Raw genomic sequence first — 57,671 nt, 5'->3', positions numbered from 1 at the left:
AGTACAAAGCCCAGAGCCGCGGCGACGAAATGGCCAATCAACCGCCATCTGGCAGCCACGTGCCCGTGGTCATCAACGAATCCGAGAATGGCGATCAGCAAGCCTGAACCCGATAACCCCCAGAGTGCGTCTGGACTGAGCAAATTCAAGTGGGCAAGGATTGGTACAGCAAGTAGAAAGGCGGCAACAATGGCAACGCCCCCGCCTCTTGGTGTTGGCGCAGAGTGGGAGCTGCGTTCATTGGGTATATCCATCAAGCTTTTCGCCAAAGCATATCGGCGCAGCACCAATGTCAAAATCCAAGACAATACGAATACGGCAATTAACAGCCACCAAACATTCATCTCTTTACGTTTTCCCGATAATGGTCAGCAGTCTGACGCATAGCGTCGTCAACACTGACGGGCGGCGTCCAACCCAGCAATTCTCGATTTTTACCAATGTCAATTTGCAGCGATCCGCAAAGTCGTTGGGCGAAAGCTTGCTTACCTAATGTCATCGCCGCCAGCTTCAACAGCCACGCCGGCACGGGCACAAGTCGTGCGGATCTACCCATTGCGCGGGAAAGGCGTCGGAGCAATTGCGTTGTCGACAAGTCTTCGCCATCACTGACTAAAAATGTCTGATTGGCCGCGAGGGGGTGATCAATGCATACGATGATCAAATTCACGAGATTGCCAATTGCTACAAAACTTCGCCGATTTCGGATCAATCCAAGTGGCAGAGGAATGCCCTTATCAAGCCACATCATCATGTTCTGAAAGTTGGCCTTCACGCCAGGGCCATAAACCAGGGGAGGCCGAATAATGACAACTTCCATCCCGGTTTCGGAGTGCAGTTTCTGCAACGCTTTTTCAGCTTCGTACTTGGAGATACCGTAAGGATCCACGGGATGCGGCTGGTTGTCTGCTTCATAGACGCTGGGAGCAAATGAGCCTTCACCGTTGACTTTGATTGAACTGACAAAAATAAAGCGTTTGACTCCCGATTCCGCAGCCCGCCGCGCGAGCCTCAAGGTTCCTTCAACGTTAACCTTACGGAATTCCGTCAAAGCATCTTCTGCGGTTTCATTCATGACATGCACTCGAGCTGCAGCATGAATGACCACGTGAACATCATCCAGTGCAGGCAAAAAATCCGCATTCATATCGAAGGGCTGGACGGAGCACAATCCATTTAACCGTGTGGCTCCACGCGATGCTGCGATCGGACAAAATTTCTTGTCCACCAGCAGCCTGAAAACCACAGCTTCTCCGACAAAACCGCTGGCCCCTGTCACCAATACCTTCAGGGCACTCATCGCACCTTATTCCCAATCAACGCAGTAACCCAACAAATACAAAAGAAAAAAAACTTGTCCCTAACCCGACGCCGACACCGCCAGGCACTGAATGAAAGTTTAATTAACTGCCTGCGCCGCAGTTTGAGCCACGTCATTACAAACGGGTTTTTATCCTGCTCAATCAGTTGCACAATTAATTGCACCTGATTGAACCACCAGCCGTCATGAATAGTTTTGTAACGGGCAATCAATGGTGCCAGCCCCTTATTCGCGCCTACCTGATTACGTTCATGCTGGCGATAGTCCATCGTAGGCTCAGGGTCTATGTACCAGAGAAAACCATGGCTACGGGCGAAGGAATAGCAATACCAATCGTGCAGACTGACATCTTGTAATAGACGCCAATTACGTATCATTGACACCTTCAATGAATCCGCGAGCTTTTTGCTCATTACGTAAGTACAACCAGGCCCCGCCGCCTCAAACAGAAAGTCCCACTCAACCTGAAGCTGCGCTTTATTCAGCAAATGGGTTCTTCCATCTGGCCAAAAAGCCGTGACATTACTGGAATAGGCGTCGACTTGACGACTATGGATGGCATGAGTCGCACGCTGAAGCTTGTCTACGTGCCAAATATCATCCTGATCGGCAAAGGCTACGAAATCGAATGTTTCAAACTCGACATCGCGGATGAGTCGGAAAAAATTACGAGATGCTCCACCAAAACTACCCGCTGGCGGCAAGATCCGAACCTGAGGGTGCCTGGAAGCGTAAACCGCACACCACGCTTCTGTACCGTCGGTGGAGGGGTCGATACTTATATAAACGGTTACATCAACAGCTGACTGGCGAAGAATCGAGGCCAACTGCTCCTCGATCCACTGCATGCCATTATAAGCAGCCAGCAAAACTGCAACCTTGGGATGTTTTACTGGCATGCCATTCCTGCTCGCACTGAAAAACGCTGATGTTCGACGGGATCTGGCGTTCGAATCAGTGAGAAGGTGAGTCCAGCAGTTTCTGAAGATACTGACCGTAGCCAGTCTTCTTCAGCGCATCGGCTTGCTCACCCAACTGCTCGGCAGAAATCCAACCGTTGTGGAAAGCGATCTCTTCCAGGCAAGCTACTTTCAGACCTTGACGCTGTTCGATGGTGTGCACAAAGTGACTGGCCTCGAGCAAAGAATCGTGAGTGCCCGTGTCGAGCCAAGCGAAACCACGGCCAAGCATCTCGACACTGAGAGACTTGCGCTCAAGATAAACACGATTCACGTCAGTAATTTCCAGCTCACCACGCTCGGAAGGCTTGATGTTCTTGGCTATTTCCACAACGTCGTTGTCATAGAAATAAAGACCCGTTACTGCGTAGTTGGATTTGGGTTTCAGCGGCTTCTCTTCAATGCTGAGCGCTCGGCCTGAAGCGTCGAACTCGACTACACCAAAACGCTCGGGATCAGAAACGTGATAACCAAACACGGTCGCGCCGCTCTTCTGTTCTGTAGCCGAACGCAAATTGTCCGAGAAATGTTGGCCATAGAAAATATTGTCGCCGAGGATCAGGCAGCAAGGATCCTGACCAATGAACTCTTCTCCAATAATAAAAGCCTGAGCCAGTCCATCCGGAGTAGGTTGTTCTGCATAGGTCAACTGGATGCCATACAGACTGCCATCGCCCAATAACTTGCGAAACAGCGGCAAGTCCTCAGGTGTGGAAATGATCAGAATTTCGCGCATCCCCGCCAGCATCAATACCGACAGTGGATAAAAGATCATCGGTTTGTCATAGATCGGCAGCATTTGCTTGGAAACACCAAGCGTAAGCGGGTGAAGACGAGTGCCCGAACCGCCAGCGAGAATGATGCCTTTACGATTTGTCGTGGTCATTTGTTCAGAACTTCCCTAAGCATTCGGGTTACACCACTTTGCCAATCCGGCAAGTGTAGAGAAAAATTGTCACGCAGCTTCTGAGTATTCAATCGAGAATTCAGAGGGCGGCGCGCAGGTGTCGGATAAGCGGTTGTTTCGATGGCGTTAACCGTCGCCACAGCCAACTCCTCGCCTTGGAGTTTTGCGAAGTCAATTACGTGAGTGGCATATCCATGCCAAGACACTTCACCAGCTGAGGCCAAATGATAGAGGCCAGCCAGTTCTGGACGCTTGATGATTTGCTGAATAGCCAACGCCGTAACGTCAGCGATCAGATCCGCACCTGTAGGAGCACCGATCTGATCCGCAATCACGCTCAACGTTTCGCGGTCCTTCGCCAGCCGTAGCATTGTCTTTGCGAAGTTGTTGCCGCGCGTACCGTAAACCCAGCTAGTGCGGAAGATCAGATACTTGCAACCCGACGCGATAATTGCCTGTTCGCCGGCTAACTTGCTGGAGCCATAATGATTCACCGGCGCAACAGCATCCGTCTCCTGCCATGGCGTCACGCCCTGGCCACTGAAGACGTAATCCGTTGAGTAGTGAACCAGCCAGGCACCCAATGCTGCGGCTTCTTTGGCCATAACACTACTCGCGAGGCCGTTTACGCGATCTGCCAATTCAGTATCCGACTCAGCTTTGTCAACCGCCGTATAGGCGGCAGCATTAACGATCACGTCGGGCTTTACCTGACGAATCGTTGCGCCCAAGGATTCAAGATTAGATAGATCACCGCTCAGACCATCAACGGAATGCCGATCAAGAGCGACCAGTTCTCCAAGCGGCGCCAGTGAGCGTTGCAGCTCCCAGCCCACCTGACCGTTCTTTCCTAAAAGGAGGATCTTCATGCTTTGCTCGAACGATCCGCGTAGTTCTGATCAATCCACTGCTGGTAGCTACCGCTCTTCACGTGCTCAACCCATTCAGTGTTATTCAGATACCACTCAACAGTCTTGCGAATACCAGTCTCGAAAGTCTCTTCCGGAGTCCAGCCCAGTTCTCGCTGAATCTTGCTAGCGTCGATTGCATAGCGAACGTCGTGACCAGGACGATCCTGTACATAAGTAATCAGGCTGGCATGCGGGCGGTGAGCTGAATCAGGACGCAACTCATCGAGCAACGCACAGAGGGTGTGCACCACTTCGATGTTTTGTTTTTCGTTATGACCGCCGATGTTGTAAGTCTCACCGATCACGCCTTCGGTGACGACTTTGTACAACGCGCGCGCGTGATCTTCGACATACAGCCAGTCACGTACCTGGTTGCCTTTGCCATAAACCGGCAGAGGCTTGCCTTCCAGCGCATTGAGAATGATCAGCGGGATCAGTTTCTCAGGGAAATGGCATGGGCCGTAGTTGTTCGAGCAGTTAGTCACCAAGGTAGGCAGGCCGTAAGTGCGGGCCCAGGCACGAACCAGGTGATCGGAGCTGGCCTTGCTGGCCGAGTAAGGCGAACTTGGCTGGTAAGGCGTGGTTTCGGTGAAGAGGTCTTCCGGACCTTCGAGGTCTCCGTAAACTTCGTCAGTCGAAATATGGTGAAAGCGGAAACTGGCTTTACGCGCATCATCCAGAGCGGCCCAGTAGTGGCGGGCAGCTTCAAGCAGCGTGTACGTACCGATGATATTGGTCTGGATGAACTCGGAAGGACCGGAGATCGAGCGATCAACGTGGGATTCTGCGGCCAGATGCATGATTGCATCAGGCTGGTGCTCACGCAGGACACGGTCGATCTGATCACGATCACAGATATCGACTCGTTCAAATACGTAGCGCGAATTCTGGCTGACTTCTGCCAGGGACTCCAGATTGCCGGCGTAAGTCAGCTTATCGACGTTAACGACAGCATCGGACGTGTTGGAGATGATGTGACGGATGACTGCCGAACCAATAAAGCCGGCGCCGCCGGTAACTAGAATTTTCACGCGAAACGATACCCTTGAGCTGCGGACAGCGCTGCCATGAGCGCTGTCTAATCCATGAATGCAGAAGCCACTCGCAGTTGGCATCCGTCAGAGTCAGTCTGAATTGACATGCAATAAGGCACGATCAAACAAGGGACGCATTTTACAGCTTAATGATGGTTTTACTAATGGATAAAGACAGGCAGAGGCGCAATTTCGACAGACGCCCTGCCCCTGCTGCTTCAGACCAGTCGCTTGCGAGCGGCTCTGGACGAGCGTCCCAGGAACCAGCCCAACACTGGACCAATTAACATGCCAATGAGCAACGCCAATACAACGACCAGCGAAACCGGCAACTGCGGCCCAGACAAACCTAAAAACAATAACGACACCGATTGCTGGTTCTCTAGCACAAACGCCAGAATCGCCAACACCAGTAGAAAAATAAATACACCAAGAAATATGCGTTTAAGGTTACGCATGAGTAACCCCTTGAGAAATAGCAGCTGTCAAACCCCTTCCTCCTCTTCCTCATTCACCCGATCACGCAGCTCTTTGCCCGGCTTGAAATGCGGAACGAATTTACCGTCAAGACTGACGGATTGACCGGTCTTCGGGTTACGACCAACGCGCGGCGCGCGGTAATGCAGGGAGAAGCTGCCAAACCCACGGATCTCAATGCGATCACCGGTGGCAAGGCATTGGGACATTTGCTCAAGCATGGTCTTGATGGCCAGCTCCACATCCTTGGATGAGAGCAGCCCTTGATGGGTGACAATTCGTTCGATCAACTCCGACTTCGTCATATTTTTCCCTTCTTTTTCAAGCAGCTAGATCAGCGCTTGAAAGGTTTTAGCACGCCCGGAAGATTTTGAACAGCCCAGGGATTGACATATCTTCCGCCGCATCGAAACGCCCATTTTCAGGGCATAAAACCAACAGACAGATCATCGCGTGCTCAACGACATATCACCAACATGGTTCGCGTCACATAGCCTGCCGGGTTGAAGCCAAAAGGAAACTCATCTTCATCCTTGGCATCATCTGATCGCGTGATCACTTTGTACCCTGCCCCCTTGCACTCTTTAGCTGCGCGCTTTTGACACTTCTCCCAACCAGAGCCCAACCCAGAGCAGTCGACCTCTATACCACTGACGCCGCGCACGGCATGAGTCTTGGCACTGGTGGTACAACCCGCCAAAAGCAATACAGCGATGAGGACAATAAACTTGTTCATCCACTTCCTTATGCCAGGCAGCTGCCCGACGACTACACGCTTAAGACCAAGCTTAGTCGTGAATAGGCGATTGATCCGATTAAAGAAACAGACCACCCCGGAAATGGTTTGGTTTCACGCAGCAACCGATTCACAGAAGCGAACCCGCATTTCTATAAATCACAGGCACAAAAAAGGGCGACCGAAGTCGCCCTTTTTAATGATCAAGCAGAACTTAGTTCTGTTTGGCCATTGCCTGGCGCAGCAGTGCCGCCATGGTGGTGTCGCCAGCAGGAGCTTCTTCAGCCTTCAGGCTTTGGATAGCTTCTTTCTCTTCAGCATCGTCTTTCGACTTGATGGAGAGCTGGATTACGCGGCTCTTGCGATCAACGCTGATGATCTTGGCTTCTACTTCCTGGCCTTCTTTCAGAACGTTGCGCGCGTCTTCAACGCGGTCACGGCTGATTTCGGAGGCTTTCAAAGTCGCTTCGATATCGTCGGCCAGAACGATGATGGCGCCTTTGGCGTCAACTTCTTTCACAGTACCTTTAACGATTGCGCCCTTGTCGTTCTCTTGAACGTACTCGGAGAACGGATCGCTTTCCAGTTGCTTGATACCCAGGGAGATACGCTCACGCTCTGGGTCAACCGACAGGATAACGGTGTCCAGCTCGTCGCCCTTCTTGAAACGACGTACGGCTTCTTCGCCCACTTCGTTCCAGGAGATGTCGGACAGGTGAACCAGACCGTCGATGCCGCCGTCCAGACCAATGAAGATACCGAAATCGGTGATCGACTTGATGGTGCCGGAGATTTTATCGCCCTTGTTGAACTGGCCAGAGAAATCTTCCCATGGGTTAGATTTGCACTGTTTGATGCCCAGGGAGATACGACGACGCTCTTCGTCGATGTCCAGAACCATAACTTCCACTTCGTCGCCGACTTGTACGACTTTCGAAGGGTGGATGTTCTTGTTGGTCCAGTCCATTTCCGAAACGTGTACCAGACCTTCAACGCCTTCTTCCAGCTCAGCGAAGCAGCCGTAGTCGGTCAGGTTGGTTACACGAGCGGTAACGCGAGTGCTTTCTGGGTAACGAGCTTTGATAGCAACCCATGGATCTTCGCCCAGTTGCTTCAGGCCCAGGGAAACACGGTTGCGTTCGCGATCGTATTTCAGAACCTTAACGTCGATTTCGTCACCAACGTTGACGATCTCGGAAGGATGCTTGATGCGCTTCCAAGCCATGTCGGTGATGTGCAGCAGGCCGTCCACGCCACCCAGATCGACGAATGCGCCGTAATCGGTGAGGTTTTTGACGATACCTTTGACTTGCTGGCCTTCCTGCAGGGATTCCAGCAGAGCTTCACGCTCGGCGGAGTTCTCGGCTTCCAGGACGCTGCGACGGGAAACGACAACGTTGTTGCGCTTCTGGTCCAGCTTGATGACCTTGAATTCCAGCTCTTTGCCTTCCAGGTGCGTGGTGTCGCGCACTGGACGGACGTCAACCAGGGAACCTGGCAGGAACGCACGGATGCCGTTAACGTCGACAGTGAAGCCGCCTTTAACCTTACCGTTGATAACGCCCTTGACCACTTCCTCAGCTGCGAAGGCTGCTTCCAGAACGATCCAGCACTCAGCGCGCTTGGCTTTTTCACGGGACAGCTTGGTTTCACCGAAGCCGTCTTCAACCGAATCCAGAGCAACGTGAACTTCGTCACCGACATTGATAGTCAGATCGCCAGCGTCGTTGTAGAACTGCTCAAGCGGGATGAGTGCTTCAGACTTCAGGCCAGCGTGAACGGTTACCCAGCGAGCTTGGTAATCGATATCAACGATAACACCGGTGATGATGGAGCCTGCCTGAAGGTTCAGGGTTTTTAGGCTTTCTTCAAAGAGTTCCGCAAAGCTTTCGCTCATTTTAATTCCTGTAAATGAGGGCGAAGGATACGCCCATCTCCACACCCCAGACGGTGTGGGTTAGTTTCATATAGAAGAAGCGTCGCAGGACTATGACTGGTCCCCTGCGGCCTTCTTGGTCACCCGGCGATATCGCGAATGGCGATCTCGCTCATGATGCGTTCAAGCACCTGATCGATGGACAACTCCGTGGAATCCAGTTGTATGGCGTCAGCCGCCGGCTTAAGCGGGGCTACCGCTCGCTGGGTATCACGCTCGTCGCGTGCACGGATCTCATCTAGCAGACTCGACAGACTAACACCCTCGACTTTGCCCTTCAACTGCAAATATCGACGGCGCGCTCTCTCCTCGGCACTGGCGGTCAGGAAAATTTTCAGCGGTGCATCAGGAAAAACCACCGTACCCATGTCGCGACCGTCGGCAACCAGGCCCGGCGCTTCCTGAAAAGCGCGCTGGCGCTGCAGCAGCGCCTCGCGTACGGCCGGCAGTGCGGCCACTTGCGAAGCGCCGGAACCGACGCTTTCAGTGCGGATGACGTCGCTGACTTCGTCGCCTTCCAGAATGATCCGCTGCAACTGACCGTCGGTCGCCGCAATGAATTGCACATCCAGATGAGCGGCGAGTTTTTTCAGCAGCTCTTCATTGGTCAGGTCGACACCATGATTGCGCGCCGCAAACGCCAGCAGACGATAAAGCGCACCGGAGTCCAGCAGATTCCAGCCCAGACGCTTGGCCAGAATCCCGGCTACGGTGCCTTTGCCCGAGCCGCTTGGCCCATCAATGGTGATGACCGGTGCAATGTTTTTCACGACTGAGCCTCTTGTGCCACACGAATACCGACCTGCCCGCACAGTGCGAGGAAGTTGGGGAACGACGTCGCGACGTTGGCGCAATCATGGATGCGGATCGGTGCAGTAGCGCGCAGCGACGCCACACTGAATGCCATCGCGATACGGTGATCGCCATGACCATGCACTTCGCCGCCGCCAATCTGGCCGCCGTCGATGATGATGCCGTCCGGGGTCGGCTGGCATTTGACGCCCAGCGCCAATAAACCGTCTGCCATGACCTGAATGCGATCCGATTCCTTGACCCGCAGCTCTTCGGCGCCAGTCAGCACGGTGCGCCCTTCGGCACAGGCAGCGGCGACGAACAGCACCGGGAATTCGTCGATTGCCAACGGGACCAGCTCTTCCGGAATCTCGATACCTTTGAGTTTAGCTGCCCGCACGCGCAGATCAGCCACAGGCTCGCCGCCGACTTCACGCTGATTTTCCAGAGTGATGTCTGCGCCCATCAGGCGCAGGATGTCGATCACGCCAGTGCGGGTCGGGTTGATGCCGACGTGCTCAAGCACCAGCTCGGAACCTTCAGCGATCGAGGCAGCTACAAGGAAGAACGCCGACGACGAGATGTCACCCGGGACTTCGATGTGAGTGGCAGTCAGTTTGCCGCCGGATTCAACCGAAGCCGTAGCGCCGTCAACGCTCACCGGGTAGCCGAAGCCGCGCAGCATGCGCTCGGTGTGATCGCGAGTCGGGGCCGGCTCGGTCACAGTGGTCTTGCCTTCAGCGTACAGACCGGCGAGCAGCAGGCAGGATTTCACCTGAGCACTGGCCATTGGCATGGTGTAGGTCAGGCCTTTGAGTTTGTGCCCGCCACGAATGGTCATCGGTGGACGACCTTCAGCAGCGGTTTCAATCACGGCGCCCATTTCACGCAGTGGATTGGCCACGCGATTCATCGGACGCTTGGACAGCGAGGCATCGCCGGTCAAAGTGCTGTCGAAGTTCTGCGCAGCCAACAGGCCGGACAGCAGACGCATCGAGGTACCGGAGTTACCCAGATAGATCGGGCCCGGCGCCGGTTTCAGACCGTGCAGGCCGACACCGTGAATGGTTACGCGGCCGTGGTGCGGCCCTTCGATGACGACGCCCATGTCGCGGAACGCTTGCAAGGTCGCCAGAGCGTCTTCGCCCTCAAGGAAGCCTTCGACTTCGGTGACGCCTTCGGCCAGCGAACCGAGCATGATCGAACGGTGGGAAATGGATTTGTCGCCTGGTACGCGAATCCGACCGGACAGGCGGCCACCAGGTTGAGCCAGGAAGATCAGATTGTTGGAATTCATAGCGTCCACATAGGCCCTGCGGGCCAGGATTTTACTGAAATGCTCGCGGGCAACCCGGGCGCGCGTAAAGACGCCCAACAATTGGTGCCCATCCCCTGCATCGACCGCGTCGCGCAAGGCGTCGAGGTCGCTGCGAAATGTATCGAGTGTGCGCAGAACAGCCTCGCGGTTAGCGAGGAAGATGTCGTGCCACATCACCGGGTCGCTTCCGGCGATTCTTGTGAAATCGCGGAAACCGCCCGCAGCGTAACGGAAGATCTCAAGATTTTCATTGCGCTTGGCCAACGAATCAACCAGGCCGAAGGCCAGCAAATGCGGCAAATGGCTGGTCGCAGCCAGCACTTCATCGTGTCGCTCGACCTGCATGTGCTCGACGTCGGCACCCAATTCGCGCCACAGACGATCAACCACCGCCAACGCAGCCGGATCGGTTTGCTCAAGTGGCGTGAGGATAACCTTGTGGCGACGGAACAGTTCGGCATTGGAGGCTTCCACCCCACTCTGTTCGGAACCGGCAATCGGATGACCCGGCACGAAACGCGGCGGCATCGCGCCAAACGCTTCGGTGGCTGCGCGCACCACATTGCCTTTGGCGCTGCCGACATCAGTCAGAATCGCCTGCCCCAGATCCATGCCCGCCAACCGTGCGAGCACTTTTTCCATGGCCAGGATCGGCACCGCCAGTTGAATCACGTCAGAGCCCTGGCATGCAGCCGCCAAGTCATCTTCACAACGATCGACCACACCCAACTCGACCGCGAGCTTGCGCGATTGCGGATCGAGATCGACCCCGACCACTTCGCGGCAGATGCCGCTTTCACGCAAGCCTTTGGCAAACGAACCACCGATCAACCCCAGACCGACCACCACAAGGCGCCCGATCATAGGTGCAGCAGATTGCAGTGCAGTGACATCACCCACGAGCCAGAACCTTGCGCAGCGCTTCGAGGAAGCGGCTGTTTTCCGCCGGCAGACCGATGGTCACCCGCAGGTGGTTCGGCATGCCGTAGTTAGCCACCGGACGCACAATCACGCCTTCGCGCAGCAAGCCCTGGAAAATCGGGGCCGCGACCTGAGCGAGATCGACGCAGATAAAGTTGCCTTTGGATTCGATCCAGCTCAGGCCCAACTCACGGAAACCGGCCTGCAACTGCTGCATGCCCGCTTCATTGAGTTGGCGGCTTTGCGCCAGATACTCCTCGTCTTTCAACGCTGCGCAGGCTGCCGCCAGGGCGAGGCTGTTGACGTTGAATGGCTGGCGAACACGGTTCAGTACATCAGCCACAACCGGGGTCGACAGACCGTAGCCAACACGCAATGCCGCCAGACCATAGGCCTTGGAGAACGTGCGCGATACCAGCAGATTCGGGTAAGCGGCAAGGAAATCCAGACCGTCCGGCAGATCGCTGCCTTCGGCGTATTCGATGTAAGCCTCGTCCAGCACTACCAGAACGTGCTCCGGAACATCCTGAAGGAATTCGTCCAGCGCTTCAGCGCCGAACCAGGTGCCGGTCGGGTTGTTCGGGTTGGCGATGAATACCACGCGGGTGTTGGCATCGATGGCCGCGAGCATCGCCGGCAGGTCATGCCCCCAATCCTTCGCCGGGACCACTTTGGCCTGGGCGCCGACCGCTTGAGTGGCGATCGGATACACCGCGAACGCGTGCTCACTGAACACCGCATTCAGGCCCGGCGCCAGATAGGCACGCGCGACCAACTCAAGAATGTCGTTGGAGCCGTTGCCCAAGGTAACCTGGTTCAGTTCGACACGGCATTGCTCGGCCAGCAGCGATTTCAATGCGAAACCGTTGCCGTCCGGATAACGAGTCAGCTCGGCCAGCTCTTCGCGGATCGCCGCCAAGGCTTTCGGGCTGGCACCCAACGGGTTTTCGTTGCTCGCCAGCTTGACGATTTTTGCCGGATCCAGATCCAGCTCGCGCGCCAGTTCGTCCACAGGCTTGCCCGGAACGTACGGCGAAAGTTGTTGCACGCCCGGCTGTGCCAGAGCGAGGAAGTTGCCACTCATTTGCTACCACCCCTTAGAGAACTGCTTTCGGGTAGGAACCCAGCACTTTGAGTGCTACTGCTTCCTGACTGATCTTTTCCAGCACACCCTTGATCAACGGATCACGGTGGTGGCCGACGAAGTCGATGAAGAACACGTAGGTCCATTTGCCGCTGCGCGAAGGACGCGTTTCGATACGGGTCAGGTCGATCCCGTTGTCGTGGAACGGCACCAGCAGCTCGTGGAGCGCGCCGGGCTTGTTGCTCATCGACACGATGATCGAAGTCTTGTCGTCGCCGGTCGGCGGCACTTCCTGGTTACCGATCATCAGGAAGCGCGTCGAGTTGTCGGGACGGTCTTCGATCTTCTCGGCCAGACGGGTCAGGCCATACAGCCCTGCGGCCATATCGCCGGCAATCGCCGCCGAGTTCCATTCGCCTTTGACCCGCTTGGCCGCTTCGGCGTTGCTGGAAACCGCCACGCGCTCGACATTCGGGTAATGCGCGTCCAGCCACTTGCGGCACTGAGCCAGCGACTGTGCGTGGGAATAGATGCGGCTGATGCTGTCGGTCTTGGTATTTTCACCGACCAACAAGTGATGGTGAATACGCAGCTCGACTTCGCCACAGATGACCATGTCGTGTTCGAGGAAGCTGTCCAGCGTGTGGTTGACCGCGCCCTCGGTGGAGTTTTCCACCGGCACCACGCCAAAATTCACCGCACCGGCCGCCACTTCACGGAACACTTCGTCGATCGCCGCCATTGGCTTGCTGATCACCGCGTGGCCGAAGTGCTTCATGGCCGCCGCTTGAGTGAAGGTGCCTTCAGGGCCGAGGTAAGCCACTTTCAGCGGCTGCTCCAGCGCCAGGCACGACGACATGATTTCGCGGAACAAACGCGCCATCTCTTCGTTGCCCAGCGGCCCCTGATTGCGCTCCATCACGCGTTTGAGCACCTGAGCTTCGCGCTCAGGACGATAGAACACCGGCACTTCGCCTTCGGCCAGCGAGGCCATCTTTACTCGCGCGACTTCCTGGGCGCAACGCGCACGCTCACTGATCAGCTCCATGACTTTAGTGTCCAGAGCGTCAATGCGAACGCGCAGTGCCTTGAGTTCTTGCTCGGACATCAGCCGTGTTCCTTCTCGAATTCAGCCATGTACGCCACCAGCGCGTTAACCGCAGTGATGTCGACGGCGTTATAGATGGAGGCGCGCATACCGCCCACGGAGCGGTGGCCCTTCAGATTGAGCAGGCCGCGCTCTTCGGCACCGACGAGGAACGGCTTGTCCAGACGATCGTCAGCCAGACGGAACGGCACGTTCATCCACGAGCGGTCCGACTTGTTGATCGGGTTGCTGTAGAGGCCGCTGGCGTCGATGAAGTCGTACAGCGTGCGCTGCTTGACGTCATTCAGCTTGGCGATCGCTTCAACGCCGCCCTGCTCTTTCAGCCACTGGAACACCAGGCCGGACAGGTACCAGGCCAGGGTCGGCGGGGTGTTGTACATCGAGCCGTTATCCGCTGCGACTTTGTAGTCGAGCATGGTCGGGCACAGCGCGCGCGCCTTGCCGAGCAGGTCTTCGCGGATGATGTTGACGACGATGCCGCTCGGGCCGATGTTTTTCTGTGCGCCGGCGTAGATCATGCCGAAACGCGAGATGTCGACTGGACGCGAGAGGATGTCCGAAGACATGTCGGCCACCAGCGGCACGTCACCGACTTCCGGGATCCACTGGAATTCCAGACCGCCGATGGTTTCGTTCGGCGCGTAGTGAACGTAAGCGGCGTCTTTCGACAGGTTCCACTCGTTCTGGCCCGGGATGGCGAAATAGTCGTAAGGCTTGGCGGTAGCGGCAACATTGACGTGACCGTAGCGCGAGGCTTCTTCGATGGCTTTCTGCGACCAGATACCGGTGTCGATATAGTCGGCCGAGCCGTTTTCCGGCAGCAGGTTCAGTGGGATCTGCGCAAATTGCTGGCTGGCGCCACCTTGCAGAAACAGCACTTTGTAGTTCGACGGGATATTCAGCAGGTCACGCAGATCCTGCTCGGCCTGGGTGGCGATGGACACGAACTCATCGCTGCGATGGCTCATTTCCATGACCGACAGACCCTTGCCGTGCCAATCAAGGAGTTCACCCTGGGCACGTTGCAGGACAGCTTCAGGAAGCGCCGCAGGACCGGCGCAGAAGTTATAGGCTCGCTTGCTCACATCCAATCTCGCTCTGATTTGGTGGTATCACGCAATAAATCACACTACCGATCAACACGGCCCTGTGGGAGCGAGCCTGCTCGCGAATGCATCACCGCGGTGCGTCAGAGGTACCGCAGCGCCTGCATTCGCGAGCAGGCTCGCTCCCACAGGGGATATCCATGATGTCGAAATTTCATACCGGACAAATAACAAGGGGGCGAATTCTCATCCGCCCCCTCGTTTGCCCGCTTATTCTTGCGGTTCTTCGTCTGCTGCGGCGTCGAGTTGCTGGTCTTCACCGGCATCGTCGTTTACGACAGTACCTTCGAATTCCTCGCCCTCTTCCCCTTCAAGCTCTTCACCTTCAACTTCCGAAGGCTCCTGAACCCGCTCCAGCCCGACCAGGGTTTCATCCTTGGCCAGCTTGATCAGCGTCACACCTTGAGTGTTACGACCCAGGCTCGACACTTCGTCGACACGGGTACGCACCAGAGTGCCCTGATCGGAGATCAGCATGATCTCTTCACCGTCCTGCACCTGAACTGCGCCGACCAGACGGCCGTTACGCTCGTTGCTGACCATGGCAATAACGCCCTGACCGCCACGCTTGTATTCAGGGAACTCGGTGATCGCCGTGCGCTTGCCGTAGCCGCGCTCGGAGGCGGTGAGGATTTCGCTGCCTTCTTCCGGAATCAGCATGGAGATCAGCTTCTGCCCTTCCGGCAGACGCATACCACGCACACCGCGGGCGGTACGGCCCATGGCGCGAACTTCGGATTCCTTGAAGCGCGTCACTTTGCCGCCGTCGGAGAACAGCATGATTTCCTGCTCGCCATCGGTGATGGCAGCGGAGATCAGGATGTCACCTTCGTCCAGCTCCAGTGCGATCAGACCAACGCTGCGCTGACGACTGAAGGCCACCAGCGGAGTCTTCTTCACGGTACCGTTGGCGGTCGACATGAAGATGAACGGGGCTTTCTTGCGGTCAGCAGCCTTGATGCGAGCACGACGCTCTTCATCAGTCTCGTTGCTGTTTTCGATCTCTTCTACATCAGCCTCGGCGCCTTCGGCTTCTTCTTCATCAGCCTGACGCTTCATGGCTTCGAGATCGACCGGCAGCATGGTGGTGATGTACTCGCCTTCGCTCAATGGCAGAAGGTTGACCAGCGGACGACCACGGGCGGCGCGGGACGCTTCCGGAATCTCGTAGGTCTTGAGCCAGTACACCTTGCCCTTGCTGGAGAACAGCAGCAGCGTGGTGTGGCTGTTGGCAACCAGCAGGTGAGCGATGTAGTCCTCATCCTTGACGCCGGTCGCCGACTTGCCTTTACCGCCACGACGCTGAGCCTGGTACGCAGCCAATGGCTGGGTCTTGGCGTAGCCACCGTGGGAGATGGTCACAACACGCTCTTCTTCCGGGATCATGTCGCCCAGGGTCAGGTCGAGACGGGCATCGAGAATCTCGGTGCGGCGCACGTCGCCGTATTCGGCACGAATAACTTCCAGCTCTTCGCGGATCACTTCCATCAGGCGCACAGCGCTGTTGAGGATGCGGATCAGCTCGCCGATCTGGTTGAGGATCTCTTGATACTCGGCCAGCAGTTTTTCGTGCTCCAGACCGGTCAGACGGTGCAGACGCAGTTCCAGAATGGCTTGCGCCTGTTCTGGCGACAGGAAGTATTTGCCTTCACGCAGACCGTATTGCGGGTCGAGGTTTTCCGGACGGCACGAGTCGGCACCGGCACGTTCAACCATCGCCACCACCGCCGAGGATTCCCACGGCGTGCTGATCAGCGCTTCTTTAGCTTCCGACGGGGTCGGCGACGCTTTGATCAGGGCGATAACCGGGTCAATGTTCGACAGGGCAACGGCCTGACCTTCGAGGATGTGACCACGCTCGCGCGCTTTGCGCAGTTCGAACACGGTACGGCGGGTAACCACTTCGCGACGGTGACGGACGAAGGCTTCCAGCAGATCCTTGAGGTTCAGGATGCGTGGGCGGCCGTCGATCAGCGCAACGATGTTGATGCCGAATACCGATTGCAGCTGGGTCTGCGCGTAGAGGTTGTTGAGGATCACCTCAGGCACTTCGCCGCGACGCAGTTCGATCACGACGCGCATACCGTCCTTGTCGGACTCGTCGCGCAGTTCGGTGATGCCTTCGAGCTTCTTCTCTTTGACCAGCTCGGCGATCTTCTCGATCAGACGCGCCTTGTTCAACTGGTAAGGGAGTTCGGTGATGACGATCTGCTGACGGCCACCGACCTTGTCGATGTCTTCAATGATCGAGCGGGCGCGCATGTAAATGCGCCCGCGACCGGTGCGGTAGGCTTCGATGATGCCGGCGCGACCGTTGATGATCGCCGCGGTCGGGAAGTCCGGACCCGGGATGTACTGCATCAGTTCATCGACGGTCAGCTCAGGGTTGTCGATGAGCGCCAGGCAACCGTCGATGACTTCACCGAGGTTGTGCGGCGGAATGTTGGTCGCCATGCCCACGGCGATACCGCTGGAGCCGTTGACCAGCAGGTTGGGGATACGGGTCGGCATGACCGCCGGGATCATTTCGGTGCCGTCGTAGTTCGGCACCCAGTCCACGGTTTCTTTGTGCAGGTCGGCCAGCAGCTCGTGCGCCAGCTTGGTCATGCGTACTTCGGTGTATCGCATGGCCGCAGCGTTGTCGCCGTCGACCGAACCGAAGTTGCCCTGACCGTCTACCAGCAGGTAGCGCAGGGAGAAAGGCTGAGCCATACGAACGATGGTGTCGTACACGGCAGTGTCACCGTGCGGGTGATACTTACCGATCACGTCGCCGACAACACGGGCAGATTTCTTGTACGGCTTGTTGAAGTCGTTGCCCAGCTCGCTCATCGCGAACAGTACGCGACGGTGCACGGGCTTGAGGCCATCGCGCGCATCCGGCAGTGCACGGCCGACGATCACGCTCATCGCGTAGTCGAGGTAGGACTGTTTCAGCTCGTCTTCGATATTGACCGGGAGGATTTCTTTGGCCAGTTCGCCCATGAGAAGCCTGATTCCTTTTTCTGGTGAAACTTCGTCATATCCATGTGGGAGCAACGAAGCTCGTCGGGGCAGGCCGAGTGCCATGCGCCGACTTACGACAAATCAACAATCTGAAGAGTGGATTTGCGCAGTAAAGACAGCTCCGTGGAGCTGCCTCGGAAAACGCCGGATGTTATCACAAAGGCCGCCACGCACCTATCCCCCTGATGCGCATGGAGCATAGTTAGTTGACCGGTGACAGGCTTAAAGGGGACGAGAGAGGCTCAGAGCTTCTTTGAATGCAGAAATGGGGCTCGGTTTAGCGATGTTTATTGACATTTATGGGCACAAACACCTGTAGGAGCTGCCGAAGGCTGCGATCTTTTGATCCTGACCTGTAAAAAGCAAGATCAAAAGATCGCAGCCTTCGGCAGCTCCTACATTGAGCAGGCCAGCATCAATGCAGGCGTTTGCGGCACATCAACTGGGCCATTTTCGCGGTGTCCGGGCGCTCGACAATGCCTTTTTCGGTAACGATCGCGTCAATGAGATCCGCCGGCGTCACGTCAAACACCGGGTTGAACGCTTCAACGTCCGCACCGACCCGCTTGCCGCCGACTTCCAGCAACTCGGCACCATCACGTTCTTCGATCGGGATGTCGTCACCGCTGGCCAGATTCATGTCGATGGTCGAACTCGGCGCCACCACCATGAAACGCACGCCGTGGTGCATGGCGTTGACTGCCAGTTGATAGGTGCCGATCTTGTTTGCCACGTCACCGTTGGCGGTGATGCGATCCGCACCGACGATCACCCAGGTCACACCCTTGGTTTTCATGATGTGCGCAGCGGCGGAGTCGGCATTCAGCGTCACCGGGATACCTTCGTTGGCGAGCTCCCACGCAGTCAGGCGCGAGCCCTGCAGCCATGGACGGGTTTCGTCGGCATAAACACGTTCGACCATGCCTTCCAGATAAGCCGCACGAATCACCCCCAGCGCCGTGCCGAAACCGCCAGTGGCCAGCGCGCCTGTATTGCAGTGGGTCAGAATCGCCTGAGCATTGCCCTGGTGCTTGCGAATCAGGTCCACACCCAGTTGCGCCATGGTCAGGTTGGCTTCGCGGTCGCTTTCGTGAATGGCGATGGCTTCGGCCTCCAGCGCCGCCAGCGGATCGGCGTTTTCCTTCAGGCGGTCGAGGCGATCGTGCATGCGACCCAAGGCCCAGAACAGATTGACCGCTGTCGGACGAGAATCCGCCAGCAAGGCGAAATCCTCTTCCAGCGCCGCGTACCAGTCACCACCCTCAGCAATCCGCGTGCGCGCCGCGAGCACGATGCCATAGGCCGCACTGATGCCGATGGCCGGTGCGCCACGCACCACCATCGAGCGAATCGCCTCGGCCACGCCAGCGGCGCTGGTGTAGGCAATCCAGGTTTCCTCGAACGGCAAAATACGCTGATCCAGCAGGTGCAGCGCGCCGTCTCGCCAATCGATGGCCTTCACTTTCTCCGCAGCCAACAGTCGATCGCGCATCCCACACCCCGCACTCATGAACAAAAGCCGCCGATTATAGCGATCCCCCCGCGAAGACGCTCGGGTATACTTCGCCATCCTTTACAAAAGCACTGGAACCGACCCTCGATGCCGAAACCTGCCATTGCGCTCGACTTATTATTGCTGCCGACCTGGCTGGTACCCGTCGAACCTGCAGGCGTTGTGCTCAAAGAGCACGGCCTGGGCATCCGCGACGGTCGCATCGTGTTTATCGGCCCGCGCGCCGAAGCATTGAAGTGTAACGCCACGGAAATCCGCGAACTGCCGGATGTGCTGCTTGCCCCCGGCCTGATCAACGCTCATGGTCACGCGGCGATGACACTGTTCCGTGGCCTGGCCGATGATCTGCCGCTGATGACCTGGCTGGAAAACCACATCTGGCCGGCCGAGGCCAAATGGGTCGATGAAGCTTTCGTCCGTGACGGCACCGATCTGGCCATTGCCGAGCAGATCAAGGGCGGCATCACTTGCTTCTCGGACATGTATTTCTTTCCGAAAGTCGCCAGCGAACGCGTGCATAACAGCGGCATTCGCGCGCAAATCGCGATTCCGATCCTTGATTTCCCGATTCCGGGCGCCAGCAGTGCAGATGAAGCCATTCGTCAGGGCGTCGAGTTGTTCGGCGACTTGAAGCATCACGAACGGATCAAGATCACCTTTGGCCCTCATGCACCGTACACCGTCGGCGACGAGAACCTGGAGAAAATCCGCGTGATTGCCGAGGAACTGGACGCCTCGATCCACATGCACGTTCACGAAACCGCGTTCGAAGTTCAGCAGTCACTGGAGCAGCGCGGCGAACGTCCGCTGGCGCGCCTCGGCCGCCTCGGTCTGCTCGGCCCGCGCTTCCAGGCCGTGCACATGACTCAGATCAGCGAGGATGACCTGGCGTTGCTGGTAGAAAGCAACACCAGCGTGATTCATTGCCCGGAATCCAACCTGAAACTCGCCAGCGGCTTCTGCCCGGTCGAGCGTTTGTGGCAGGCTGGGGTGAATGTCGCGGTCGGCACCGATGGCGCCGCCAGCAATAACGATCTGGATCTACTCGGCGAAACCCGCACCGCCGCCCTGCTGGCCAAAGCCGTCGCCGGCTCCGCCACCGCGCTGGACGCTCATCGGGCACTGCGCATGGCCACCCTGAATGGCGCGTGCGCACTGGGGATCGAGACGCAAGTCGGTTCACTGGAAATAGGCAAAGCCGCCGACATCGTCGCTTTCGACCTGTCCGGCCTGGCGCAGCAACCGGTGTACGACCCGGTTTCGCAGCTTATCTATGCCACCGGTCGCGATTGCGTGAAACACCTGTGGGTCGCCGGCAAACAACTGCTCGACGACCGCCGCCTGACACGACTGGACGAAGAGCAACTGGGCGCCACTGCCCGGGCCTGGGGCCAGCGCATCAGCGGCCACACCGAATCGTAAACGCCCGGGCGCAAACGCCTGGGCTACAGCCTTTTTTCAAGTTTCAGAGGATTTAACATGAGCAACGTCGACCACGCCGAAATCGCCAAATTCGAAGCCCTGGCCCATCGCTGGTGGGACCGCGAAAGCGAATTCAAACCACTGCACGACATCAACCCGCTGCGGGTCAACTGGATTGACGAGCGGGTCAATCTGGCCGGCAAGAAAGTCCTCGACGTCGGTTGCGGCGGCGGCATCCTCAGCGAAGCCATGGCCCAGCGTGGCGCCACCGTAATGGGCATCGACATGGGCGAAGCGCCACTGGCAGTCGCGCAACTGCATCAGCTGGAATCCGGCGTCAGCGTCGAATACCGCCAGATCACCGCCGAAGCCCTGGCCGAAGAAATGCCCGAGCAGTTCGACGTGGTGACCTGTCTGGAAATGCTTGAGCACGTACCTGATCCATCGTCGGTGATCCGCGCCTGCTTCCGCATGGTCAAGCCCGGCGGCCAGGTGTTCTTCTCGACCATCAACCGCAACCCGAAGGCGTACCTGTTCGCCATCATCGGCGCCGAATACATCATGAAGCTGCTGCCGCGCGGCACCCATGACTTCAAGAAATTCATTCGCCCGTCCGAGCTGGGCGCCTGGAGCCGCATGGCCGGCCTGACCGTCAAGGACATCATCGGCCTGACCTACAACCCGCTGACCAAGCACTACAAACTGGCCAACGACGTTGACGTCAACTACATGATCCAGACCCTGCGCGAGGAATAAGCCGATGGCCATCAGAGCAGTTCTTTTCGACATGGACGGCACCCTGCTCGACACGGCGCCGGACTTCATCGCCATCTGTCAGGCGATGCGCGCGGATCGCGGCTTGCCGCCGATCAACGACAAGCACATCCGCGACGAGATTTCCGGCGGCGCCAAGGCCATGGTCGCGGTGACGTTCTCGATGGACCCGGAGTCGCCGGGCTTCGAAGAACTGCGTCTGGAGTTCCTCGAGCGCTATCTGGTCGGTTGCGCCGTACACAGCAAGCTGTTCGACGGCATGGGCGAACTGCTCGCCGACATCGAGAAGGCCAACCTGATCTGGGGCGTGGTGACCAACAAGCCGTTGCGCTTTGCCGAGCCGATCATGCAACAGTTGGGACTGTCCGAGCGTTCGGCGCTGCTGATCTGCCCGGATCACGTGAAAAACAGCAAGCCGGATCCGGAGCCGTTGATCCTTGCATGCAAAATGCTTGATCTGGATCCGGCGACGGTTCTGTTTGTCGGCGATGATCTGCGCGATATCGAATCGGGGCGCGATGCCGGTACGAAAACGGCGGCGGTGACATTTGGCTACATTCACCCGGACGACAACCCGCGGCATTGGGGCGCGGACGTGGTGGTGGACCATCCGTCGGAGTTGCGCAAGGTGCTCGATAGCGCGCTTTGCAGCTGCTGATCAACGTCAAAAGATCGCAGCCTGCGGCAGCTCCTCCAGAACAGTGATCATTTGTAGGAGCTGCCGCAGGCTGCGATCTTTTAGCTATTAATGGATTGTGAGGTTTTTATGTTTGATTATTCCGCTCGTCCCGAATTGCTCAAGGATCGGGTCATTCTGGTCACCGGTGCCGGTCGTGGCATTGGCGCGGCTGCGGCGAAAACCTACGCCGCCCATGGCGCTACGGTATTGCTGCTGGGCAAGACCGAGGCCAATCTGGCGCAGGTGTATGACGAGATCGAAGCTGCCGGGCATCCGCAACCGGCGGTGATTCCGTTCAACCTGGAAACCGCCCTGCCCCATCAGTACGATGAACTGGCCGCGATGATGGAGACCGAGTTCGGCCACCTCGACGGTTTGCTGCACAACGCTTCGATCATCGGCCCACGCACGCCGATCGAGCAGTTGTCCGGCGAAAACTTCATGCGCGTCATGCAGGTCAACGTCAACGCCATGTTCATGCTGACCAGCACCCTGCTGCCGCTGCTCAAGCTGTCACAAGACGCCTCGGTGGTGTTCACCTCCAGCAGCGTCGGCCGCAAGGGTCGGGCGTACTGGGGCGCCTATGGCGTGTCGAAGTTCGCCACCGAAGGCCTGATGCAAACCCTGGCCGATGAAGTTGACGGTGTGGCGCCAGTTCGCTCCAACAGCATCAACCCGGGCGGCACCCGCACCAGCATGCGCGCACAAGCCTATCCGGGCGAAAACCCGCTGAACAATCCGACACCGGAAGAAATCATGCCGGTCTACCTGTACCTGATGGGCCCGGACAGCACCGGCATCAACGGTCAGGCGTTCAACGCGCAATAACTGCCATACGTCGCATTTGTTGCCGCGGCAGATTCCTGTCGCGGCATGCATTTGCCGCCCGAGAGCGTCACAATCCAGTCAATTTTCCAGCACCCACCTCCCACCTTCAAAGCCAACCCATTGATTGCAAACGGTTTAAATAAAACCGAACCGAATGGCACGACTTTCGCTCTAATTTCCCTCAAAGCAAGCCGCGTGAAGGCAATGGGGCGAAGCCGATTTCGATAGCTGACTAATCGTCATCCGGCAGACTAGACTTACGCCAAACGTCCTACGGGACTGATGGATCAGTATGACGCGCAGCCCATAGCCGCTCTCACCCAGCCTGTAAGACGGACTTACCGCTAAGGGTTCACGCCATATGAAATCACCCTCCCAGACCAATGCAATTGACTTTGACAGTGCCAAATTGCAACGCCTGGGCTTTGGTCAACTGCCTCCCCTTCTGGAGCGACCGGCCAGCCTGGCGCAATTGCGCCAGCAAATGAGCCTGCAACTGCAGACCAGCCTTGAGCCGCAACGCATCCTCGGTCTGTTTTTCCGCGAAGTTCAGCGCCTTGTGCCGCTGGACGCGCTCAGTTACGTGCACCAGGGCAGCGATTTGCGCCTGGAGTTCGGCACCCGCGGCCACCATTCGATCAGCTATAGCCTCAGTCACGAAGGCGAGCACATGGGTGAACTGATATTCCGCCGCAATCAGCGCTTCAACGAACAGGACCAGGGCAACCTTGAATCGCTGTTGTCGTCGCTGCTGTACCCGATGCGCAATGCTTTGCTCTACCGCGCCGCCACACAGAGCGCCCTGCGTGATCCGTTGACCGGCGCCGGCAACCGTATCGCCATGGAGCAGACCTTGCAGCGCGAGATCGACATGTCGCGTCGGCATGTGCAGCCGCTCTCGGTGCTGATGCTCGACATCGATCACTTCAAACGGGTCAACGACAGCCATGGTCACAGCGCCGGCGATGACGTACTAAAAGCCATCGCCGCGACCATCAAGGCGCAACTGCGCAACGTCGACATGGTGTTTCGTTACGGTGGTGAAGAGTTTTTGGTGCTGCTGTCCAATACCAGCCGGGATGCGGCGGCAATGGTCGGCGAACGTCTGCGTTATGCGACGCAGGCAGCTGAATATTATGCGGACGGGCAGTTGATCGAATTGACTGTGAGCCTGGGATGTTCGACGTTGTTGCCGGGCGAATCGGCCGACAGCTTGCTGCGCCGCGCTGACAGTGCGTTGTATGTGGCCAAGCGTGAAGGTCGCAACCGGTTGGCGATGGCGGGCTAAGGCTTTCCAACCAACACAAAACAGTGTGGGAGCGAGCCTGCTCGCGAATGCAATCTGACATTCAACCATGAGTTGACTGACGGACCGCTTTCGCGAGCAGGCTCGCTCCCACATTGGTTTTGCGTTAAGCCGAAATCAGCTCTCGACTACGGCCCTGCGCTCTCGGTTGACCAACAAGCGTTCCGACGTCTCAAGCTGCATACAACGCTCCAGAAACAGATACATGTAGTCGTAGCTCTTGCACACAGCCTGACGCAGTTCGGTTTGCAATGCCTTGCTCGGGTTCATCCCGGCCAGGGTGCAGATGATTTCCAGCGCTTCCCAAGGGTGAGCATCGTCGTACTGGGCATGCATCTTCAACCACTTCATCGCGCGCTTGCGATCCTCTTCGGGAAACGCTGCGGCGTACACGCCGGTGGAGCAGACCAGCGCCGACCACTCCCCGGTCGCGCCTTCGATGGCATAGTTGGTAGCGGCGATGGCCACAATCAGTGAGTCGGCTGAACTGGTGTGCCAGCACCAATGACTCAAGGCATGCAGTTCCGGCGGCACTTGCTGGGCCTGAAGGTCTTCCAGACTGACGCCATGGGCACGACTCCAATGCACCCAGTAATCGGCGTGATTGAGTTCAACGCGGATATTGCGCATCAGCCAGCGCCGCGCCATGTCTTCGCCCGGGTGACGGGCAAATCTGGTTTTGGTGAGGTTCTGCGCCATGTACAACGCAAACTGCTCAACCACCGGCCAGCCCCCGATCAGGTACTGACGCATGGTTCTGGCGCTGAGTTTGTTATCACGCATGCGCAGGTAAAGTTCATGTTCGACAACCCGGCGCTTGCTCTCGCTGCAATCCTCAATGAGCTGTTGTGCCCATTCTGGATAACTTGCAGCTTCCATGAGTGGTCCGGTTCGGTTGAATGTGTCGATCACTGTTCGGCTCCTTTTGATTTGTGATTGTAAGGATCGGCGAGAGACTTCAACGGAACGTGCCAGGCGCTTTGAATAACAGCGGTTGCGGTCTGGCGGGCCGACTTTGCAAACTGTCACAGGTAAACAACTGTGGGCGTTCTATAACATAACCCTGAGCGTAATCCACACCAATCTCAAGCAATGCCTGCTCGATCTGGGTTGTTTCAACAAACTCGGCAATTGTCTGCTTACCCATGACATGCCCGATGTGATTGATCACTTCGACCATTGCGCGGTTAATCGGGTCGTCCAGCATATCCTTTACGAAACTCCCGTCGATCTTCAGGAAGTCTACAGGCAAATGTTTCAGATAAGCGAACGAAGACATTCCGGCACAAAAGTCATCTAACGAAAAGTAGCAACCTAACCCTTTGAGTTCATTAATAAATCTTATTGCGCTGCCCAGATTTGCAATTGCACTGGTTTCTGTAATTTCAAAACAAATCATTTCAGGCGGTATTGCATAGTTAACAAACTGCTCGCGCAGAAAGTGCAAAAACGCGTCATCTCCTATAGTAATGCCTGACAGATTAATCGCACACATTGCTAATGGCTCTTGATGTTCTTGCGCAATACATTGAGCAATAACCTTGAATACGTTCTGAACTACCCAACGATCCAGTTGACTCATCAAACCATAGCGCTCGGCAGCGGGAATGAAACTGTCCGGCAGGATCATCCGTCCGGCTTCATCATGCAGACGCAGCAGAATCTCGATGTGCCCACCCTTGTTGTCGCCCGGTTTGAGCGGGGCGATTTCCTGGGCGTACAGACAAAAACGGTTTTCCTCCAGCGCCATGTGCAGACGCTGTACCCAGGCCATTTCGCCAAAGCGCAGCGACAGCTCGGAATCGTCGGCGTGATAGACCTGCACACGGTTGCGGCCTTTCTCCTTGGCCATGTAACAGGCCATATCGGCCGCACGCAGTGAGGCTTCGAGGGTCGTCGGGGTTTGTGCGATATGCACCAGACCAATGCTCACAGTGGTCAGGAACGGCCGCCCCTTCCAGACAAAATGCAGATTCTGCACAGTCTGGCGCAGCGCCTCGGCAATCTTCTCCGCCGCGTCCGGTGCGCAGTTCTCCAGCAAAATTCCGAACTCATCACCCCCGAGTCGTGCCAGCGTGTCCCCCTCGCGCAACCCTGATTGCAGCAGCGTGCAAATGTGCCGCAACAACTCATCACCGGCGGCGTGACCACAGGTGTCGTTGACCAGTTTGAATTGATCGAGATCGAGGAACATCAGCGCATGCCGACCGGAATGGCGCGTGAGGTTGTGCAGTGCCTGCTCCAGGCGATATTCGAACTCGCGGCGGTTGGCCAGTCCGGTCAGCGCATCATGGGTGGCCTGCCACGACAGATTGGCGATGTATTGCCGCTCCTGAGTCATGTCGTGCAGCACCAGCACCGTACCGCTGACCTTGCCGGCATTGCGGATCGGTGCGCCGACCAGCGTCACCGACAACGTCGTGCCATCCAGGCGCTGGATCAGTTTCGAATGCTCGCTGCCGCCACTGAGCTGGCCACTGAGAATGTGCTCGATCAGCGTCAGGCCTTCGGCCTGGGCATTGTCGTCGAGCAAATTGAATAGCGCTGCCAGCGGCAGCCCGGCCGCCTGCTCGGCTTTCCAGTGGGTCATGGCTTCGGCAGCTGGGTTCATGTAATCGATGGCGCCGCTGACATCGGTGGTGATGACGCCATCACCGATCGAATGCAGCGTGACGTGCGCCCGATCTTTCTCCAGTTGCAGCGCCTCGGCAAAGGCGTGACGCTGCTTGAGCAGTTTGTGTGTGCGCCACAAGGCCAGAACGATCAACCCCAGCGCCGTGGCCAGGTTGGTGAACAGCAGCAGACGCATGATCATTCGCGAGCCTTCGCCCAAGGCATCGCTGAAAGCCTTCGCTGCTGGGGTGACGCCGTCATTGATGGCGAAAATCCGTGCCTTCCAGCGCTGGATATCAGCGCTGCTGGCGGTGTTATCTGAAATGCTGCGGTGCATCTCCTGCGCCACGTCATCCAGCTCGACCAGATAGGCGTCACCGACGGTCCAGCGATCGATGGCGGTTTCCAGATAACTGAAATGGCGGAAGTTGAGGTATAGCCAGATCAGGCTGGAGACGTCGTCCGGGTGGTTGCCGCCCTTGAGAATACCTTCGCGCGCAGCGGCCAGATCCGGCGGTTGATGATCCAGCGCCAGACGCAACTGATGCCCGCCTTGCGGCACGGCAATCGCGTTGCGGTATTTGAGCAAAATGGCCTCGTCGCGGCTATCGGCATACAGATTGAGGTAGTAGATCGCGTCTTTCTGACCCTTGGACCAGAGGCTTTCACCGGCGACGTAACCGCGAACGGCCGAGAGCACGTAAAGACTCACGCCGCCCAATAACGCTTGAAATAACACGACGGCAATAAATGGCCAGACGATGCCCAACAACCGTGGCGTTCCGAGAGTCCGCTTTTGCTTCATGAGATCCCTTGCGCAAGCACTGCCAGATGAACACCGGAAAATCCCGCTCCTGACAGCTCAGCCTAGGCTAATTTTCGACAAGTCAAAGGGACAGCTATGCCGTCCTCTAGGTCGATTGTGCACATGGCTGGTCTGCTTGAGCGTTCCGGTTGAATTTACTCAATGCAATTCAAGCACTAAGCACAGAAACCGGAACGAAACTCAAGGGCGCTGGATCTGCTGCAGGTGACCATAGAGCTTGGCATACAGACCGCCATCGGCGATCAGCTGCTGGTGATCGCCGTCCTCAGCGACCTGACCGCCATCGAACACCAGCACGCGATCAGCCTGTTTCACCGCCGACAGTCGATGAGCAATGATCAGTGTGGTGCGGCCATTGAGGAAGCGCGCCATGGCCTGATGCAGGTTGTACTCGGTGGCGGCGTCGAGGGCCGAAGTGGCTTCGTCGAGGATGACGACTTTCGGCTCGGCGAGGATCATCCGGGCGATGGCCAGGCGTTGGCGTTGCCCGCCCGACAAGCGCACGCCGGAACGGCCGACAATACTGTCCAGGCCATTGGGCAAAGCACGGATGGTCGCTTCGAGCTGAGCGATTTCCAGTGCCTGCCAGCACGCTTCATCACTGCGAGTGCGGCCCATGGTCAGGTTGGCGCGCACGGTATCGTTGAACAGCGCCGGGTGTTGCAGCACCACCGCGACGTTTTCGCGAACCGTGTCGAGGCCGATCTCCTGCTGGGTCGAACCGCCGAAACGGATGGTGCCGGCCAGCGGCGTGTACAGCCCGAGGAGCAATTGCACCAAGGTACTTTTGCCACCGCCACTGGCGCCAACAATCGCGACTTTTTCACCGGGAGCAATCGACAGATTCAGTTGATCCAGCACCAGTTCATCACCGTAGCCGAAGCTCAGGCCTTGCACCTGAATGCCGACGGTGTCACGCCCCTTGAACGGATCGACACCGCCGGAATATTGCGGCTCATCGGCACGTGCCAGCAGTTCGTTGATCCGCGCCAGCGCCCCGCCCGCCGCGTAATAGGCGTATTGCAGATTGAGCAGTTGTTCGACCGGGCCGATCATGAACCACAGGTAGCTGAACACCGCGAGCATCTGGCCGATCGACAGATCGGAGAACAACACCGTGAGCATCGCCGCCGCACGGAAAATGTCGATACCGAACTGAAACAGCAGACCACTGGCGCGGTTGGAGGCGTCGGTTTTCCACTGCGAGTTGACCGCGTAATTACGCACCTCCTGCGCACGCAGGCCGAGTCGCCCGAGGAAGAAACCCTGACGGTTGCCAGCACGGATTTCCTGAATCGCATCGAGGGTTTCGCTCAACGCTTGAGTGAAGCGTGAGGTGCTGTCGTTCTCGAGTTTCTTCAGGTGTTTGACGCGTTTTCCCAACTGCACCGTGGCGTAGATCACCAGCGGGTTGAACAGCAGAATCAGCAGCGCCAGTTTCCAGTGCATCCACATCAGAATGCTCGCGGTACCGACCAGCGTCAGCATCGCCACCAGAAAACGGCTGAGGGTTTCGCCGACAAATTTGTCGAGGGTATCGAGGTCCGTGACCAGGTGCGTGGTCACCGTACCGCTACCCAGGCTTTCGTATTCGCCGAGGGAAATACGCTTGAGGCGTTCGATCAGACGCACGCGAATGCGATAGACGATGTCTTTGGCCAGCCGGGCGAACAGCCGTGACTGCAACACGCCGAAGCTCAGTGAGCCACATCGCAACGTCAGGGTGACCAACAGCATCAGACCGATGTAACCCGCCGCCTGCTGCCACATCGTCGGCAACACATGGTTCATCACTTTCAGTGCCGCGTCGCCGTGGCCGAGCAGGACTTCGTCCACCAGCAATGGCAACAGCAATGGGATCGGCACGCTGCACAACGTCGCCAGCACAGCCACACCGTTGGCGATCCACAGGGATTTTTTGTGAGTGAGTGCCAGTCGCCGGACTTCTGCCCAGCTCAGCCGGTCGACACGCTTTACGGCTGGCGTGTCATCGGCCGAATCAGACACAGGCCGCACGCTCCAGCCATCGACCCAGTAACGGCGACAGTTCACTGAGCGGTTGATAGCCGTTGGTCAGCAGCGCCAGTTGACCGTTACGCTCGGCCAGCATGGTCGGGAAACCGGCGATACCGAGATCCTGTACCCAACTGAAATCGGCCTGAGTCGCTTTGTGTTGATCGGCATGATCAAACAACGCAGCGAATTCGATACGCGGCACGCCGGCCTGCTCTGCCAATTCCACCAGCACACTGGCCTGGGTGACATCGCGACCTTCTGCGTAAAACGCCTGCTGGATCAGACCGACCAGTGTCCACGCGCAGTCCGGCGCCAGGCTGCGCGCGGTGACGATTGCGCGGCAGGCCGGCTCGGTGTCGTAGACAAAACCGTCGGGCAACGCGCCGTCAAACTTGAACGGCTGGCCGGTGGCCTCGGTGACCGCTTGCCAATGCTCAAGAATGTAGCGACGCGTGGTCGGCTCCAGCGCCGAACCGCTGCCGGTGCGCAAACCGCCGACCACCAGATGCAACTCGACCCCGGCTGCTTGCGCCTGCTCGACCAATGCCTTGGCCACCGGAGCAAATCCCCAGCACCACGAACACATCGGATCCATCACATAGAGCAGGCGCGCAGACATGGTTAAGCCTCGGTGGATGCTTGCTTGTAGTTGTAGCCGATCGGGTGCGGCATGTTGCGTGCCTTGGCCAGTTCGATCTGCTTCTGCCGATCGATGGCGCTGCGGCGGGTCTTCTCGCTCAGCTTGTCCCAGCAATGCGGGCAACTGATGCCAGCGACGTAATGCTCGGAGGCGCGATCTTCAACACTGACCGGTGTGCGGCAGGCATGACATTGATCGTAGTCGCCTTCGCTGAGGTCGTGACGCACGGTCACGCGGTTGTCGAACACAAAGCAGTCGCCCTGCCACTTGGTTTCCTCCTGCGGCACCTCTTCAAGGTACTTCAGGATGCCACCCTTGAGGTGGTAAACCTCTTCGTAGCCTTCGCTGAGCATGTAGCTCGAAGCTTTTTCGCAGCGAATGCCACCGGTGCAGAACATCGCGACCTTTTTGTGCACGGCCGGGTTGAAGTGTTCTTTGATGTAGTCGGGGAATTCGCGAAAACTGGTGGTTTTCGGATCGATGGCGCCTTCGAAGGTGCCGATCGACACTTCGTAATCGTTGCGCGTGTCGATCAACAGCACTTCCGGGTCGCTGATCAACGCGTTCCAATCTTGCGGATCAACGTAAGTGCCGACCTTTTTGTTCGGGTCGACGCCTTCGACACCGAGGGTGACGATCTCTTTCTTCAGTTTGACTTTGGTGCGATAGAACGGCTGCTCGTCGCAGTACGACTCTTTGTGATCGATGTCGATCATGCGTGGGTCGTTCTTCAGCCAGGCGAGCAGGCCATCGATGCCTTCGCGGCTGCCGGACACCGTGCCGTTGATGCCTTCTTCGGCGATCAGCAGGGTGCCTTTGATCTGGTTGTCGACCATCGCTTGCAGCAGAGGCTCGCGCAGGTTGACGTAATCTTCGAGGGTGACGAACTTATACAGTGCCGCCACGACAATCGGTTGTGTCATGGGTATTTCTCCAGGTGGCTACCCTCGCAAAGGGTGAACCGGATTCAAAAAAAAACGCGCCGGGTGAGCGGCGCGTTGCGGATTCTAGCAAAAAAGCAGCTTCAAGCGGCGAGCTTCAAGCGACAAGCCAAGAACACTCGCCTTTAACTTGCAGCTTGCCGCTTCAAGCTTGCGGCTGCCGTCCTCCGGCACAGGTTGGCGACGCCGGGGCGGCGCCAGTCTCTGCCCATTCCTGCGGGGTGTAGGTGTGCAGCGCCAACGCATGGAATTCGCCCATCAACTCGCCGAGCGTGCCGTAGACTTTCTGGTGACGCTTGACCCGGTTCAGGCCGTCGAACTGCGCGCTGACCACCACTGCCTTGAAGTGCGTCTGTAACCCGCGACTGTGCATGTGGCTTTCATCCAGCACTTGCAGGTGCTCAGGCTGAAGCAGGCCCAGCGTCGATTCGATGCGTTGTTGCATGGTCATCACGAACTCCGCTTACTTCTTCTTGGCCGGCGCAGCAGCGCCTTTCGGGTCAAGCTCTTTGGTCATGTCGTCGAGCAACTTGTTGACGACTGGCACGGCGCTTTCCAGTTTGGCTTGGGTCATCTGGGCCGATTGCTGGGTCAGCTGCGGCATTTTTTCCAGGACTTTCTTGCCCAGTGGCGACTGGTAGAACGCGACCAGGTCTTTCAGCTCGGATTCGCTGAAGTTAGTGGTATAGAGCTTGACCATGTCAGGCTTGAGCTTGTTCCAGCCAATGGCCTGGTCCAGAGCGGCGTTGGCCTTGGCCTGGTAGGTTTCCAGCACGGCTTTCTTGGCTTCCGGGGCTTTGGTCTGTTCGAAACGCTGAGCGAACATTTGCTGCACTTGCATGTACACCGGAGTGCCCAGCTTGTCAGCGTGCGCCAGGGTCAGGAAAGCTTCAGCACTGGCGTTGTGGCTGGCGGTATCGGCAAGCACCTGGCCGCTGGCGCAAACCAGTGCAACCGCGGTGCAGATGGCACGAAGACGAGTCATCGAGTTTCCTTTTCAGCTAGGCGAGGTAAAACCCCAAGGGCGACCATTCTGCGCCTAAAAAACCTTGTCGCTCAACCCCCGAGCCTTGCCGCGCTTGATTGACCGGGTTTTGCCGGTCAACAATCGGTTCGATGGAACCACCCGGGCCGAAGCCGGCCTAAACTGCGCAAACAGACCAACAGGAGTGTGCACGATGAGCCGTATCGAAACCGACAGCCTGGGCCAGATCGAAGTCCCGGACGACGCCTACTGGGGTGCTCAGACGCAACGCTCGCTGATCAACTTCGCCATTGGTCAGGAACGCATGCCGCTGCCGGTCCTGCACGCCCTGGCCCTGATCAAGAAAGCCGCTGCCCGCGTCAACGACCGCAACGGTGACCTGCCCGCCGACATCGCCCGCCTGATCGAACAGGCCGCCGACGAAGTCCTCGATGGCCAGCATGACGACCAGTTTCCGCTAGTGGTCTGGCAGACCGGCAGCGGCACCCAGAGCAACATGAACGTCAACGAAGTGATCGCCGGTCGTGCCAACGAACTGGCCGGTAACCCGCGCGGCGGCAAAACGCCGGTGCACCCGAACGATCACGTCAACCGCTCGCAAAGCTCCAACGACTGCTTCCCCACCGCGATGAGCATTGCCACCGCGCAAGCCGTGCAGGAACAACTGCTGCCGGCGATTGCCGAGCTGTCCGGTGGCCTCGCCGAACTGGCGGCGCGGCACATGAAACTGGTGAAGACCGGGCGCACGCACATGATGGACGCGACGCCGATCACCTTCGGTCAGGAGCTGTCGGGTTTCATCGCGCAGCTGGATTACGCCGAGCGCGCAATCCGCGCCGCGCTGCCGGCGGTGTGTGAACTGGCTCAGGGCGGCACCGCGGTCGGTACCGGGCTGAATTCGCCACACGGTTTTGGCGAGGCGATTGCCGCAGAACTGGCGGCGCTGTCCGGCCTGCCCTTCGTCACCGCGCCGAACAAGTTCGCCGCCCTCGCCGGCCACGAACCGCTGACCAGCCTGTCGGGCGCGCTGAAAACCCTCGCCGTGGCGCTGATGAAAATCGCCAACGACCTGCGTCTGCTCGGCTCCGGGCCACGCGCAGGTTTTGCCGAAGTGCGCCTGCCGGCGAATGAGCCGGGCAGTTCGATCATGCCGGGCAAGGTCAACCCGACCCAGTGCGAAGCGCTGTCGATGCTCGCCTGTCAGGTGCTGGGCAACGATGTGACCATCGGCATTGCCGCCAGTCAGGGTCACTTGCAGTTGAACGTGTTCAAACCGGTGATCATCCACAACCTGTTGCAATCGATTCGTCTGCTTGCCGACGGTTGCAGCAACTTCCAGCAGCACTGCATCGCCGGGCTGGAGCCGGATGCCGAGGTCATGGCCAGACATCTGGAACGTGGGCTAATGCTCGTGACCGCGTTGAACCCGCACATCGGCTATGACAAGTCTGCGGAGATTGCCAAGAAGGCCTACAGCGAAGGCCTGACCTTGCGTGAGGCGGCGTTGGCGTTGGGGTATCTGACGGATGAAGAGTTTGATGCGTGGGTGCGGCCGGAGAACATGATCGAGGCTGGTGCCAAGGGCTGAGTTTTGTAGCGTTTCTTAATAAGTCATCGCGAGCAGGCTCACTCCTACAGGGGGAATGCGTTCCAAATGTAGGAGTGAGCCTGCTCGCGATGGCCCTGACGCGGTTAGCCTGCTGCCATCTTCATCCGCCGCGCCTTCAACCCGGCAATCAACGAAGGCCCCAACGCCACCAGTGCCGACCCCAGTACCACCAGCACCGCCCCGCCATAGCCCAGCGCATTGATCTGCTCGGCACGCACATATTCGGGCCAGATCCCGGCCGCAATCGCCACGGCACCAAACGTTACCAACGGCGTAATCGCCAACGTCGCACTGACCCGCGACGCCTCCCAGTGCGCCAGCGCCTCAGCGAACGCGCCGTAGGCAATCAGCGTGTTCATGCAGCATGCCAACAGCAGCCAACCCTGCAGCGGACTCAGATTCAACGCTTCGAGCGGATGCACCCACGGCGTCAGCAACAGTGCACAGAACAGATAGATCACCATCATCACCTGCAGCGAATTCCACACCGTCAGCAATTGCTTCTGGCCCAGCGCATAGAAGGTCCACACCGTCGACGCCAAAAGCACCAGCAAAACCCCTGCGGTGTAATCCGACAGCGAGGTCAGCAGCTCGGCCAGGCGCTGATTGAAGAACAACACAAAACCGATCAATAGCACCGCCAGACCAATGCCCTGACCGATACTGAAGCGTTCCTTGAACACAAACAGACTGGCGATCAGCAACATGATCGGGCCCATCTGCACCACCAGTTGTGCGGTGCCGGGGCTGAGCAGATTGAGACCCATCAGGTACAACACATAGTTGCCGACCAGCCCGAGCACCGCCATCAGCACCAGCCAGCCACCCTTGGGCCCGAGCACTTTACGGCTGGGCAGGCGCTTCACTGCCGCCAGATAGATGAACAGACAACCACCGGAAACCAACAGACGAAACCAGGTCACCGTCACCGGGTCCATCACCAGCAAGACTTGTTTGAGTTTGATCGGCAGGATGCCCCACAGAAACGCGGTCAGCAGCGCCAGGAACAGACCGTAGACCCAGCGACCGGATGAAATGTGCATGCGAACCTCAAAGCCTGCTGACAAGTGCGCCCATTCTAGGCGCGCGATCAGACGGGTCACAGGGACAGTTAAGGCCAGGACGCGAATAAAACTGTGCAGGTCGCAGCATTAAATTGGCGTGCCGCCGTTGATCGGCTGGACGGGCGCGTCAAGTGCTTCAGGCATAAGCTCATTGGATCCCTTCCAGCACATCAGCCAAGGAGACCGATCATGTTAGGAATGCGCGCCCGCGACGGCGCCCCCGAAATGCACTTTCGCAGCGACCGGGTGTGCCGGATCAATGGCGAACTGTTTTTCAGCACTCGGGAAAATACCCTTGAAGGGCCGTTTGAGAATGCCGAGAAGGCTGAGCAGGAAATAAAGGCTTATATCGCGCGGATGCAGCTACAGGATAACAACCGGTAAACCCGGTCGATCCCTTCGCGAGCAGGCTCGCTCCCACAGGATTGGGGTGAACATGAAAACTATGTACACCCTTAACCCATGTGGGAGCGAGCCTGCTCGCGAAAGCGGTAGATCAGACACCAAACAGGTCAGTGCTTAGCGAACCGCCTCAAACAACCCGGTAGCGCCCATCCCCCCGCCCACGCACATCGTGACAATCCCATAACGCAGATTACGCCGCTGCAACTCGCGCACCAGATGCCCGACCTGCCGCGATCCGGTCATGCCAAACGGGTGGCCAATGGAAATCGAGCCGCCGTTGACGTTGTACTTGTCGTTGTCGATCTCCAGCCGATCCCTGCTGTACAGGCACTGCGAAGCAAACGCCTCGTTCAACTCCCACAAGTCGATATCCGCCACTTGCAAACCCTTGGCCTTGAGCAGTTTCGGCACCGAGAACACTGGACCAATGCCCATCTCGTCCGGTTCACAACCGGCCACGGTGAAACCACGGAAAAACGCTTTCGGCTTGAGGCCCAGTTGCAAGGCTTTTTCCAAGCTCATCACCAGTGTCATCGAGGCACCGTCGGACAGCTGAGACGAGTTGCCCGCCGTCACCGAACCGTCCTCGGCGAATACCGGTTTTAGTCCAGCGAGGCTTTCGTAAGTGGTGTCCGGGCGGTTGCAATCGTCGCGATCCACCACGCCATCAAGAATCTGCACTTCACCGGTGTTCTTGTCCTCGACACGATACTTGACCACCATCGGCACGATTTCATCGTTGAACAGCCCGGCGGCCTGCGCCGCCGCAGTGCGAATCTGACTTTGCAGGGAGTAACGATCCTGCGCTTCACGGCTCACGCCATAACGTCGCGCGACCACTTCGGCAGTCTGGCCCATCGTGTAATAAATACCCGGCGACTGCTGCTTGAGCACAGGGTTGATCAGGAGATCGGTGTTGACGCTTTTCATCGTCAGGCTGATCGACTCGACGCCGCCGGCGACAATGATGTCGCTGCAACCCGAGGCAATCTGGTTGGCGGCAATCGCGATCGCCTGCAAGCCTGAGGAACAAAAACGGTTGAGGGTCATGCCGGCGGTGCCGGTGCCCAGACGCGAGAGCACCGCGACGTTGCGGCCGATGTTGTAACCCTGCGCGCCTTCGTTGGAGCCGGCGCCGACGATGCAATCCTCGACGCTGGCCGGGTCGATGTCGTTGCGCTCAAGCAGCGCGTTGACGCAATGAGCCGCCATGTCATCGGGACGGGTCTGGTTGAACTTACCGCGAAAGGATTTGGCCAGGCCAGTCCGCACACTGTCGACGATCACCACTTCACGCATGGCATACCTCATTGTTCTGGTCAGTTGAGAGTGGACCGAGCATAAGTCCACCGCATCAACCACCGCGACAATCATTCACCCCGCGTATGCGCGTCTATCGGCTCAGTCCTTGTGCTTCTTCGCGTGCTTGTCGGATTTCTCGAAAGCCTCTTCCAGGGCACGGTTGATCGTACGCAGCACTTTGACCCGTGCCCAGCGCTTGTCATTGGCTTCAACCAAGGTCCACGGCGCGATCTCGGAGCTGGTGCGATCGACCATATCGCCGACGGCGGCACGGTATTCATCCCACTTGTCGCGGTTGCGCCAGTCGTCCTCGGTGATCTTGAAGCGCTTGAACGGGATCTCTTCGCGTTCCTGGAAACGCTCCATCTGCGTGTCCTTGTCGATGGCCAGCCAGAACTTGACCACGATGACTCCTGCGTCGGCCAGTTGCTCTTCAAAATCGTTGATCTCGCCATAGGCGCGCAACCAGTCGGCCGGCGTGCAGAAGCCTTCGACGCGTTCGACCAGCACGCGCCCGTACCAGGAGCGGTCGAACACGGTGAACTTGCCGCGCGCCGGAATGTGCCGCCAGAAACGCCACAAGTATGGCTGCGCACGCTCCTCTTCAGTCGGCGCGGCAATCGGCACGATGTTGTATTGACGTGGATCGAGCGCCGCCGCCACCCGGCGGATCGCCCCGCCCTTGCCCGCCGCGTCGTTGCCTTCGAACACCGCCACCAACGCGTGGCGGCGCATGCGTTTGTCGCGCATCAGCCCGGACAGGCGCGCCTGCTCGGTGATCAGTTGTTCTTCGTAGTCTTTCTTCTCAAGGCGCTGGGTCAGGTCGAGACTGTCGAGCAGGTTCAACTGATCGACCGGTGTACCCAACGGCGCGGCGCTGACATCGTGCGGATGCACGTCCGCACGCTTCAGCGCATTTTGCAAACCTTCGAGGAGAATCTTGCCGACCGCCAGGCTACGGTAGTTGGCGTCAGCGCCTTCGATCACGTGCCACGGCGCGTAATCACGGCTGGTACGGCGCAGCACGCGCTCGCCGTATTTGACGAACTTGTCGTAGGTTTCTGATTGCTGCCAGTCCAGCGGGCTGATGCGCCAGCTGTGCAGCGGATCATCGGCCAGTGCTTTGAGCCGGGCCTTCATCTGTTTCTTGGACAGGTGAAACCAGAACTTGAAGATCAGCGCGCCTTCATCACAGAGCATCTTTTCCAGACGCTCGGCGCCGGCGATTGCCTGATCCAGACGCGGATCCTTGAACAAGCCATGCACCCGCCCCTGCAGCATCTGGCTATACCAATTGCCGAAGAAAATACCCATGCGCCCCTTGGCCGGGAGCATCCGCCAGTAGCGCCACGCCGGAGGCCGCGACAACTCTTCATCAGTCTGCTGATCGAAGGTGCGCACTTCGATCAGGCGCGGGTCCATCCACTCGTTGAGCAACTTGACCGTCTCGCCCTTGCCCGCACCTTCAATACCGTTGATCAAGATGATCACCGGGAAACGCTTCTGCTGCTGCAACTCGAACTGCGCTTCGAGCAAGGCTTCACGCAATGCCGGGACGGCCGCATCAAACGTGTCTTTGTCGATGGCGTGACCGATTTCAGCGGATTCAAACATGGGACGGCTCCTTCCAGGATTCAGCAAGACTAGCGGATTGGGCATAGCAACGGCGCAGAAATTCCCGCGAGCGACGGATTGTCCGCGAGTCAGTGACCGCAAGCCTTGCCATGGATCAAGCAGCCCCTGCGCGATCGGCTAGAATGGCCGCCTTGTCGTTGCCGAGCCTGCCATGAAACCTGTATTGCCCCACGCCCAACTCGACTGGGATGACCAGGGACGCCCGCGTTCGCGGGTGTTCGATGACGTGTATTTTTCCGACCAATCAGGTCTGGATGAAACCCGTTATGTGTTCCTCGAACAAAACCGTCTGGCCGAGCGCTTTGCGGCGTTGCCGGCAAGCGGTCGGTTGGTTATTGGTGAAACCGGCTTTGGCACCGGGCTGAATTTTCTCTGTGCCTGGCAGCTGTTCGAGCAGCATGCAGTGGCCGGTGCGCGGCTGCATTTTGTCAGCGTCGAAAAATACCCGCTGAGCCCGGCCGATCTGCAACGGGCCTTGGCCTTGTGGCCGGAACTCAAGCCGTTGGCCGATCAGTTGCTGGCGCACTACGTGGCAATCCATCAGGGTTTTCAGCGCATCACGTTGGCCAACGGCCGCGTGACGCTGACGCTGTTGATCGGCGATGCACTGGAGCAGCTGCCGCAGCTCGACGCGCAGATCGACGCATGGTTTCTCGACGGTTTCGCCCCGGCGAAAAACCCTGACATGTGGACCGCCGAACTGTTTGTCGAACTGGCACGGCTGGCCGCGCCCGGCTCGACTATCAGCACCTTCACCAGCACCGGTTGGGTACGGCGTTTGCTGAATGCCGCCGGGTTCAAAATGAAGCGCACGCCGGGCATCGGCCACAAGTGGGAAATCCTCCGGGGCGAATTTCTCGGCTGGCCAGCGCAGGTGTCGCCGCCTGCTGCGCAAAAGCCGTGGTTCGCGCGCCCTGCCCCGATTGTCGGTGAGCGTCGTGCGCTGGTGATCGGCGCCGGTCTGGCGGGATGTGCCACGGCGTCCAGTCTGGCCGCACGCGGCTGGCAGGTCTCGTTGCTGGAACGCCATGAAGCCGTGGCGCAAGAAGCTTCCGGCAATCCACAAGGTGTGCTGTACCTGAAGTTGTCTGCCCACGGCACGGCGCTGTCGCAACTGATCGTCAGCGGTTTCGGTTACACCCGCCGTCTGCTGGAAACCCTGCAACGCGGCACCGATTGGGACGATTGTGGTGTGCTGCAACTGGCGTTCAATGCCAAGGAAGCCGAGCGCCACGCGCAACTGGCTGAGGCCTTTCCCGAAGATCTTTTGCAATGGCTGGATCAGCCCGAGGCGCAAGCCCGCGCCGGGGTCGGCGTTAGCCATGGCGGTTTGTACTATCCCGAAGGTGGCTGGGTGCATCCGCCGGCGCTGTGTCAGACACAAGTGGCGCAACCGAACATCGAATTGCTCAGCCACCGTGAAGTACTGGAACTGCACAAGGTTGACGATCAATGGCAAGCCTTCGACGGCGACCGTTTGATTGCCAGCGCAGCGGTCGTGGTGCTGGCCGGTGCGGCCGAAATCAAACGCTTCGCGCAAAGTGCCGAGTTGCCACTCAAGCGCATTCGCGGGCAAATCACTGGTCTCGCCGAAACCGCCGGCAGTCAGACGCTGGCCACCGTGGTCTGTGCCGAAGGCTATGTCGCCCCGGCCCGATTGGGCGAGCACACCCTCGGTGCCAGTTTCGATTTCAACAGCGATGACCTGACGCCGACCACCGCCGAACACCAAGGCAATCTGCTGATGCTCGAAGAGATCTCCAGCGACCTCGTCGAGCGCCTGAACATCCGCGAACAGGCAGTCGAAAACCTTCAGGGCCGCGCGGCTTTCCGCTGCACCAGCCCGGACTATTTGCCGATTGTCGGCCCCCTCACCGATCGCGATGCCTTCCTCGAGGCCTATGCCGTCCTGAGCAAGGATGCCCGGCAAGTGCCGGACATCGTCTGCCCGTGGCTCGACGGTCTGTACGTCAACAGTGGCCACGGTTCGCGGGGCCTGATCACCGCGCCACTGTCCGGTGAGCTGCTCGCCGCGTGGCTGGACAACGAACCGTTGCCGCTGCCCAGAAGCGTGGCCGAAGCCTGCCACCCCAACCGTTTCGCACTACGTCGGTTGATTCGCGGCAAGTAGATCTTCAGTCCAGGGACATCGCACAGATGCCCAGATTCTCCAGGCGGATGGCATCGTCGGTCAGACGCGTCAGCAGAGCGTTTTCGGCCGTCTCCCGTTCAAGTCTCACCGCTTCCATTGTGCTCAGGTAGTCCGCAGAACTGAGCGCATCGGCCTGTTCGAACACGGCATCGAGTTTTGGCGAGAACGTGCCATCAATGCCCGCAAACTGTCGGCCAAACGTGCGCTTGAGGTAATCACTCCAGAACGGCTGGCGCCGCAAGAACTTCAACCACTCGGAAGACAATTCAGCCGTTTTCACCTTGTTCGTCGCCAATTCCAGATCCTCAGCGGTCACTCCCGCCAGCATGGCAAAGCGCATGTTCCGTGGCTGGCCCGGCAAATCCAGCGTGTCGGCCAGTCCCACGCGATAGGCCAGGTTCACCTCCAGCGGGTCGGCAGTCGGCACCCTGGCGGCGTGTTCCTGAGCAATCCGGTCCAGTTGATCCAGCCGGAACAGGCCACGTCCCAGTTTCAGCAGCGGTTTGGCCGTAGTGATCCGGCCACCGGCCAGGCTGGTCACCCGATCGACTTCCACGGCGACTTCCAGATAACTGAAGTTCATTGCCGCGCTGTCCGTGCAGTTGATCGGGTTGGCGGCCAGGCTCAGTACCTGATCACACAACGGCGCATCCGCTTCGGCCGCCTCCAGCACAGCCCAGACCCGCCGTTGCATCTCACTGCGCACGCGTTGCGAATCGGCCGTACTGCCCAGTTCCGAGAGCAAGTGAAACAAGCCCTCGGCTCGCGAGTCCTCTTTGAAAGCCGTCCAGACCCTGTTACGCCGGGGCCAGTCATGGCCGACACCATCGTTGAACCAAAGCAGGCGTGCCTGTTGCTCGTCGAGCCGGGCGATGTCGTTTTCCAGATAGCCCATGCCGACACCGACGTTGCCTCGGTAAGTTTCCAGAAAGGTCTTACTGGTTTCGGACAGAGGATTGGCGCGCAGGTTGAGCGCCTGACTAAAGCGTCTCGGCGTCTTGAACAGCCAGCCCGGCAGGTCTTTGATCTGATTACTGCGCAAATCCACCCAATCCAGCGACGGTAGACGCTCCAGGCCCTTGGGCATTTCGGTAAGACCGGTTTCACGCAGCAACAAACGCCGCAAATCAAACATACGGCTCACATCCGGCGTTGCGCCCAGCAAGTTATCGTTCAAATTCAGATGCTGCAGCGTGCGCAATTGGCTGAGCTTCGCCAGCGTCTGTTCGGTCAGCCGGATCTGATTGTTTGCCAGATTCAACCGTGTGAGTCCGGGCATGTGCGACAACATCTCCGGGAGCCGTGTCAGTTTGTTTTCGTCGAGTTCAAGTGATTCGATCTGCTTGAACGCCTTGAGGAAATACGCGACATCGTCATCCTGCGCCATGTTCTTGAGCGACAACTGCTGAATGTGATCGAAGCTCAGCCCCGGTGGCAACGTCGGCAACCTGGCCACGCGCATGCCGTCCAGATTCAGCACACAGACGGACTGGCCGCTTTCGTCCTTCGCCCAGAACAGCCGGCGAAAGCTGTCCTCGATCATCTCGGCCACCGCCTTGCGACTGTGCCGCAGTTCTCGCAGATCGCCCCCGGCTGCTGTCATGGCGGCGTTGTCCTCACTCCAGGTTTTCAACGTGGCTCGCAGTTTTTTCAGGTCCTGCCTTAGCGCTTTCACTCGAACCGCTCGACTCAGCGGATCATCGCCGAAGGTGTCGATCAATTGAATCGCCTGGGTTTCGGTCAAACTCGGGTAAAGCCTTCTGACCTTGCGCAACAAGGCGCGCGGATGATTCGTCGCGGATGAAGGATCGGCTTGAAGACAAGCGTGTTCATAGTCGAGCGGCTCAGCCTTGCCGCTGATCAGGATCCGTTTGCCTGGCTCACGCCCATCCAGTCCACTGTTGAGCAGCACACGACGTAATCGCGCACTGTCCGCCGCTACAGGATCGGGGAAACCCATGGCCATTCGCTGACGCGGCGGCAGCGCTTTGAGCAGTGCGCCATACAAAGCATCCGGCCCGGCGGCAATCTTGCCGAGGGATTTGCCGTCGCCGCCCAATGCTTCATACCCAGCCGCCGATTTGACCAGCGTGCAGGTTTTCAAAGACGTCGCAGCTTCTGGACCGATGCTTTCGAGAATCGGTCCTTTGAGGGTGCGGTCTCGCAGCACCAGACGCAGTTCCGCGTCCCAGCCACTCAAGTGTGGCAACAGTTGAATCGCCAGTTTTTCGGTATCGGCATTGGCGATCTCCGGTAAATCAAAGCCTGTCAGCGCGCGATCAAGGCGTACCTCGCTATTGGCCGCCCGCACCCGCTGCGCCAGCCCCAGGTGCATCCGTCCGGCGCTGTGCAGATGCACACGCTCGACACTGGACGCCCGGTCGATCAGTGCTTGCGCCTCACGGCTGGGAACCTCGGAAAACTCACTGCGCAATGGCCTGAGGTGGTCGGCGTCGCTCTGGTCATAATCTTCGTACAGGCGCTCGAACACAGCGCGACGATCAGCCTTCAGCGCCGCCCCCAGGGTCTTTGCCAACTGTTGCGCTTCAGCGCTGCTGGCGACCTTTTCCCCCAGCAAGGCTTCGACTTCGGAGCGATACAAGCCATCGATGACCGTTTGCAGCAATCGACCGCTGGCCAATTGATCGTCCGTCACCAACACACAAGCCGAATCGTCGTGCACTGGGGTCAGTGGATAGGTCGCCTTGATTTCGCCCTCGGCATCGGTGACTTCAAGATAGCGGTCGTTCGGCCAGCCGGGTAACTTCGGCAAGCCCTGCAACTGCGCCTCCACTGGCTGGCCGGAATGGATTTCGCCGTGCTCCAGCTCGCGGATCAGTTGCCGCAACTGGCGCTCGATGCGCACACGCTCCACGGCATCGCGCAACCGCCCCGGCAGCGGCAGATTGTCATTGAAGATCCGCAGCAACTGCTCGTGCGAGGTGCCACTGAGCCGGCGGATCATATCCAGATCGGTGTCGCTGAACTCACTCAGATTCGGATCGATGCGTTTGAGGGTGTAGGCGGCACTGTTCCACTGCTCGGCATGATCGGTCGCCAGTCGCCAGCCACCCTCGACATGCCGCTCCAACGGCGGCGCATAAGCCTGCGGGCGCTGCGGATGTTCGAGGCGCCAGCCCTCAGATGCTGAATCGTAGGTAACGGCGAAGATCCGATGGTCGACGCGACCGAGGGTCTTGGCGCCAACCTGATAGAACTCCTCCGAGTTATCGGCCATGGTCACCCCCCAAGGAAGCTGATGCTCATAACTGACCATGTCGGGTTTCCACAGCCGTGGCTTGCCGGACCGATTGAGAATGGTGGTGAATTGCCCGAAAAAATCGGGGTGTGACTTCACCAGTTTGCGGCCGAGCGTGCCGAGCACTTTTTGCCCGCCGGCAAACGCAGCCATCAGCGCGATGTTCTCCACCACACTGAGCAAGTGTGAAAGCGCTTGCTGGTGATCGCCACGGCGCCAGTCCTCGACACCTTCGTAGACCTCGCCCAGTAACTGCCCGACGGCAACGCCCATCATCAATTGCCCGAGCACCGGCACGACCAGACCGGCTACCGAAACCACACTCACCCCCAACTGGAGCATATCCAGCAAGCGTTTCTGGCGCACATCCTCATCGATATCCTCGGTCGGTACCGCCAGCTTGCGCGCATCCAGTTGCAGCTTGCCGACATGGCTTTGCACCATGAATTCAAAGAGCGGCACGCTGATCGGCAGTTGTTTGATGTGCCCCAACTCGGCGGTCTCGGCGAACGTCTTGAAGAAATCCGCCTTGTCATCCTCGTCGATGCTGTTGGCGAAATAATCCTTGTAGCGTTTCTCTTTCAACTGCCGGGTGAGGTATTGCTTGAATGCATTGAAACTGGAGTATTCGTACAGCGGACGTTCTGGCTCTGCGGCCATGTACACCAGGCACCATTCATCCGGATACAGCTCCACGGAACGGGCGGAAAACACCACGACGCCCCAGACACAGCTATCGAGGATCTCGATGCCTTGCATGATCAGCGGGCGCTTGTTGTAGTACAGCGTTTTCGCTGACACCACGCCGTCAGCATCAATCAGTGTCTGCAGCATTTGCAGGCCTGCCGGTGTGAGGTGGTTTTTCAGTACCGCCAGGTGCATGTCCAGTTGCAGTAACAACCTTTTCATTTTCGCGATATCGCGAGTCATCGAACGCGTGGCGATCACCTTGTCGTCGCTGCTGCGCAGACCAAAGACCTGCTGAAAATGCGCCTGATAGCGCTTGCCCAGATCCAGCTCCCGGCAAAACCTGGCGAAGGCAACTGGAGTCAGCCCCTCCACACCCGCCGGCGCACTGCTTATCCGCACCAGACTGCCCTCGGGAAACGAGTCTGTCGCCTCATCTTCGCTGAAGTTCTGCATGGCCGCTTGCAGCAGCGTCTGCGTCGCGTGCGGGATCGTCTGGATACCATCCTTGTCGGTCGATGTGGCCGGGCACCCGCAGTCGACGCCGGGCAGGCTCAACAGATCTTTTTCAACATCAAAGGTCAGCGACCATTTGCTTTTCAAGGCACTGCTCAGTTCGTCAATGCAGAACGCCTGCAAGGGTTTCAGCGCATCCAGATCCTTCTGCACGACAAGCTGAACCGAGTGCAGATCACGGACGGTCTGATCAAGGGCAGATAACGTCGCCGGGGTCGCTTTCAGCCAATGCGCCGGCAGGATTTTCTGCAAGGCTTCGGCGCTGTCCAGATCCCCTGTGGCGTCCAGCAACGCGCTCAAAATCGTGTTTTGCAATAGCTGTTCTTTTTTTGCTTCGGCTGACATTGGCAATAGTCCTTTATTGCGGGTTAGAACATCAACCTTAGCGCTTTCAAGCAATAACCAACAGCTCGAAGTTCTGACAAAAACCCAGCAAACCAACAACGTCTCTCATCATCAGTATAACTATGTACCACCCGCGCGCGCAGGGTGGTACATAGTTATATGCTTCAATCAAAAAATGGTTGTTTGAATAAGCCAATCAATCAACTAATGGCGTTATTCAACACTCCGGCGACGCCATAACATGAGAACTCCGATCGACGACGAGATTTGCCGCATGACTTCATTACTGGACAAACAGCCAAACACATTACCCAACGACGAAACGGTCAAGGCGCTACTCGACAAAATCAATGACTGGGACAAAGCCAAGATCCTCGAGCGTTTCATCTCCCATGGCTTACCCAACGCTGATGCCGCGAAACTGGCGGGGCTGCGCTCAACCCTGGTCAAGGCGATCCCTTATCAGAACTATTTCGAGAAAATGCTTCGCGAACTGGCAACGCCGGAAAAATTCTGCGGCCGAATGCTCAGAATTGAGTTGCAGAAGCAATACGCCAACGCATTCCGAAATCATGACACCATCACGCTCAAACCGGCGGCCACCAAGCACACAGCGGCGCTCAGCCTGAGCCTGCTGCATGCGGCGATGCTCAACTTCACCGATACCGAAACGGGTAAATATCACTTTTCCCTCGACAGTAAAACGCAACCCGACCCTCAGGATGCGCCGTTCGAACCGGCCGATCAGGCCAGCATCACTGCCCACGATTTTGCGGCGTTGAGCCGTACCCTCGACCTCGGCGGCGCCTATCAGAAACATCTCAACCTCACTTTTGAAGTGTCGAGTGTTCGACTGAGTGCGGTTAGTCTGGGCAAACTCAATATGAGACTTGCAGCCTACGAGAAATCCCTGACCAAACGCATATCCGATGAATTACTGTCTACCTTGGTGGACTTTACCAACGACAATAACGATATCGACAACGGTGCAACTTTCAATCAGGAAAAAATCCGTCTGATGTCGGTAAAACTTTTTCGCAAGTATACGATTCACGCAACACTGATCGTCTGTCGCCTGAACCCGACAGCGACGCAAGACAGCTACATCCTTTATATCCCCAATGATCCAGGCCAAGGCTTTTATGAGGAAAAAGACGAAGACAACATCAGAACAAGACTGGCAACGCACATCATAGCAATGCCTTCTTTGCGCAGTTCGATTGCCTCGCACCTGAACAACATCGACCAAGATGACTTTTTAAATCGCGACCACACCAACATGTCGTTAAAAGACGATATTGCTTTCACCCCGCTGGACAAGTGCATGTTTCACTCTCTTTTCATGCATCGCCTGGACAAGCTGTTATCCGACGTCAAAGAAGTGGCCGTACCGGTGGCCAATGTCAATGAAAGTGTGCATGCCCAGCGCCGGGAAAATCATCTGCGACACAGGCGCCCGCCCCTTTCCGCCACTTTGATTTATGAGTTCAGCCGGCACTGGCGCACCACCGCAGCCGATGCCTTGCTGGGCACAGTGTTCACCGGCCTCGAAAACTGGACGAGCAGAGAAAAGCACACCGCGTTGGGGCAACTGCTGGACCTGCAAAAGTCATTGGCAGCCACCGATACACAAAGCCTCGGTGCGGATGCCAGCGGCGAATCGGCAGGGGAATACTTCAAGACATTCGAAGTGCAAGAGCATCCGCACCTGCAGCAAGGGTATCGGCTGTGGAAACGCGCATTGACCGGCTATGAAGTCCCTTCTCACGTTGCAAACCGGGTGACGGATGACGCGTACTCCGACGACGATGATCGCCGGGTGCTGAACTTCAACGGGCGTCACTACATCCAGATCGACGCAACAGTGTACGAAGTGGAACCCAACCCCTTGGCCTGGCGTATTCGCCATCCTTTGAGTCGCTCTAGCTATCAGCCAGCCGTGGTGTATTCGCCCAGTGCTGGCTGGCGTTTGCACAGTCAACAGGCTGTCCCCGCGCCCCAGCCCTGACTCGCCGTCACTCGGCAATGATTGCAAGCACGCTTTGTCGTGCTATCCGCCTTATAACTTATCGTTCTAAAACTCCACTTACCGCGGCGGGTCAGTTTCTGAGTACCCGCCCTTTTGGCGAGGTACGGCTTGACCCCTCCCCAACGGAAAAACCGGTAAGGACTTTATGTGCGGATTAGCTGGCGAGTTACGTTTTGATCAACAACCTGCAGACCTTGCAGCGATCGAGAGAATCACCCATCACCTGGCCCCTCGCGGCCCCGACGCGTGGGGCTTCCATGCCCAAGGGCCGATTGCCCTGGGCCATCGACGCCTGAAAATCATGGACCTGTCGGACGGCTCGGCGCAGCCGATGATCGATAGTCAACTGGGCCTGTCCCTGGCCTTCAATGGCGCGATCTACAACTTCCCGGAACTGCGCGCCGAACTCGAAGCGCTGGGTTACGCCTTCTATTCCGGTGGCGATACCGAAGTGCTGCTCAAGGGCTATCACGCCTGGGGCGAAGCGCTGCTGCCGAAGCTCAACGGCATGTTCGCGTTTGCCATTTGGGAACGCGACGCCCAACGCCTGTTCATCGCCCGCGACCGTCTCGGCGTGAAGCCGTTGTACCTGTCGCGCACTGGTCAGCGTTTGCGTTTTGCTTCGGCCTTGCCGGCGCTGCTCAAGGGCGGCGACATCAACCCGATCCTCGATCCGGTGGCGCTCAATCACTACCTGAACTTCCATGCCGTGGTCCCGGCGCCACGCACCCTGCTGGCCGGCATTGAAAAGCTGCCACCGGCGACCTGGATGCGCGTTGAAGCCGACGGCCGCACCGAGCAGAAAACCTGGTGGACCCTGCCTTACGGCCCGCACGAAGACGAGAAAAACCTGAAGCTGGAAGACTGGGTCGACCGCGTCCTCGACAGCACTCGCGAGGCGGTGGCGATTCGTCAACGTGCGGCGGTGGATGTTGGTGTGCTGCTGTCCGGCGGCGTCGATTCGAGCATGCTCGTTGGCCTGTTGCGTGAAGTCGGCGTGGAGAACCTGTCGACCTTCTCCATCGGTTTCCAGGATGCCGGCGGCGAACGCGGTGACGAGTTTCAGTATTCCGATCTGATCGCCAAACACTACGGCACTCAGCATCACCAATTGCGCATCGACGAAAAAGAGATCATCGAGCAACTGCCCGCCGCGTTCCGTGCGATGAGCGAGCCGATGGTCAGCCATGACTGCATCGCTTTCTATCTGCTGTCGCGCGAAGTCGCCAAGCACTGCAAGGTGGTACAGAGCGGCCAAGGTGCCGACGAACTGTTTGCCGGTTATCACTGGTACCCGCAAGTCGATGGCGCAGCCGATCCGTATGCGGCGTATCGCAATGCGTTTTTCGATCGCAGCTATGACGACTACGCCGCCACCGTGCAACCGCAATGGTTGACTGCGCATGACGCGGCCGGTGATTTTGTGAAAGAACATTTCGCCCAGCCCGGCGCCGACGCAGCCGTCGACAAAGCCCTGCGTCTGGACAGCACGGTGATGCTGGTCGACGACCCGGTCAAACGCGTCGACAACATGACCATGGCCTGGGGTCTGGAGGCGCGTACGCCGTTTCTCGACTATCGACTGGTTGAACTGTCGGCCCGTGTCCCGGGCCAATTCAAGCTGCCGGATGGCGGTAAACAAGTGCTGAAAGAAGCTGCACGCCGAGTCATTCCGAGTGAAGTGATCGACCGCAAAAAAGGCTACTTCCCGGTGCCCGGCCTCAAGCACTTGCAGGGCGACACGCTGAACTGGGTACGCGAACTGCTGCTTGATCCGAGTCAGGATCGCGGCCTGTTCAACCCGGCCATGCTCGATAAATTGCTGACCGATCCGCAAGGCCAACTGACGCCGTTGCGCGGTTCGAAACTGTGGCAACTGGCGGCCCTGAACCTGTGGCTCAGTGAACAAGGAATCTGATCGATGAAACCCCACGCCACGGCCATCAACCAGCGGCTGCTTCGCGGTCAGGCACCGTCCTACGAACGCTTGCAGGCACGTCTGGCCGAAGACGGCAGCACGTTGGCCGCCGAGCCGATTGCGCTGCATTGCGGCTGGGGCCGGTTACTGATCGGCCACACCTTTCCTGACCCGGCATCGCTGGCGCAGGAACTGCTCAAAGAGCAGCCCGGCGAGCGCGATATCGCGCTGTACGTCGCTGCACCGCAGCAGATTCTCGGCCTGGAGCCGACGCAATTGTTTCTCGACCCGTCCGACACTTTGCGCCTGTGGTTCAGCGATTATCGTCAGGCCACCCGAGTGTTTCGCGGCTTTCGTATCCGCCGTGCACAGAGTGAGGCGGACTGGCAGGCGATCAATCTGTTGTATCAGGCACGCGGCATGTTGCCGATCGATGCCACACGGCTGACTCCGCATCACCAGGGCGGCCCGGTGTATTGGCTGGCCGAGGACGAAGACAGCGGCGCGGTGATCGGCAGTGTCATGGGCCTGAACCATCAAAAAGCCTTCAACGATCCGGAAAACGGCAGCAGCCTGTGGTGCCTGGCGGTTGATCCGCAGTGCTCGCGCCCGGGAGTCGGTGAAGTGCTGGTGCGGCACTTGATCGAACACTTCATGAGTCGCGGCCTGAGCTATCTGGATCTGTCGGTGTTGCACGACAACCGCCAGGCGAAAAGTCTTTATGCCAAGCTCGGTTTTCGCAACCTGTCGACCTTCGCCATCAAGCGCAAGAACGGCATCAACCAACCGTTGTTTCTGGGCCCGGGGCCGGAGGCGCAGTTCAATCCGTATGCGCGGATCATCGTTGAAGAAGCTCATCGACGCGGCATCGACGTGCAGGTGGATGACGCCGATGCCGGGCTGTTCACCCTCAGCCACGGCGGGCGTCGCGTGCGTTGCCGCGAATCGCTGAGCGACCTGACCAGCGCGATCAGCATGAGTTTGTGTCAGGACAAAAGCCTCACGCACAAAGTGCTGAAGGGCGCCGGTCTGAACCTGCCTTCGCAGCAACTGGCCGGAAATGCCGACGATAACCTGGCCTTCCTCGACGAGCATCAGCGAGTGGTGGTCAAGCCGCTCGACGGCGAACAGGGCCAAGGCGTGGCGGTGGATCTGCAGAGCATCGAAGAGGTGCAGCAGGCCATCGAAACGGCGAAGCAATTTGATAGCCGCGTGCTGCTGGAAAGCTTCCACGAAGGGCTTGACCTGCGGATTCTGGTGATTGGCTTTGAAGTGGTCGCTGCAGCGATTCGCAAACCGGCGGAAGTGGTTGGCGATGGTCAGCATTCGGTGGGCGCGTTGATCGAAGCGCAGAGCCGCCGTCGGCAAGCGGCCACCAGCGGCGAAAGCAAGATCCCGCTGGACCACGAAACCCAGCGCACCCTGCATGCGGCCGGGTATGACTACAGCAGCATTCTGCCGGCCGGTGAACATTTGTTTGTGCGGCGCACGGCAAATTTGCACACCGGCGGCACTCTGGAAGACGTCACGGCGATTCTGCACCCGACCCTGGTCGATGCCGCCGTGCGCGCGGCGCGAGCGCTGGATATTCCGATGGTTGGCCTCGACTTGATGGTGCCAGCGGCGGATCAACCGGAGTACGTGTTTATCGAGGCCAACGAACGCGCCGGGTTGGCCAACCATGAGCCGCAACCGACGGCGGAGCGCTTTGTCGATTTGTTGTTTCCGCACAGTCAGCCGGTTGTTTCTTGAATCCGCTTTGTCTGGGCTGACGCCTTCGCGAGCAAGCTCGCTCCCACATTTGGAATGCATTCCCCTGTGGGAGCGACGGTGCGACGATTCGACCTGCTCGCGAAGAGGCCCTTAAATCCACCACCCATATTTCCTCATCGAAACCATCGGTGTGCTCAACCCATCAGGAGTTTCCATGACCACGCAAATCCCCGAACCGGATCTCAACTACCTGCAAAAAGTCCTTCTGGAAATGCTCGCCATTCCCAGTCCCACCGGGTTCACCGACACCATCGTGCGTTACGTAGCCGAGCGTCTGGAGGAACTCGGCATCCCGTTCGAAATGACCCGGCGCGGCACCATTCGCGCCACGCTCAAGGGCAAGAAAAACAGCCCCGACCGCGCCGTCTCGGCGCACCTCGATACTATCGGCGCCGCCGTCCGTGCGATCAAAGACAACGGCCGTCTGACCCTCGCCCCGGTCGGCTGCTGGTCAAGCCGTTTCGCCGAGGGCAGCCGCGTCAGCCTGTTTACCGACAACGGTGTGATTCGCGGCAGTGTCTTGCCGCTGATGGCCTCCGGGCATGCCTTCAACACTGCAGTGGACGAGATGCCCATCAGTTGGGATCACGTCGAACTGCGTCTGGACGCCTACTGTGCGACCAAGGCCGATTGCGATTCGCTGGGTATCAGCATCGGCGACGTGGTGGCGTTCGATCCGCTGCCGGAGTTTACCGAAAGCGGCCACATCAGCGCCCGCCACCTCGATGACAAGGCCGGGGTTGCGGCACTGCTGGCGGCACTCAAAGCCATCGTCGACAGCGGTCAGGAACTGATGATCGACTGCCATCCGCTGTTTACCATCACCGAAGAAACAGGCAGCGGCGCGGCGGCAGCATTGCCGTGGGACGTCAGCGAATTCGTCGGCATCGACATCGCGCCGGTCGCTCCCGGCCAGCACTCCAGCGAACACGCAGTGAGTGTGGCGATGCAGGACTCCGGCGGCCCGTACGACTATCACCTGTCGCGACATTTGCTGCGTCTGGCCGGTGAAAACGAACTGCCGGTGCGCCGCGACCTGTTCCGTTATTACTTCAGCGATGCGCATTCGGCGGTGACGGCCGGCCACGATATCCGCACCGCCCTGCTCGCCTTTGGCTGTGATGCGACCCATGGTTATGAGCGCACGCACATCGACAGCCTGGCGGCTCTGAGCCGACTGCTCGGGGCTTACATTCTGAGTCCGCCGGTGTTTGCCAGCGATGCGGCACCGGCGAATGCTTCGCTGGATCGCTTCAGTCATCAGATTGAACATGACACGCAGATGGAGAGCGATACGCGGGTGCCGTCGGTGGACAGTCTGGTGGGGCAGCGTTCCGATAGTTAAATCATCGTTGTTTGGAATACCGCTATCGCGAGCAGGCGAAGGCCTACCTTGGGAATGCGTTCCCTTGTAGGAGTGAGCCTGCTCGCGATGGCGTCAGTACAGGCAACACAAAACTGGCAGCCAACCCGCAATCGCCGTAGCATCCCGACATTGATTTGACCGAGGTGCCCATGCTCATTCCCCACGACCAACTTGAAGTCGACACCCTCACCCGCCTCATCGAAGATTTCGTCACTCGCGACGGCACCGACAATGGCGATGACACGCCACTGGAAACCCGCGTGCTGCGCGTGCGTCAGGCCTTGACCAAAGGCCAGGCGCTGATCGTCTTCGACCCGGAAAGCGAGCAGTGCCAGTTGATGCTCAAGCACGATGTGCCCAAGCATCTGTTCGATTGAAATCCTCAGCGAACTTTCTGCGTGGCCTGCTTGCGCTGAATCCGCTCATAGACCTCCGCGCGGTGCACGTTGACCTTTTGTGGCGCCTCGACGCCAAAACGCACGCTGGAGCCGTTCACTGACAGAACGCGCAAGGTGATGTCATCACCGATTGAAATCAACTCACCAACGACACGGCTGAGTACAAGCATGAGATTCGTCCTTCAGGGTTAGCGAACCCTGAAGATGCGCGGCTTGCCGCGGCTCTACAATGCATGGAGGGCAAATCAGTTTTGCCTTACAGCCATGCTCGCATCAAGCCGTCAGACGTTTCCGACAACCAACCCTCACGCCGCAGAAAATCGCGGCCCGAACAGAATCACGCTGGCGCCGATCACGCACAGTGCCACGCCGATCCAGTCCGAACCCAATGGACGCACCCGCTCGACCAGCATCAGCCAGCCAATCGACGCGACGATGTAGATCCCGCCGTACGCGGCGTAGGCGCGCCCGGCATAATTGGCTTCGACGCGAGTCAACAACAACGCGAACAAGGTCAGACTGAGCAGCGCAGGAATCACCCACAGAGCACTTTTGCCCTGGCGCAGCCACATGAAGAAGGCGAAACAACCGGCGATTTCAAACAACGCCGCGAGGAAGAACCACAAGTAATTGAGCATTGACGCGTCTCGACAGGGTGACCATTGCGGCCACCCTAACGATGCCGTCTGCAACGGGCAAGGTCAGCCGTTATTCTGTTTGGCTTTGGCGCGCATTTTTTCGGCCATGGAAGTCATCTCGTTGTAGAGCAGTTGCGGATTCTTCTGCTTGATAGCCCACGCCATGCGCCCTTGTTCGTGGGGCAGGATCATGAACTCGCCGGCCGCCACTTGCTGATAAATGTAGTCGGCGATGTCCGCCGCCGTGATCGGCGAACTTTCCAGCAACTTGCCGACCTGCGCCTTCATCGCCGGCGTCGGGCCACGGAACGAGTCGAGCAAGTTGGTCTGGAAGAATGACGGGCAAACGACATGCACGGCGACTTCCTGTTGCGCCAGTTCAATCAACAGGCTTTCCGAGAGTGCAACCACGCCGGCCTTGGCCACGTTGTAGTTGCTCATCGCCGGGCCTTGCATCAGTGCGGCCATGGAGGCGATGTTGATGATTTTGCCTTTGCTTTGTTCAAGCAGCGGCAGGAATGCCTTGCAGCCCTTGACCACGCCCATCAGGTTGATCGCGATCTGCCAGTCCCAGTCTTCCAGCGACAGTTCGCTGAAGAAACCGCCGGAGGCGACACCGGCGTTGTTGACGATGATGTCGATGCCGCCGAGTTTCTCTTCGCAGGCCTGAGCGAACGCAGTGAGCTGGCTGTAATCACGCACATCGCAGCGCTGAACAAAACCGTCACCGCCCGCCTCACGGACCATTTTCAAGGTTTCCTGCAGGCCGGGTTCGCTGACGTCGGACAAGGCCAGTTGCCAGCCTTGACGCGCCCAGCGCAGCGCGATTTCGCGACCCAGGCCCGAGCCCGCACCAGTGATCATCATGCGATTTTGCATAGCACACAGCCTTGTTGTTCCGGGGAAGATGCGCGGAGTGTAGCGAAGGATTGGCGCGCGCCCACGCTCCATCAAGTTGCTGAATGCAAGATCAAAAGATCTTAGCCTTCGGCAGCTCCTACTTGGATTCGTGCAGGAGCTGTCGAGTGAAACGAGGCTGCGATCTTTTCGCTGCAAAGGAAATAATCGAGCAATCCAAATACATTAAAAAAACATTGAATTTTCTTTCACGCGCACCGGTCGGAATTTGTAAGCCGTCTGGAATTACTTAGTCTCCAGTCGCCCTTGAATACCAAGACTTCTCGAACACTATCAACAAGGAAATCGACATGGGCACAATTCTAATCATTATCCTGATCCTGTTGCTGATCGGTGGTCTGCCGGTCTTCCCGCACTCCAGAAGTTGGGGTTACGGTCCATCGGGCATTATCGGCGTGGTGTTGGTGGTGCTGTTGGTCCTGCTGTTACTCGGTCGGATATAACGCTTCAAGCGTAAAAAGAAAGAGGCCCTGTTCAGGGCCTCTTTTTTATTGCGCGGATTTTATTGTCGGCAAGCGATCAATCCGGCTTGCCGTGAATCACGCCAGCGGTGTTATCCATCAGGCTTTTGGTCGCCGTTTGCAGGAACGCTTCCAGCTTGAGTTTCAACTCGGCGGTACGCGGTGCATTCGGAACGACTTCGGCGTGCGGGTTGGCACCCAACTGGTACTGCCACATCTTCGGCCCCATGTCCTTGTCTCTCGGCAACACCAGAATCTGGTCAGCGGTGACGATGGCAGTGGTCTGCTCGCTGCCCGACGGCTTGATCACACCGAAACCGGTGTCGCCTTCAGGCAGGTTGAGCAAGTCACGGCCCCAGCACTGGTGACGCACTTCGCCACCGAGACGGCCCATGATGGTCGGCACGATGTCGATCTGCGTACCCACGGTGTGGTCACGGGTACCGAACTTCTCCTGAATGCCCGGCGCAATCATCAGCATCGGCACGTTGAAGCGACCCAGGTCCATTTCGGTGATCTGGCGTTCGTTACCGAAACCGTGGTCGCCGACGATGACGAACAGCGTTTCCTTGAAGTACGGCTCTTTGCGCGCCTTCTCGAAGAACTGACCCAGCGCCCAGTCGGAGTAGCGCATGGCGGTCAAGTGTTCGTTGAGGCTGCCACGATCGGTCACGCGCTCGACCGGCAATGGCGTCGGCAAGGCGTATGGCGTGTGGTTGGACAGGGTTTGCAGCAGCGCATAGAACGGCTTGCCGTTTTCGCGTGCTTTAAGCTCTTGCAGGCCACGGTCGAACATGTCCTGGTCGGACACGCCCCAGGTCGGATCGGAGAACACCGGGTTGACGAAGTCATTACGGCCAACGAAGTTGGTCATGCCCTGGTTGCTGAAGAACCCAGACTGGTTGTCCCAGGCGAAGTCGCCGTTGTAGACGTACACGTCGTCGTAATCACGGGCGCTGAGCACCTGCGGCAGGCCGGACAACTTGTGGCTGCCTTCCGGGGTCTGCATCAGGTATTCGAAACCTGGCAGGTTGGGGAAGCAGGCCATGGTCGCGAACATGCCCTGGTGAGTGTGCGTACCGTTGGAGAAGAAGCGGTCGAACAACAGGCCTTCCTTCGACAGTTTGTCCAGGTATGGCGTGATGTTGCCTGGCGCGCCCAATGCACCGACCGAGTGACCGGCCATGCTTTCCATCAGGATCACCACAACGTTCTTGATCGGCAGGGTCTTGTCGGTCGGCGGCGTGTAATCACGGCGCACGGCGGCAATATCGGCATCGACCAGTTTGTCATCCGGCAGCAGCAGCATGTCGCGCACGACTTTCTGCGCTTGCTCCTGCGGTAACGTGGCTTTCCAGATATTGTCGCGATCCTCGCCCATGCGGGACTTGGCGGCCTCGATCAGTGACAGCGTGGCATTAAGGCCGAGCTGGTTGGCGAAGTTCGAATCGGTGGTGTACACGTCACCCCAACGCATTGGCGGGCCTTGACGCAGAGTGCCACGGGCGGCAACCACGCAGATCAGCAGGCAGACCACAAATACCGCAAGACGGGTGTACCACGGCGCCACCTGACGGGTGCTGACGCTACCGCCGCTGAAAGGACCGCGCGGACGCGTGGCACGGTCGGCGCCTTTGAACGCCAGTGTCAGGATGACGGTGCCGATGACCCATGCCAGCAGATAGCGAACCACCGGGAAACCGTACCAGAGCATGCTCATCACGGTTTTCGGGTCTTCTTTCACATACTGGAACACCAGACCGTTGAGGCGCTGGTGGAACTCGCGGTAGAAATCCATCTCCATCAGGCCGAGAAACAGCGCAATGCTCGAGGCGATCGTCAGCCACAGACGGAAGAAACCGCGTGCAGCCATGGCGCGCGCACTGAACAGCGCCAGCACCAGCGGAATGCACACGTAAACCACCAGACGCAGGTCGAAACGCAGGCCGTTGGCGAAGGCTTCAAGGAAAGTCGAAGCCGGGGTGTCGAGGATCATCTCGCGGTTGTAGACCAGCAGCGCGAGGCGCAGCACGGAAAACATCACCATCATGACCAGCGCGCAAAGCAGCGTGTAGGCCAGATGCGATTTGACGGTCGGTTGCAGCAGGCGAGCAGAAGATCGCTGCTGATTCAGGGCGTCCGGGTTTGCCATGTCGTTTTAGGACCCATTGGAAGTTGAAGTTGCAAAAATACAGCGGCGCCATGCCCTCTATTGGTCATTCCAGACCCCGGGGCTTGCGCGGTGCGCAAATGTTGCACGATCACCCGCACCATTGCCATTGATTACTGCCCCACCGCCAGACACTTTCATTTATGGCAGCGGGCAAACAGCGCGGGCGAATTGTCAGGAACACTTTGTGAAAATTTCGTGCAACGCATATCTGGAAACACAATATAGATACAAAACAAAACGCCCCGACTTGTTCGGGGCGTTTCGCTGAACGCGGGCCGATTACTTCTCGGCGCGTTCTTTCAAAGCTTTGAGGGTGTTGAACGGAGCATCGACGACAAATTTGTTGGCAACCATTGCTGGCACGCTGCCACCTGGTTCGGTGTGCACTTGATAAGTGACTTCAACCTGGTCGCCCTTCGGTACGAACTTCCAGAAGCCTTTGACCTGCTGCACGCGGACAAAGCCTTTTTCTTCAGGAACGTACGTCGGCAGACCTTTGAGGTTGCGGGTCAAGCTGCCGTCGGCGCCTTCGACGGTGGTGACTTCGATCACCGAGTCACGCGGGGTGACTGGCCAAGGGGTGTTGAACTGGGTGTAGGTCCAGCTCTTGTCGCCTTCGTGCTTGAGCAGTTTCTGGGTCTTGCACTCGTGAATCCAGGCGCAGGCGCCGGAGACGTCTTCCTGCAGTGCGCGCAGTTTGGCAACGGTGGTTTTCATCAGCGCAACGCCTTGGTAGGACTTGTAGTCCGAGCCCGGCACTTCACTCAGGGAAACCTTGATGCCGTCCTCGTTCTTGGCGACTTTCCAGTCTTCAGCCTGGGCGACGGACGTGGCCAGCACAGCGGTCAAACCACACAACACAGC

General features: G+C 58.3%; 46 protein-coding genes and 1 pseudogene (2 of these 47 cut by a window edge). 14 read left to right on the top strand and 33 right to left on the bottom strand.

Features of this window, described 5'->3' with window-relative positions; all coding sequences use genetic code 11:
- The 17 genes and pseudogenes from ACOYXE_RS01930 to mtnA all read right to left on the bottom strand — a co-directional run.
- A pseudogene (locus ACOYXE_RS01930) lies at window positions 1-344 on the bottom strand (MraY family glycosyltransferase) (it extends 662 nt beyond the left edge of the window).
- Complete coding sequence (locus ACOYXE_RS01925; RefSeq protein ID WP_160058948.1) at window positions 341-1,300, bottom strand: UDP-glucose 4-epimerase family protein; 960 nt, start codon at window positions 1,298-1,300, stop codon at window positions 341-343. Before ACOYXE_RS01925 ends, ACOYXE_RS01930 begins: the two are co-directional and overlap by 4 nt.
- Complete coding sequence (locus tag ACOYXE_RS01920; RefSeq protein WP_160058949.1) at window positions 1,297-2,220, bottom strand: glycosyltransferase; 924 nt, start codon at window positions 2,218-2,220, stop codon at window positions 1,297-1,299. The genes ACOYXE_RS01925 and ACOYXE_RS01920 overlap by 4 nt, the downstream gene beginning before the upstream one ends.
- A gap of 55 nt (window positions 2,221-2,275) precedes the next feature.
- On the bottom strand, window positions 2,276-3,166 hold the full coding sequence (gene rfbA, locus ACOYXE_RS01915) for a glucose-1-phosphate thymidylyltransferase RfbA (protein ID WP_160058950.1): 891 nt from the start codon (window positions 3,164-3,166) through the stop codon (window positions 2,276-2,278).
- On the bottom strand, window positions 3,163-4,056 hold the full coding sequence (gene rfbD / locus ACOYXE_RS01910) for a dTDP-4-dehydrorhamnose reductase (protein WP_160058951.1): 894 nt from the start codon (window positions 4,054-4,056) through the stop codon (window positions 3,163-3,165). Before rfbD ends, rfbA begins: the two co-directional genes overlap by 4 nt.
- Window positions 4,053-5,129 carry a dTDP-glucose 4,6-dehydratase gene (gene rfbB, locus ACOYXE_RS01905; RefSeq protein ID WP_160058952.1) on the bottom strand — a complete coding sequence of 359 codons (1,077 nt, stop codon included), beginning with the start codon at window positions 5,127-5,129 and terminating at the stop codon, window positions 4,053-4,055. Before rfbB ends, rfbD begins: the two co-directional genes overlap by 4 nt.
- Before the next feature lie 221 nt (window positions 5,130-5,350).
- A complete protein-coding gene (locus ACOYXE_RS01900; RefSeq protein ID WP_160058953.1) occupies window positions 5,351-5,590 on the bottom strand; it encodes a lipopolysaccharide assembly protein LapA domain-containing protein in 240 nt (79 codons plus the stop codon).
- A 27-nt stretch (window positions 5,591-5,617) separates the two neighbouring features.
- A complete protein-coding gene (gene ihfB, locus ACOYXE_RS01895) occupies window positions 5,618-5,914 on the bottom strand; it encodes an integration host factor subunit beta (protein WP_003189779.1) in 297 nt (98 codons plus the stop codon).
- 152 nt (window positions 5,915-6,066) lie between these two features.
- Window positions 6,067-6,345: a hypothetical protein gene (locus ACOYXE_RS01890; protein WP_160058954.1), complete on the bottom strand. Its 279-nt coding sequence runs from the start codon at window positions 6,343-6,345 to the stop codon at window positions 6,067-6,069.
- 214 nt (window positions 6,346-6,559) lie between these two features.
- Window positions 6,560-8,242, bottom strand: coding sequence for a 30S ribosomal protein S1 (gene rpsA, locus ACOYXE_RS01885; RefSeq protein ID WP_007908431.1), 1,683 nt, complete (start codon window positions 8,240-8,242; stop codon window positions 6,560-6,562).
- 119 nt (window positions 8,243-8,361) lie between these two features.
- Window positions 8,362-9,051: a (d)CMP kinase gene (gene cmk / locus ACOYXE_RS01880; protein ID WP_250606030.1), complete on the bottom strand. Its 690-nt coding sequence runs from the start codon at window positions 9,049-9,051 to the stop codon at window positions 8,362-8,364.
- Entirely contained in the window at window positions 9,048-11,255 is a 2,208-nt protein-coding gene (locus tag ACOYXE_RS01875; RefSeq protein WP_460929769.1) for a bifunctional prephenate dehydrogenase/3-phosphoshikimate 1-carboxyvinyltransferase, read from the bottom strand. The genes cmk and ACOYXE_RS01875 overlap by 4 nt, the downstream gene beginning before the upstream one ends.
- 28 nt (window positions 11,256-11,283) lie before the next feature.
- Window positions 11,284-12,396 carry a histidinol-phosphate transaminase gene (gene hisC / locus ACOYXE_RS01870; RefSeq protein ID WP_401047956.1) on the bottom strand — a complete coding sequence of 371 codons (1,113 nt, stop codon included), beginning with the start codon at window positions 12,394-12,396 and terminating at the stop codon, window positions 11,284-11,286.
- Window positions 12,397-12,409: 13 nt separating this feature from the next.
- Complete coding sequence (gene pheA, locus ACOYXE_RS01865) at window positions 12,410-13,504, bottom strand: prephenate dehydratase (RefSeq protein ID WP_007908404.1); 1,095 nt, start codon at window positions 13,502-13,504, stop codon at window positions 12,410-12,412.
- A complete protein-coding gene (gene serC, locus ACOYXE_RS01860) occupies window positions 13,504-14,589 on the bottom strand; it encodes a 3-phosphoserine/phosphohydroxythreonine transaminase (protein ID WP_150729921.1) in 1,086 nt (361 codons plus the stop codon). The genes pheA and serC overlap by 1 nt, the downstream gene beginning before the upstream one ends.
- Window positions 14,590-14,820: 231 nt before the next feature.
- Window positions 14,821-17,595 carry a DNA gyrase subunit A gene (gene gyrA, locus ACOYXE_RS01855; RefSeq protein ID WP_034155294.1) on the bottom strand — a complete coding sequence of 925 codons (2,775 nt, stop codon included), beginning with the start codon at window positions 17,593-17,595 and terminating at the stop codon, window positions 14,821-14,823.
- 436 nt (window positions 17,596-18,031) lie between these two features.
- Window positions 18,032-19,108, bottom strand: coding sequence for an S-methyl-5-thioribose-1-phosphate isomerase (gene mtnA / locus ACOYXE_RS01850; protein WP_160058958.1), 1,077 nt, complete (start codon window positions 19,106-19,108; stop codon window positions 18,032-18,034).
- Between the two features lie 108 nt (window positions 19,109-19,216).
- Between mtnA and ACOYXE_RS01845 the strand changes: the two genes are divergently transcribed.
- The 5 genes from ACOYXE_RS01845 to ACOYXE_RS01825 all read left to right on the top strand — a co-directional run bounded on the left by ACOYXE_RS01845 (window position 19,217) and on the right by ACOYXE_RS01825 (window position 24,120).
- The gene (locus tag ACOYXE_RS01845) at window positions 19,217-20,551 is read left to right on the top strand and encodes a TRZ/ATZ family hydrolase (protein ID WP_460927474.1); all 1,335 of its coding nucleotides are present in this window, start codon (window positions 19,217-19,219) and stop codon (window positions 20,549-20,551) included.
- A gap of 57 nt (window positions 20,552-20,608) precedes the next feature.
- Window positions 20,609-21,307 (top strand): bifunctional 2-polyprenyl-6-hydroxyphenol methylase/3-demethylubiquinol 3-O-methyltransferase UbiG, encoded by a 699-nt coding sequence (gene ubiG / locus ACOYXE_RS01840; protein WP_007908399.1) that lies wholly within the window; start codon window positions 20,609-20,611, stop codon window positions 21,305-21,307.
- A 4-nt stretch (window positions 21,308-21,311) separates the two neighbouring features.
- Complete coding sequence (gene mupP, locus ACOYXE_RS01835; RefSeq protein ID WP_160058960.1) at window positions 21,312-21,983, top strand: N-acetylmuramic acid 6-phosphate phosphatase MupP; 672 nt, start codon at window positions 21,312-21,314, stop codon at window positions 21,981-21,983.
- 108 nt (window positions 21,984-22,091) lie between these two features.
- A complete protein-coding gene (locus ACOYXE_RS01830) occupies window positions 22,092-22,832 on the top strand; it encodes a YciK family oxidoreductase (protein ID WP_460927471.1) in 741 nt (246 codons plus the stop codon).
- Window positions 22,833-23,193: 361 nt separating this feature from the next.
- Window positions 23,194-24,120, top strand: a complete 927-nt coding sequence (locus ACOYXE_RS01825; protein ID WP_077574025.1) for a GGDEF domain-containing protein — start codon at window positions 23,194-23,196, stop codon at window positions 24,118-24,120.
- A 135-nt stretch (window positions 24,121-24,255) separates the two neighbouring features.
- Here the strand turns inward: ACOYXE_RS01825 and ACOYXE_RS01820 are convergent, their stop codons facing one another.
- The 7 genes from ACOYXE_RS01820 to ACOYXE_RS01790 all read right to left on the bottom strand — a co-directional run bounded on the left by ACOYXE_RS01820 (window position 24,256) and on the right by ACOYXE_RS01790 (window position 32,159).
- A complete protein-coding gene (locus tag ACOYXE_RS01820; RefSeq protein WP_405123112.1) occupies window positions 24,256-25,017 on the bottom strand; it encodes a TenA family transcriptional regulator in 762 nt (253 codons plus the stop codon).
- Between the two features lie 79 nt (window positions 25,018-25,096).
- On the bottom strand, window positions 25,097-27,556 hold the full coding sequence (locus tag ACOYXE_RS01815) for an EAL domain-containing protein (protein WP_160058963.1): 2,460 nt from the start codon (window positions 27,554-27,556) through the stop codon (window positions 25,097-25,099).
- Window positions 27,557-27,757: 201 nt separating this feature from the next.
- Window positions 27,758-29,584 carry an ABC transporter ATP-binding protein gene (locus ACOYXE_RS01810; RefSeq protein WP_460927468.1) on the bottom strand — a complete coding sequence of 609 codons (1,827 nt, stop codon included), beginning with the start codon at window positions 29,582-29,584 and terminating at the stop codon, window positions 27,758-27,760.
- Window positions 29,577-30,179 (bottom strand): DsbA family protein, encoded by a 603-nt coding sequence (locus ACOYXE_RS01805; RefSeq protein WP_460929767.1) that lies wholly within the window; start codon window positions 30,177-30,179, stop codon window positions 29,577-29,579. The genes ACOYXE_RS01810 and ACOYXE_RS01805 overlap by 8 nt, the downstream gene beginning before the upstream one ends.
- 35 nt (window positions 30,180-30,214) lie before the next feature.
- Entirely contained in the window at window positions 30,215-31,156 is a 942-nt protein-coding gene (trhO, locus tag ACOYXE_RS01800; protein WP_322844371.1) for an oxygen-dependent tRNA uridine(34) hydroxylase TrhO, read from the bottom strand.
- A 163-nt stretch (window positions 31,157-31,319) separates the two neighbouring features.
- Window positions 31,320-31,625 (bottom strand): BolA family protein, encoded by a 306-nt coding sequence (locus ACOYXE_RS01795; protein WP_160058967.1) that lies wholly within the window; start codon window positions 31,623-31,625, stop codon window positions 31,320-31,322.
- 12 nt (window positions 31,626-31,637) lie between these two features.
- Window positions 31,638-32,159, bottom strand: coding sequence for a DUF2059 domain-containing protein (locus ACOYXE_RS01790; RefSeq protein ID WP_016986973.1), 522 nt, complete (start codon window positions 32,157-32,159; stop codon window positions 31,638-31,640).
- A 193-nt stretch (window positions 32,160-32,352) separates the two neighbouring features.
- Here ACOYXE_RS01790 and ACOYXE_RS01785 point away from each other — a divergent pair, with 193 nt between their 5' ends.
- The gene (locus ACOYXE_RS01785; RefSeq protein WP_007908383.1) at window positions 32,353-33,747 is read left to right on the top strand and encodes a class II fumarate hydratase; all 1,395 of its coding nucleotides are present in this window, start codon (window positions 32,353-32,355) and stop codon (window positions 33,745-33,747) included.
- A 104-nt stretch (window positions 33,748-33,851) separates the two neighbouring features.
- On the opposite strand, the gene ACOYXE_RS01780 is transcribed toward ACOYXE_RS01785, so the two are convergent.
- Complete coding sequence (locus ACOYXE_RS01780; protein ID WP_160058969.1) at window positions 33,852-34,811, bottom strand: DMT family transporter; 960 nt, start codon at window positions 34,809-34,811, stop codon at window positions 33,852-33,854.
- A 210-nt stretch (window positions 34,812-35,021) separates the two neighbouring features.
- Here ACOYXE_RS01780 and ACOYXE_RS01775 point away from each other — a divergent pair, with 210 nt between their 5' ends.
- Window positions 35,022-35,216 carry a DUF6316 family protein gene (locus ACOYXE_RS01775; protein WP_405123109.1) on the top strand — a complete coding sequence of 65 codons (195 nt, stop codon included), beginning with the start codon at window positions 35,022-35,024 and terminating at the stop codon, window positions 35,214-35,216.
- Window positions 35,217-35,351: 135 nt separating this feature from the next.
- Here the strand turns inward: ACOYXE_RS01775 and ACOYXE_RS01770 are convergent, their stop codons facing one another.
- Together ACOYXE_RS01770 and pap are read right to left on the bottom strand one after the other, a co-directional pair.
- On the bottom strand, window positions 35,352-36,536 hold the full coding sequence (locus ACOYXE_RS01770) for a thiolase family protein (RefSeq protein ID WP_460927463.1): 1,185 nt from the start codon (window positions 36,534-36,536) through the stop codon (window positions 35,352-35,354).
- Between the two features lie 102 nt (window positions 36,537-36,638).
- Window positions 36,639-38,153, bottom strand: coding sequence for a polyphosphate:AMP phosphotransferase (pap, locus tag ACOYXE_RS01765; protein WP_160058972.1), 1,515 nt, complete (start codon window positions 38,151-38,153; stop codon window positions 36,639-36,641).
- 172 nt (window positions 38,154-38,325) lie between these two features.
- Between pap and mnmC the strand changes: the two genes are divergently transcribed.
- Window positions 38,326-40,305: a bifunctional tRNA (5-methylaminomethyl-2-thiouridine)(34)-methyltransferase MnmC2/FAD-dependent 5-carboxymethylaminomethyl-2-thiouridine(34) oxidoreductase MnmC1 gene (gene mnmC, locus ACOYXE_RS01760; protein ID WP_460927461.1), complete on the top strand. Its 1,980-nt coding sequence runs from the start codon at window positions 38,326-38,328 to the stop codon at window positions 40,303-40,305.
- 4 nt (window positions 40,306-40,309) lie between these two features.
- On the opposite strand, the gene ACOYXE_RS01755 is transcribed toward mnmC, so the two are convergent.
- Window positions 40,310-45,133 (bottom strand): NEL-type E3 ubiquitin ligase domain-containing protein, encoded by a 4,824-nt coding sequence (locus tag ACOYXE_RS01755; RefSeq protein ID WP_460927459.1) that lies wholly within the window; start codon window positions 45,131-45,133, stop codon window positions 40,310-40,312.
- Window positions 45,134-45,407: 274 nt separating this feature from the next.
- Between ACOYXE_RS01755 and ACOYXE_RS01750 the strand changes: the two genes are divergently transcribed.
- The 5 genes from ACOYXE_RS01750 to ACOYXE_RS01730 all read left to right on the top strand — a co-directional run bounded on the left by ACOYXE_RS01750 (window position 45,408) and on the right by ACOYXE_RS01730 (window position 52,596).
- The gene (locus ACOYXE_RS01750; protein WP_460927457.1) at window positions 45,408-47,141 is read left to right on the top strand and encodes a dermonecrotic toxin domain-containing protein; all 1,734 of its coding nucleotides are present in this window, start codon (window positions 45,408-45,410) and stop codon (window positions 47,139-47,141) included.
- A 166-nt stretch (window positions 47,142-47,307) separates the two neighbouring features.
- The gene (locus tag ACOYXE_RS01745) at window positions 47,308-49,080 is read left to right on the top strand and encodes an N-acetylglutaminylglutamine amidotransferase (RefSeq protein WP_160058976.1); all 1,773 of its coding nucleotides are present in this window, start codon (window positions 47,308-47,310) and stop codon (window positions 49,078-49,080) included.
- 3 nt (window positions 49,081-49,083) lie between these two features.
- On the top strand, window positions 49,084-50,832 hold the full coding sequence (ngg, locus tag ACOYXE_RS01740; RefSeq protein WP_405123102.1) for an N-acetylglutaminylglutamine synthetase: 1,749 nt from the start codon (window positions 49,084-49,086) through the stop codon (window positions 50,830-50,832).
- Between the two features lie 175 nt (window positions 50,833-51,007).
- The gene (locus ACOYXE_RS01735; protein ID WP_077574040.1) at window positions 51,008-52,198 is read left to right on the top strand and encodes an osmoprotectant NAGGN system M42 family peptidase; all 1,191 of its coding nucleotides are present in this window, start codon (window positions 51,008-51,010) and stop codon (window positions 52,196-52,198) included.
- 170 nt (window positions 52,199-52,368) lie between these two features.
- Window positions 52,369-52,596 carry a YheU family protein gene (locus tag ACOYXE_RS01730; protein WP_003199186.1) on the top strand — a complete coding sequence of 76 codons (228 nt, stop codon included), beginning with the start codon at window positions 52,369-52,371 and terminating at the stop codon, window positions 52,594-52,596.
- 5 nt (window positions 52,597-52,601) lie between these two features.
- On the opposite strand, the gene csrA is transcribed toward ACOYXE_RS01730, so the two are convergent.
- From csrA to ACOYXE_RS01715, 3 genes are all read right to left on the bottom strand, one after another.
- On the bottom strand, window positions 52,602-52,787 hold the full coding sequence (gene csrA / locus ACOYXE_RS01725; protein ID WP_077574041.1) for a carbon storage regulator CsrA: 186 nt from the start codon (window positions 52,785-52,787) through the stop codon (window positions 52,602-52,604).
- A 135-nt stretch (window positions 52,788-52,922) separates the two neighbouring features.
- On the bottom strand, window positions 52,923-53,255 hold the full coding sequence (locus tag ACOYXE_RS01720) for a YnfA family protein (RefSeq protein ID WP_405123101.1): 333 nt from the start codon (window positions 53,253-53,255) through the stop codon (window positions 52,923-52,925).
- 63 nt (window positions 53,256-53,318) lie between these two features.
- Window positions 53,319-54,134, bottom strand: a complete 816-nt coding sequence (locus ACOYXE_RS01715; RefSeq protein WP_160058978.1) for an SDR family oxidoreductase — start codon at window positions 54,132-54,134, stop codon at window positions 53,319-53,321.
- 323 nt (window positions 54,135-54,457) lie between these two features.
- Between ACOYXE_RS01715 and ACOYXE_RS01710 the strand changes: the two genes are divergently transcribed.
- Complete coding sequence (locus ACOYXE_RS01710; protein ID WP_169432680.1) at window positions 54,458-54,616, top strand: DUF3309 family protein; 159 nt, start codon at window positions 54,458-54,460, stop codon at window positions 54,614-54,616.
- 76 nt (window positions 54,617-54,692) lie between these two features.
- Here the strand turns inward: ACOYXE_RS01710 and ACOYXE_RS01705 are convergent, their stop codons facing one another.
- Together ACOYXE_RS01705 and ACOYXE_RS01700 are read right to left on the bottom strand one after the other, a co-directional pair.
- Window positions 54,693-56,786 (bottom strand): LTA synthase family protein, encoded by a 2,094-nt coding sequence (locus tag ACOYXE_RS01705; RefSeq protein ID WP_160058979.1) that lies wholly within the window; start codon window positions 56,784-56,786, stop codon window positions 54,693-54,695.
- Window positions 56,787-57,086: 300 nt separating this feature from the next.
- Window positions 57,087-57,671, bottom strand: partial view of an START domain-containing protein gene (locus ACOYXE_RS01700; protein ID WP_236427518.1) — the 3' portion only. 21 nt of this gene lie beyond the right edge of the window; the window shows 585 of its 606 coding nt (coding positions 22-606); its start codon lies off the right edge, out of view; it ends in the stop codon at window positions 57,087-57,089.

This window comes from Pseudomonas sp. MC6, assembly GCF_054790575.1.
Note: the sequence above shows the minus strand (reverse complement) of the source record. Positions and strands in the feature narration are given on the sequence as shown.

What these genes read in the sequence shown, in the direction of transcription:
- trhO (WP_322844371.1), bottom strand. Translation starts at nt 31,156, where the DNA reads ATGACACAACCGATTGTCGTGGCGGCACTGTATAAGTTCGTCACCCTC.
- ACOYXE_RS01925 (WP_160058948.1), bottom strand. Translation starts at nt 1,300, where the DNA reads ATGAGTGCCCTGAAGGTATTGGTGACAGGGGCCAGCGGTTTTGTCGGA.
- mtnA (WP_160058958.1), bottom strand. Translation starts at nt 19,108, where the DNA reads ATGCGCGATCGACTGTTGGCTGCGGAGAAAGTGAAGGCCATCGATTGG.
- ACOYXE_RS01785 (WP_007908383.1), top strand. Translation starts at nt 32,353, where the DNA reads ATGAGCCGTATCGAAACCGACAGCCTGGGCCAGATCGAAGTCCCGGAC.
- ACOYXE_RS01735 (WP_077574040.1), top strand. Translation starts at nt 51,008, where the DNA reads ATGACCACGCAAATCCCCGAACCGGATCTCAACTACCTGCAAAAAGTC.
- mupP (WP_160058960.1), top strand. Translation starts at nt 21,312, where the DNA reads ATGGCCATCAGAGCAGTTCTTTTCGACATGGACGGCACCCTGCTCGAC.
- pap (WP_160058972.1), bottom strand. Translation starts at nt 38,153, where the DNA reads ATGTTTGAATCCGCTGAAATCGGTCACGCCATCGACAAAGACACGTTT.
- ACOYXE_RS01705 (WP_160058979.1), bottom strand. Translation starts at nt 56,786, where the DNA reads ATGGCAAACCCGGACGCCCTGAATCAGCAGCGATCTTCTGCTCGCCTG.
- ACOYXE_RS01720 (WP_405123101.1), bottom strand. Translation starts at nt 53,255, where the DNA reads ATGCTCAATTACTTGTGGTTCTTCCTCGCGGCGTTGTTTGAAATCGCC.
- ACOYXE_RS01730 (WP_003199186.1), top strand. Translation starts at nt 52,369, where the DNA reads ATGCTCATTCCCCACGACCAACTTGAAGTCGACACCCTCACCCGCCTC.
- rpsA (WP_007908431.1), bottom strand. Translation starts at nt 8,242, where the DNA reads ATGAGCGAAAGCTTTGCGGAACTCTTTGAAGAAAGCCTAAAAACCCTG.
- ACOYXE_RS01755 (WP_460927459.1), bottom strand. Translation starts at nt 45,133, where the DNA reads ATGTCAGCCGAAGCAAAAAAAGAACAGCTATTGCAAAACACGATTTTG.
- ACOYXE_RS01715 (WP_160058978.1), bottom strand. Translation starts at nt 54,134, where the DNA reads ATGCAAAATCGCATGATGATCACTGGTGCGGGCTCGGGCCTGGGTCGC.
- ihfB (WP_003189779.1), bottom strand. Translation starts at nt 5,914, where the DNA reads ATGACGAAGTCGGAGTTGATCGAACGAATTGTCACCCATCAAGGGCTG.
- ACOYXE_RS01770 (WP_460927463.1), bottom strand. Translation starts at nt 36,536, where the DNA reads ATGCGTGAAGTGGTGATCGTCGACAGTGTGCGGACTGGCCTGGCCAAA.
- ACOYXE_RS01830 (WP_460927471.1), top strand. Translation starts at nt 22,092, where the DNA reads ATGTTTGATTATTCCGCTCGTCCCGAATTGCTCAAGGATCGGGTCATT.
- pheA (WP_007908404.1), bottom strand. Translation starts at nt 13,504, where the DNA reads ATGTCCGAGCAAGAACTCAAGGCACTGCGCGTTCGCATTGACGCTCTG.
- ACOYXE_RS01745 (WP_160058976.1), top strand. Translation starts at nt 47,308, where the DNA reads ATGTGCGGATTAGCTGGCGAGTTACGTTTTGATCAACAACCTGCAGAC.
- ACOYXE_RS01790 (WP_016986973.1), bottom strand. Translation starts at nt 32,159, where the DNA reads ATGACTCGTCTTCGTGCCATCTGCACCGCGGTTGCACTGGTTTGCGCC.
- ACOYXE_RS01900 (WP_160058953.1), bottom strand. Translation starts at nt 5,590, where the DNA reads ATGCGTAACCTTAAACGCATATTTCTTGGTGTATTTATTTTTCTACTG.
- ubiG (WP_007908399.1), top strand. Translation starts at nt 20,609, where the DNA reads ATGAGCAACGTCGACCACGCCGAAATCGCCAAATTCGAAGCCCTGGCC.
- rfbA (WP_160058950.1), bottom strand. Translation starts at nt 3,166, where the DNA reads ATGACCACGACAAATCGTAAAGGCATCATTCTCGCTGGCGGTTCGGGC.
- csrA (WP_077574041.1), bottom strand. Translation starts at nt 52,787, where the DNA reads ATGCTTGTACTCAGCCGTGTCGTTGGTGAGTTGATTTCAATCGGTGAT.
- ACOYXE_RS01890 (WP_160058954.1), bottom strand. Translation starts at nt 6,345, where the DNA reads ATGAACAAGTTTATTGTCCTCATCGCTGTATTGCTTTTGGCGGGTTGT.
- ngg (WP_405123102.1), top strand. Translation starts at nt 49,084, where the DNA reads ATGAAACCCCACGCCACGGCCATCAACCAGCGGCTGCTTCGCGGTCAG.
- ACOYXE_RS01780 (WP_160058969.1), bottom strand. Translation starts at nt 34,811, where the DNA reads ATGCACATTTCATCCGGTCGCTGGGTCTACGGTCTGTTCCTGGCGCTG.
- ACOYXE_RS01795 (WP_160058967.1), bottom strand. Translation starts at nt 31,625, where the DNA reads ATGACCATGCAACAACGCATCGAATCGACGCTGGGCCTGCTTCAGCCT.
- ACOYXE_RS01805 (WP_460929767.1), bottom strand. Translation starts at nt 30,179, where the DNA reads ATGTGTTCGTGGTGCTGGGGATTTGCTCCGGTGGCCAAGGCATTGGTC.
- ACOYXE_RS01875 (WP_460929769.1), bottom strand. Translation starts at nt 11,255, where the DNA reads ATGATCGGGCGCCTTGTGGTGGTCGGTCTGGGGTTGATCGGTGGTTCG.
- mnmC (WP_460927461.1), top strand. Translation starts at nt 38,326, where the DNA reads ATGAAACCTGTATTGCCCCACGCCCAACTCGACTGGGATGACCAGGGA.
- ACOYXE_RS01920 (WP_160058949.1), bottom strand. Translation starts at nt 2,220, where the DNA reads ATGCCAGTAAAACATCCCAAGGTTGCAGTTTTGCTGGCTGCTTATAAT.
- ACOYXE_RS01825 (WP_077574025.1), top strand. Translation starts at nt 23,194, where the DNA reads ATGAAATCACCCTCCCAGACCAATGCAATTGACTTTGACAGTGCCAAA.
- ACOYXE_RS01750 (WP_460927457.1), top strand. Translation starts at nt 45,408, where the DNA reads ATGACTTCATTACTGGACAAACAGCCAAACACATTACCCAACGACGAA.
- ACOYXE_RS01845 (WP_460927474.1), top strand. Translation starts at nt 19,217, where the DNA reads ATGCCGAAACCTGCCATTGCGCTCGACTTATTATTGCTGCCGACCTGG.
- ACOYXE_RS01775 (WP_405123109.1), top strand. Translation starts at nt 35,022, where the DNA reads ATGTTAGGAATGCGCGCCCGCGACGGCGCCCCCGAAATGCACTTTCGC.
- hisC (WP_401047956.1), bottom strand. Translation starts at nt 12,396, where the DNA reads ATGAGTGGCAACTTCCTCGCTCTGGCACAGCCGGGCGTGCAACAACTT.
- ACOYXE_RS01820 (WP_405123112.1), bottom strand. Translation starts at nt 25,017, where the DNA reads ATGGAAGCTGCAAGTTATCCAGAATGGGCACAACAGCTCATTGAGGAT.
- gyrA (WP_034155294.1), bottom strand. Translation starts at nt 17,595, where the DNA reads ATGGGCGAACTGGCCAAAGAAATCCTCCCGGTCAATATCGAAGACGAG.
- ACOYXE_RS01815 (WP_160058963.1), bottom strand. Translation starts at nt 27,556, where the DNA reads ATGAAGCAAAAGCGGACTCTCGGAACGCCACGGTTGTTGGGCATCGTC.
- rfbD (WP_160058951.1), bottom strand. Translation starts at nt 4,056, where the DNA reads ATGAAGATCCTCCTTTTAGGAAAGAACGGTCAGGTGGGCTGGGAGCTG.